This is a genomic window from Geodermatophilus sp. SYSU D00708, assembly GCF_054050115.1.
Window position 1 is genome coordinate 169,973 of sequence record NZ_JBJGYS010000002.1, and the last position, 55,685, is coordinate 225,657.

Genomic DNA, 55,685 nt, shown 5'->3' on the forward strand with positions numbered 1-55,685 from the left:
CCACGCTGCGGGACCGGGCGCGGGCCCTCCTCGACCCGCCGGCCGGTGAGGCCCCGGTACGCCGGCTGGTCCCCGTCGCCTGATCCCCGCGACTCCCTCCGCCGTCGCAGGGGAGTCGGAGGGCGTTCCCACGAGGATGCCGACGGCCGGTGCGGAGAATGGCATCTCCGCGGCCGGACGCGCGTCTTCGTGATGACGGTGAGTGCATCCACCCGCCATTCTCTCCGCGAGGTGGTGGCATGAGGAAATGGCGTCCCGCTCGGCGCAGAACGGCGCACCCGGCATTCTCGTTCTGCCTCGGACGAGGATGCCGGGTGTTCGTGGGATCGACCGGGGCGCGCGGCTCCCGACGGGGATGTGTGCGGTGTGCGTGACCTCCTCAACCCACGGTCGTGCGGGCCGAGCGGTGGGGAGCCGTCACGCGGTGAGCGGAGGGCGTCGCGCCGGGGTGGGGCGGAGGGGCGCGGTGCGGCGCTGCAGCCGGGTGTGCGGCGACTGGTTGGCGTACCCGGAGGGCAGCGAGGTGCACGAGGTCGTGCTGTCGGCGGGAGCCGAGCGGGCGTCGGCCGGTCCGGACAGGTGGACGTACAGGATGCGGTCCGACGGGTCGTAGGTGTTCATCGGGAGCCTCCTGGTCGTCGTTCTCTCGGGAACCAGGATCGGCCCGCGCGGGGACGGGCGCGGTCGAGCCAGCCCCCGGACCACCGGCGCGGGCCCCCGTGCTGCGGCGGGGGACATCCCCCCACGAGCCCTCGGGGCGGCCTCCGGCCCGTGCCGGCGGCACCGCCGTCCTCCCGGACGCGGTGCCGCCGGCGCCGGGGCTCAGAAGGGCGGCTCCTCGCTGCCGCCGCCGACGGGCGCCGCCCACGGATCCGGCGAGCCGCCCCGCCCGGCCTCGACGCGACCGTCCCCCGCGCCGGAGCCGCCGCCGGCTCCACCGCCGGACCGGGAGACCTTGGCGACCGACGCGGTCGCGTACCGCAGCGACGGGCCGATCTCGTCGACCTCCAGCTCGACGACGGTGCGCTTCTCGCCCTCCTTGGTCTCGAAGGACCGCTGCTTGAGGCGCCCCTGGGCCATGACCCGCGAGCCGCGGGTGAGGGACCCCGCGACGTTCTCGGCCATCTGCCGCCAGCAGCTGCAGCGCAGGAAGAGCGCCTCGCCGTCCTTCCACTCCTGGGTCTGGCGGTCCAGCGTGCGGGGCGTGGACGCGATGGTGAAGTCGGCGACCGCCGCTCCCGAGGGCGTGAAGCGCAGCTCGGGGTCGCTGGTCAGGTTGCCGATGATGGTGATGACTGTGTCTCCGGCCATGATCCGGTCCTCCGTGTCGTCGGTGCCTCGGGCGAGCGCCGCGAGGCTACGAGGACCGGCTGACACTTCCCGCGGCCCGGCCGAACGCCCTGGTCCCGGGCAGGACCCCGGAACTGTCCCCGGGCGGTGGCACCATCCCCCGCCGGACGGCGCGGCGGCGAGGGGACGGGGCGAGGGGACGGCAGGTGCAGGTGGGGGAGGTGCGGACCGGAGCGGTCCTGGAGGCGACACTGGAGCGGATCACGTACGCCAACGCCCAGACCGGCTACACCGTGGCCCGGGTGGACACCGGGCGCGGCGGGGACCTGGTCACCGTGGTCGGCTCGCTGCTCGGCGCCCAGCCGGGGGAGACGCTGCGGCTGCGGGGCCGGTGGGGGGCGCACCCCCAGTACGGCCGGCAGTTCCAGGTCGAGGACTACACCACCGTGCTGCCCGCCACGGTGCAGGGCATCCGTCGCTACCTGGGCTCGGGGCTGGTCAAGGGGATCGGCCCCAGGCTGGCCGAGCGGATCGTCGACCACTTCGGCACCGACGCGCTCCAGGTCATCGAGGAGCAGCCGGACCGGCTGGCCGAGGTCCCGAACCTGGGCCCCAAGCGGACCCGGCTGATCACCGCGGCCTGGGAGGAGCAGCGGGCCATCAAGGAGGTGATGGTGTTCCTGCAGGGCATGGGCGTCTCGACCTCGCTGGCCGTGCGCATCTACCGGCAGTACGGCGACGCCTCGATCGGCGTCGTCCGTGCCGAGCCCTACCGCCTGGCCGCCGAGGTGTGGGGCATCGGGTTCCGGACGGCGGACACGGTCGCCGCCGCGGTGGGCATCCCGCACGACAGCACCCAGCGGGTCGAGGCGGGGCTGCAGTTCGTCCTCTCCGAGGCGACCGGGCAGGGGCACTGCTTCCTCCCGGCGACCGAACTCGTCGCGCGGGCGGTGGAGATCCTGCAGGTCCCGGCCGACCTGGTGGGGCACTGCCTGGCCCTGCTGGTCGCCGAGGACGGCGTGATGCGCGAGGAGCTCCCCGGTGCCGACGGGGAGCCCGACACGGTCGCGTACTACCTCGTCCCCTTCCACCGGGCGGAGGTCTCCCTGGCCGCGGGGCTGCGGAGGCTGGCGGGCGCCGACACCGACCGGCTGCCGGCCTTCGCGACCGTGGACTGGGACGCCGCGCTGGCCTGGCTGCACCGGCGCACCGGCGTGGAGCTCGCTGGAGGCCAGCAGGAGGCGGTGCGCCTGGCGCTGACCGAGAAGGTCGCCGTCCTCACCGGTGGCCCCGGCTGCGGCAAGAGCTTCACCGTGCGCTCGATCGTCACCCTCGCGGCGGCCAAGGGTGCGCGCGTCGTGCTGGCCGCGCCGACCGGCCGGGCGGCGAAGCGGCTGACCGAGCTGACCGGGGTCGAGGCGGTCACGGTGCACCGGCTGCTGGAGCTGCGCCCCGGCGGGGACGCCGCCTTCGACCGGGAGCGGCCGCTGCAGGCCGACCTGGTGGTCGTCGACGAGTCCTCGATGCTGGACCTGCTGCTGGCCAACAAGCTGGTGCGGGCCGTTCCGCCGGGCGCGCACCTGCTGCTGGTGGGCGACGTCGACCAGCTGCCCTCGGTCGGCGCCGGCGAGGTGCTGCGCGACCTGCTCGCCGAGGGCACGCCGATCCCGCACGTGCGCCTGACGCAGGTGTTCCGGCAGGCCAGCCGGTCGGGGGTGGTGACGAACGCCCACCGGATCAACACCGGCGCCCCTCCGCAGGTCCGCGGTCTCGACGACTTCTTCCTGTTCAGCACCGACGATGCCGAGGAGGCCGCGCGGCTCACCGTGGACGTCGTCACGCGCCGGATCCCGGCCCGGTTCGGCCTCGACCCGCGCCGCGACGTCCAGGTGCTGACCCCGGTGCACCGCGGGCCGGCCGGCGCCGCGGCGCTCAACGAGCTGCTGCAGGAGGCGCTCACCCCCGCGCGGCCGGACCGGGCCGAGAAGCGGTTCGGCGGCCGGGTGTTCCGGGTGGGGGACAAGGTCACCCAGATCCGCAACGACTACGACAAGGGCGCGCACGGGGTCTTCAACGGCACCCAGGGCGTCGTCACCGCCATCGACGCGGTCGCGCAGACCCTCACCGTCGTCACCGACGAGGACGAGGCGATCGATTACGACTTCGGCGAGCTCGACGAGCTGGTGCACGCCTACGCCGTCACCGTCCACCGCTCGCAGGGGAGCGAGTACCCCTGCGTCGTCGTCCCGCTGACCACCAGCGCGTGGATGATGCTGCAGCGCAACCTGCTCTACACCGCCGTCACCCGGGCCAAGCGGCTCGTCGTCCTCGTCGGCTCCCCGCGGGCGCTGGGCCAGGCGGTGCGGGCGACCGGCTCCGGCCGCCGGCACACCGCCCTGGCGCACCGCCTGCGCGGTGGACGGCCCCGCACCGACCCCGCGCGGGTCCCGCTGGCCGTCGGGTCGGGCGGCGCCTAGCGCCGCTCCGGCGTCCCTGGAGCGGTCCGCTCGAGGCGCCCCCTTACGGTGGCGGTGCGGTGGGGGCCGTCGCCCGGCGCGGCCGGCCGCGGTGTCCGAGGAGAGGACGGCGATGGGCGAGGACAGCGGCACCCATGTCCCCGTGACCTACGACAGCTGCCAGCGCATCGAGGGCCCGTTCTTCCACGGGACGAGGTCCGCGCTCGAGGTCGGCGACGAGCTGGTTCCCGGCTTCGGCTCGAACTTCCAGGCGGGCCGGGTGTCGAACCACATCTACTTCACCGCGCTCGTGGACACCGCCGCCTGGGGGGCGGAGCTGGCGACCGCGCTGGCGGGGAACGGGGAGCGGGGACGCATCTACGTCGTGGAGCCTCTGGGGCCCTTCGAGGACGACCCGAACGTGACGAACAAGAGGTTCCCCGGCAACCCCACGCAGTCCTACCGCACCCGCGATCCACTGCGCGTCGTCCGCGAGGTGGACGACTGGGCGGGCCACGACCCGGAGGTCGTGAAGGGGATGCTGGACCAGCTGGCGCTGCTGCGGGAGCAGGGGCTCGACGTCATCGAGGACTAGGACGTGCGGCGCCCGTGGTCACGGCGTCTGCGCGCGTCGCGCTCGCCGGTGTCGGGCCAGGACCACCAGCAGCTCGGCCACGACCGACCCGAGGAAGATGACCGCTCCCCACAGCCACGCGTCCTGGGTCAGCGCGGTGACCACCCCGACGGTGCCCACGACGCCCAGCAGGAGCAGGGGCCAGTCGACCGCTGCCTGCGGCCGGTTCACGCCGTGGCCACGGACGGCCGAGGGAGCGGAGCCCGAACCGCGTGGTGGGCCATGCCGGCCATGATCCGTCGGCGCGATCACCCGGGCAATCCACTGCTGGTCGCCGGGAGCGAGTGGCGCCGTCCCTGAGGGCCGTCGCCGGGTCCGCCCACACCGTCGGAGGAGCGGTCGGCCAGCCGGACGGCGGTGTCCCGCCCGCCGAGCACCTCCTGGGAGGAGGTCGGGACAGCCGGCCCGGCCGGTCAGTGACCCTGGCGGTCGCGGTAGCGGGCGGCGCGCCTGGCGTTGGCGGCCCGGCGGCGCTCGCTGTCCCGCAGGTCCCGCTCGCGGGCGGCCCGCTCGCGGACGGCGGTGGCGGTTCCCGCCGGGTAGCCGGCCTTCACGACGCGGTTCTCGGTGGTCTCGGGCATGTAGGCCAGCGAGTAGATGAGCCCGAGGAAGATGCCGCCGCCGGCGACCGCCGCGCGCAGCCCCAGCGGAGCCGGCAGGAAGACCACGATCAGCGCGATCGGGATCGACATCTGCACCAGCATGCGGGCGATGTGCCGCAGCCCCCAGGTGCCGGTGGTGGTGTCGTGCAGCACCCAGCCGCGGTGGCGCTCGGGCAGGCCGCCGCCGAGGGCGTACCAGAGCCAGCGGTGCGGCGCCGGTCGGACGACGGGCTCGGCCGGCCGGCCGGGCTCCGCGGTGGGGTGGGTCATGGCGGCTGGACGCTCCTGCTCGCTGACGGGCACACGTCGATGGTGCACCGGAATGGTAAGTCCGCAAAGGGTTGGGGCACTAACTGTTAGTCGTCCAACAGCCGTGGGGCGGTGTGGGCGTCGGTCAGGCGACCGTGGCGGTGGGGGACTCCGCCGTGTCCTCGGTCGCGGGACTGCTCAGCGCCTGCTGCGCGGCCGCGATCACCTCGGTGAGCACGCCGTGCAGCTCCATCAGCTTCTCCACCGGCAGGCCCAGGCGCTCGACGATGCCGGCGGGGATCTGCTCTGCCTGCTCGCGCAGCGCCACGCCCTCCTCGGTCAGCGCCAGCGCCAGGTTCCGCTGGTCCTTCGGGTCCCGCTCCCGGCGCAGCAGGCCGGCCGTTTCCAGCCGCTTGAGCAGCGGGGACAGCGTGCCGGGATCCAGCTGCAGCAGGCCCGAGAGCGCCTTGACCGACAGTGACCCGTGCTGCCACAGCGCGAGCATCACGAGGTACTGCGGATGGGTCAGGCCGAGCGGCTCGAGCACGGGCCGGTAGACGGCGATCACGTTGCGGGCGGCCACCGCCAGGGCGAAGCAGACCTGCCGGTCCAGGGCGAGGACGTCCTCGGAGGCGGGCAGTGGCTGGGGTGTCTGGCCGGTCGTCACCGGTCCAGCCTAGAGCCATGGGGGTACCAAGCATTGGCTCACCAACCGTTTCCGCACGTCGCCGACGTTGCCCGGTTGTGCCGCGACCGACGGCATCGGCGGCCCGCACGACCGCCGCGCTCGCGTCCTGCGCCGGATTACGCCGACAGCGAACGGCCGACACGCCGTGCGGACCGGTGACCTGGCATTTCGTCACCGACGCCGCGATGTGCTTGCGCGGGGCCGCCGAGATGTGTCAGCACCCGTTTCTAGCGTTCGGGTCGACATCTTCCCCATGTCGACAAGGAGTGCACCATGGCCGTCTCCGGCCTCAAGACCCGCCAGCCCACCGGTCGCGTCCCGTGGCCGTGCATCCTCCTCGAGGGCGAGGAGAAGGCGGGCAAGAGCTGGGCCCTGGCCCAGTTCAGCAGCAGTGACAGGATCGGCGCCCTGTACTGGATCGACCTCAACGAGGGCGCCGGCGACGAGTACGGCGCGGTCCCCGGCGCGAAGTACCAGCTCGTCGAGCACGACGGCTCCTACGCCGCGGTGCTGGCCGCCGTCCAGGCGGTCAAGGCCGAGGCCCGCCGTGCCGCCGACGCCGGTGAGCCGCCGGTGGTGCTCGGCATCGACACCGGCTCGGCGATCTGGGACGGCCTGAAGGACTGGGCCAGCGACCGGGCCTCGAAGTCGACGCGCAACCGCGAGCTGCTCAAGCGCGACCCCAACGCCGAGATCACCATCAGCCAGAACCTCTGGAACGACGCCGGCTCCCGCTGGCGCAAGCTGCAGACCGAGCTGCTGACCTTCCCCGGCATCGTCGTCGTGACCGCGCGGGGCAAGGAGGTCACCGAGGTCGACGCCAACGGCCGGCCGGTCGAGGGGCAGAAGACCTGGTCGGTGCAGACCCACCGGGAGTTCCCGTACGCGGCGACGGTGTGGATGCGGCTGCGCCGGGGACGGCGGCCGCTGCTCGTCGGCGCGCGCAGCGTGCACGTCGGGATCAAGCCCAACACCGACCCGGCCAAGGAGGTCACCGACCCGGCGGCGACCGGCCGGCTGCTGGAGTGGCTGGTCTTCGACGCGCTCCGGTGCGACCCGGGCACCGCGCACGTCCGCGACCTCGTCGCCTTCCACGGCGGCGGGCTGCTCGACCACGAGCGGACCGACGAGGCCGCGGCCGGCCGCCCGGCTCCCCGGGCCGGCGGACGGGGTGAGCCCGACGTCGCCGACCTGGTCGCGCGGATCGGCGACGCCGCGGACGACGACGAGCTGCGCGAGGTCTGGGGTGCGGCCAACCGCGCCGGGCTGCTCCAGGTCGAGGTGCCGACCCCCGGCGGCTCGTACACCGTCGGCGAGCTGGTCCAGGCCCGGCACGAGGAGTTCATCGAGGCGTCGATGAAGGCCCACCCGGCGGGGCGCCGCCGGGCCCCGGCCGCTCCGCCCGCGCCCACGACGCCGGCCGCGGTGGTCGAGGCCGCCCGCGCCGCCGCCGCGGCCGCCCGCCCGGACGCCGGCCAGGAGGCCGCCACGGCCAACCCGCTGCTGGAGGCCTCGCCGACCCCGGACGACCCGCGGGAGCGCCGGCTCAACGCCGCCCGCCGGGGCGTGCTGGCCAGCCTGGAGACCCTGGGCGTGACCGGGGAGGAGATCGGCGCCCGCTTCGGCCGGCCGGTCGAGCAGGTGGCGACCAAGCGGCTCACCGCCCTCGTGCGCGAGGTCATCGCCACGCAGCGGGCCGGCCTGGCCGGCCAGCAGGAGATCGCGTGACCGACACCGCCGGAGCGGGGCCGGACCCCCGGCCCCGCTCCACCACCCCCGACCCGAGGACGCCGCGATGACCGCCGTCCTGCCCGCCCGTCCCAGCGCCGCCGAGCGACGGGCGGCCCCCAGCCTGGCCGCCGCGGTCCGCGACCTCGACAGCCGGCGGGCCCGCTCCCGGCAGCGGATGATCGGCGCCTCCGAGCTCGGCGAGTGCCGGCGGCGGGCGGCCTACCGCATCGCCCGCCGCCGTCCGACCAACCCGCGCACCGGACTGCAGGCCTTCATCGGCACCGAACTGCACCGCGGCGTGCTGCGCGCGCTGCGCCGCCAGTACGGCGGCCTGACCGAGGTCCGCCTCCAGGGCGAGCAGGTCAAGGGACGCTGCGACTGGTGGCACGCCCCGGTCGTCGAGGACCTCAAGACGACGTCCCGGTTCGGCTTCGAGCGGGTCCTCACCCGCGGGGTCCCGGTCCGGCACTGGTTCCAGGTCGCGGTCTACGCCTGGCTGCTGCGCACCGGGCAGACCGCCGACCGCCGGCTGGAGGCCGGCACCGGGCAGGACGTCGACGGACTGCGCCTGCGCTACCTGTCCCGCGACTCGGGGGAGGACGTCGTCTTCGAGGCCGACGCCGACCCGTCGCTGACCGCCGAGGCGATCATGTGGCTGACCGACGTCTACGCCACCGTCGAGGACGACGGGGCCGAGGCCGTTCCGCGGGACGGGTTCGGGCCCGGGGTGGACGCCATGTGCGACTGGTGCCCGTTCCTCGACCTGTGCTGGGGCCCGCCGGTGGACCCGGAGACCGAGGGCGAGGTGTCCCGCCAGTCCCGCCTCACGGTGACCGACGCGGACTACGTCGGCGCGGTGCACGACTACGACGCCTGGCGGGCCGCGGAGAGCGAGGCCCGGCGGCACAAGGAGTACGCGCGGGAACGGCTGCGGGGCCGGTCCGGTCCGGCCGACGACCTGCACTGCGAGTGGTCCGGCGGCGGGCTCCGCACGCAGGTGGACAAGGACGCCGCGGTCGAGCGGCTGGTCGAGCTCGGCGAGGTGGTGCCCACGCGGCGGACCCGCAGCCCGCAGACGATCCGCGTGACCCGCAAGGGCACGCAGCCCGACTGAGTGCCGGGGACGCCACGGACGGCCTAGGATCGAACACCTGTTCGACACGTCGGACCGACCCCGCCGAGCCGCGCCGGTGCGAGGGGGCCGGTCGGCCCCGATCCCGAGGAGGCCCCGAATGACCCCCGTCTCCACGTCCGCCCACCCGTTCAGCCGAGCCGCCGGCGAGGTCGCCTGGCGCTGCGTGTGCGGGAAGAGCCGCGGCGCCGCCGTCCACCGCGGCGTGGAGCCCCCGGCCCGGCCCGCGCCGCCGCCGCCCGCGGTCACCGTCTCCACGTCCTCCCTGCCCGCGGGTGAGCCCGTCCTCACCACGGACGTCGTCGGCAGCGACTTCGGCCTCCCGCTGGTCCGGCCGGCCAGGAGCCGGCAGGGGGGCCGGATCCGCGTCGTGCGCGCGCACTGCCGGGCGCACGGGGGAGTGGTCGTGTGGTTCACCGACGGCACCAAGACCCCGCCGATCCACGGACGCACCGCGTGGATCGTCGCCGAGCCCGAGGTGGGGGAGGACCCACCGGTCCGCGTGCCGGCGTGAGCCCCGACGCCTGACCGTTCCCGGCCGCGGGGACCTGGTCGGTGCACCGCGCTCGGGGACGGTCATCCGTCGGGGATGAGGCGCGGGTCGGGCGCGCGGTCTTGAGTGCCTCGGAGCGGCACCTCCCGAGGAGTGCAGATGTCTCGTCCCACCTCTCCCACCGACGTCACCGTCGTGCTGGTGCACGGCGCCTTCGCCGACGCCGCCGGCTGGAGCGGCGTCATCGCGGCGCTGCAGCAGCGCGGCCACCCGGTGGTGGCACCGCCCAACCCGCTGCGCGGGCTGGCCGCGGACTCCGCGTACATCGCGTCCGTCCTCGGCCAGATCGACGGCCCCGTCCTGCTGGTCGGCCACTCCTACGGCGGAGCGGTGATCACCAACGCCGCGACCGGCGCCCCGAACGTCCTCGGCCTGGTCTACGTGGCCGCGTTCGCCCCCGACGAGGGCGAGGCCCTGGGCGCGGTCGCCAGCGGCTCCAAGGACAGCGTGCTCGACAGTGCGCTCGTCCCCCGCCGGTACCCGACCGGCCCGGACGGGCAGGCGGCGACGGAGTTCGGCGTCGACCCGGCGAGGTTCCACGAGGCCTTCGCGGCGGACCTGCCCGTGGAGCAGACGGCCGTGCTGGCCGCCACCCAGCGGCCCATCGCCGAGGCCGCCTTCACCGACCTCTCGGGGCCCCCGGCCTGGAAGCGGCTGCCGTCCTGGGCGGTGGTCACCACCGGCGACCTGACCGTGGGGACGGACATCGTCCGCTCCATGGCCCAGCGGGCCGGCGCGCAGATCGTCGAGCTCGAGGGCTCGCACGCGATCCTCATCTCCCGGCCGGACGTCGTGACCGACGTGATCGGCACGGCGCTCGAGGCCGTGGCAGAGGCCGCAGCGGGCCTCCCCACACCCCGGCGCCCGCAGGCGACGGCGGAGCAGGCGGCGACCCGGACGCCGTGACGGCGGCCGCGTCGCTGCGCCGGGAACCGCGCCGGCGTCAGGCCCGCACGCCCGCCGACTGGCGCAGCCAGTCCTCGAACCGGGTGCTGCCGTGGAGCGCGCCGGTCTCCGGCAGGAGGGTCCGCTCGTCCAGGGGGGCGCCGAAGTAGCGGGCGCCGGGATCGGCCACCACCTCGCGGGGGTCGCCGTGCGCGCGCAGCAGGCGGGCCACGAGTTCGTCGAGGCGGAACTCCTCCGGCCCGGCCACCTCCACGGTGGCCGTCAGCGGGGCGCCGACAGCGGTCCGGGCGACGGTCGCCGCGACGTCCTCGGCGGCGATGGGCGCGACCAGCACGGGGGCCAGCCGGACCGTGCCGTCGAGGGTGGCCCCCTGCGCGATGCCGGAGAGGAACTCGAAGAACTGGGTCGCGTGCACGATCGACCAGGGGATCGGCCCGCTCTCGATGAGGTCCTCCTGGGCGATCTTCGCGCGCAGGTAGCCGCTCCCCGACAGGCGGCGGACCCCCACCACGGACAGCGCCACGTGGTGGGCGACGCCCGCGGCGGCCTCGGCGGCGAGGATGGTGCGGGTCGACGTGGTGAAGAACGACAGGGCCGCCGCCTCGTCGAGGGACGGGGAGTTGGACACGTCGACCACGACCGGCCCGCCGTCGAGGACCTCGGCCAGCCCCCGGCCGGAGAGGGTGTCGACGCCCGTGGCGGGGGAGGCGGCGATCGCCTCGTGCCCCTGGGCGGTGAGCAGCGTGACGACCTTCGACCCGATGAGCCCGGTGCCGCCGATGACGACGATCCGCATGGTCTTCCTCCGTGGACGGGGACGGGGACCTCAGTTCCGGCCGCTCCACGGTGTCGCCCCGGCGCCGGAGGACGTCGACGGCCGCGCACCGCGGCGCCCGCCCGGCCAGCGTAGGAACGCCGTCCGGGGCCCGGTCAGAGCCGAACGTCACGCGCGGTCGACACCGGACAGGCCGCACGGCCGCCCTCGACCCGTGGACCGGGGGCCTCCTGCGGGCGCGCGGGGTCGGTGCCGGCCGGCGGCGCCCCGAGCCGGCCGGCGTGGGTCACCGGGGGGCGCGCTCCGTCGGGCCCGTGGTGGCCGGGTCGGCGTGCAGGTCGGTCCGCGCGGTCTCCGGCGCCAGGAGGACGCAGACCGCGGTGAGGACGAGGACCGCCACCACGTAGAGGGAGACCGCCAGCGAGGTGTCGTAGCGGTCGATGAGGGCCACCGAGATGATCGGGGCGAGGGCGCCGCCGAGGATCCCCGCCAGCTGGTAACCCATGGAGGCGCCGGTGTAGCGGACCCTGGTCGGGAACAGCTCGGCGATGAACGAGGCCTGCGGGCCGTACATCGCGGCGTGGAAGAACAGCGCGACCACCGTGGCGAGGACGATCAGCGCGAAGCGGCCGGTGTCGAGCAGGGCGAAGAACGCGAAGACCCAGATCGCGGCGCCGACCGCGCCGAACAGGTACACCGGTCGGCGTCCGAACCGGTCCGACAGCACGCCGAACCAGGGGATGAGGAAGACCTGCACCGCGGCGGCGATGAGGACCGCGTTGAGCGCGTAGCTGCTCGGCAGCCCCAGGTACGTCGCGACGTACGTCGTGACGAACAGGATGAAGGTGTAGAAGGCCACGTCGACGCCGATCCGCGCGCCGATCGCGAGCAGCACCCGCTTCGGGTACCGGCGCAGGACGTCGACGATCGGGGCCTTGACCTCGGCGTCGTGCTCCTGGACCTCGCGGAACAGCGGGCTCTCGGCGATCGTCAGCCGGATCCACAGCCCGACGAGCACCAGCACGCCGCTGAGCAGGAACGGGATCCGCCACCCCCAGTCGACGAAGGCCGAGTCCGAGGTCACCGCGCCCACCAGCGCCAGGACCCCGTTGGCCAGCAGCAGCCCGATCGGCACCCCGACCTGCGGCCAGCTGGCGTTGAGCCCGCGCCGGTGCGGAGCGCCGGACTCCAGCGTCATCAGGACCGCGCCGCCCCACTCGCCGCCGAGCCCGAGGCCCTGCAGGAAGCGCATCGCCACCAGCAGGACCGGGGCCCACACGCCGATGGACCCGTAGGTGGGCAGCACGCCGATCAGGAAGGTGGCGATGCCCATGATCAGCAGCGTCACCACGAGCACGTTCTTCCGGCCGAGCTTGTCGCCGTAGTGGCCGAAGACGATCCCGCCCAGCGGCCGGGCCACGAACCCGACCGCGTACGTCGTGAACGCGAGCAGCGTGCCGACCAGCGGGTCGAAGCTGGGGAAGAAGATCTGGTTGAAGACGAGCGCGGCGGCCGTGCCGTAGATGAAGAAGTCGTACCACTCGAGGGAGGTGCCCACGAGGCTGGCGACGATGACGCGACGGACGGACGAGACCTGGGCGGTGCCGGCGGACCGGGACATCGGACCTCCCTCGGGACGTGCTCCGGGCCGGAGTGGTTCCAGCACAGACCGGTGCGCGTCGCCGCGCAACAACAGGCGACCAGGCCGCCGGCGCAGCGGCGTCAGCCCTCCGCCGTCGCCGAGGGGGGAGCGGTGGCGTGCGCGGGCGCCGCGGCGCGGTCGTCCTCGCGTGCCGGGCGCGGCAGACCCAGGTCGTCCATGGCCTGCTCGTAGCAGGCGTGCAGCAGGTGCAACCGGTCGACCAGCCGGTGCACGTACTCCTCGGACCGGCGGGGCAGCGCCGGCTCGCTCATCAGGTCCCAGAACAGCCAGGAGACCTCCTGGCCCCAGCCCGACCACACGTCGTCGATGCGTGCGGAGGGCACCCCCAGCGCCCGCGTGAAACGGACGGCGACCGCGCGCCTGAGCCGTGCCGTGCGCGCGCGGTGGCGGAGGGCCGCCTCGCGGTGCCGCCGCCACTCCGTGGCCGAGACCCGCCACCTGCCCACTGCGGGGGGACGCTCCACCACCAGGCCGATCGCCCGGCCCAGCAGCGGCACGAGCACGTGCCGCTGGCCGTCGGAGAGCTGGTCGTTGGCGCCCCGCAGCACGGTGGCCAGCTCGTTGTCCACGCACCGGGGGCGGTCGGTGAAGACCTCGCCGGCCAGCAGCGAGGTGTACTCCATGAAGCAGGCGCCCCGGGCCGGGCTGCGGTGCTTCCCCCGGCCGAGGACCGGCATCCCGGTCGGGGCCGTGGTGCGGGCGTGATCGGACATGGCGACCTCCTGCTCGTCCACCGTCGTGGGGAGATGGTTCCCCCCACCGGCGCGTTGCGGGGCGTGCGGCGACGCGCCTGTCGTCGTCGATCCCGCCCGGGCAGGCGGGAGACCGGTCGGCGGGCACGTCGCACGTCGCGGCCCTGCGTCGTCCTCATGACGTGAGCGATCCAGGGACGACCCGGTCGGTCGAGGACGCGGCCGCGGTGTTCGAGGACCCAGGTGCGGCTGAACCTCGTCGCCGCGTGGCGGGACGCCGCGGTCTTCACCGAGGCCGAGCGTGCCGCCCTCGCCCTCACCGAGGAGGGCACGCGGATCGCCGACGCCGCCACCGGTGTCAGCGAGGACGCCTGGCAGGCCGCGCGCAAGCACTTCGACGACGAGCAACTGGCGGCCCTGATCACCGAGATCGCCGTGATCAACGCCTACAACCGGCTGAACGTGATCGCGGGCACCCCTGGCGGCTCCTACCAGCCCGACCAGTTCGCCTGACCCGGCGTCCCGGACCGGCCGGCTACCGGGCCAGGCGCAGCGCGGGGACGGCGGGGGCAGGGCCGTCGGCCGGTGCCGACCCTCCGGGGAGGACGACGAGCGCTGGACGCGCACCGGCCGCGCGGGGTCCGCCGAGCCGGACGGCGAGGGAGGTGTTCGCGTAGCCGGCCGGCAGCCGGTGGCACTCGTCGCCGGCTGCCGGCGGCGCCGGGGGAGCGGCGGGGTCCTGCGCCAGGTGGACGTAGACGATGCGGTCGGCGGGGTCGTAGGTCCTCATCTCGTCCTCGCCTCCTCCCTGGGGCCGCCGGTGCGGTGGCCGCGGTCTGCGATCGCGATCCCGGCGGTGCGATCCGGACACGTTCAGGGTGGCCCCCGGGTACGACAAATCAGCCCTCGATGCGGGGGTCGCCGGGCGCCCACGAGTGGGGGGAAGCATCGGGGCCTGCCGGGAGTTGAGTGGAGGACACTCAACCTCAGGAAGTGACATCCCCATGGCAGAAGCCCTTCGTCTGCCCGTCCTGCCCCTCGACGACGACGTCCTGCTGCCCGGCATGGTCCTGCCGGTCACACTCGACGGCGAGGAGCAGGCGGCGGTCGACGCCGCGGTCGCCTCGGCCGGCAAGCGCCTGCTCGTCGTCCCGCGCCTCGACGGCGTCTACAGCGGCTCCGGCGTGCTGGCCACGCTCGAGCAGGTCGGCCGGCTGCCCACCGGCGAGCCGGCCGCGATCGTCCGGGCCGCCGCCCGGGTGCGGATCGGCACCGGCGTCCCCGGCCCCGGGGCGGCGCTGTGGGTCGAGGCCACGCCCGTCGACGACGGCGCGCCCACCGACCGCACCGCCGAGCTGGCCGGTGAGTACCGCACGCTCGTCGTCTCGGTGCTCCAGACCCGTGGCAACTGGCAGACCATCGACACCGTCTCGCGGGTGACCGACCCGGGCGCGCTGGCCGACCTGGCCGGCTACGCCCCGTACCTCGACGCCCGCCGCAAGCTCGAGCTGCTCGAGACCACCGACGTCGACGCGCGGCTGGAACGGCTGGTCGCGTGGACCCGCGCGCACCTGGCCGAGATGCAGGTCTCGGAGCAGATCCGCGACGACGTCCGCGAGGGGATGGAGAGGTCCCAGCGCGAGTTCCTGCTGCGCCAGCAGCTGGCCGCGATCCGCAAGGAGCTCGGCGAGGACGGCGACGGCGGCTCGGACCTGCGCGCCCGCGCCGAGGCCGCGGACCTGCCCGAGCAGGTGCGCACCGCCGTGTTCCGCGAGATCGACCGGCTGGAGGCGACCAGCGAGCAGAGCCCCGAGGGCGGCTGGATCCGCACCTGGCTGGACACCGTCCTCGACCTGCCCTGGAACGTCCGGACGCCGGACGACGACGACGTCGCAGCCGCCCGCGCGGTCCTGGACGCCGACCACCACGGCCTCGACGACGTCAAGGACCGGATCGTCGAGCACCTCGCCGTGCGGGCCCGCCGCGCGCAGCGGGGGCTGCAGCTGGTCGGCGGCCGCGGCTCCGGCGCGGTGCTGGCGCTCGTCGGCCCGCCCGGGGTCGGCAAGACCAGCCTCGGCGAGTCCGTCGCCCGGGCGCTGGGCCGCCGGTTCGTCCGGGTCGCGCTGGGCGGCGTGCGGGACGAGGCCGAGATCCGCGGCCACCGGCGCACCTACGTCGGCGCGCTGCCCGGCCGGATCGTCCGCGCGCTCCGCGAGGCCGGCTCGATGAACCCGGTCGTACTGCTCGACGAGATCGACAAGGTCGGCAGCGACTACCGCGGCGACCCCGCGGCGGCGCTGCTGGAGGTGCTCGACCCCGAGCAGAACCACACCTTCCGCGACCACTACCTCGACCTGGACCTCGACCTGTCCGACGTGCTGTTCCTGGCGACGGCCAACGTCGTCGACACGATCCCGCAGCCACTGCTGGACCGGATGGAGTTCCTCCAGCTCGACGGTTACACCGAGGACGAGAAGGTGGCCATCGCCCGCGGCCACCTGCTGCCCCGGGAGATGGGGCGGGCCGCGCTGACCGCGGAGGAGGTGACGGTCGGCGACGACGCGCTGCGGGCGATCGCGGCCGAGCACACCCGGGAGGCCGGCGTGCGCCAGCTGGACCGCGCGCTGGCGCGGGTCCTGCGCAAGGCGGCGGCGACCCTGGCCCGGGACCCGTCGGCGGCCCCGCTGCACGTCACCGTGGCCGACCTGCGCGGCTACCTGGGCCGGCCGCGGTTCACGCCGGAGACGGCCGAGCGCACCGCCGTCCCCGGCGTGGCGACCGGCCTGGCGGTCACCGGCACCGGCGGCGACGTCCTCTTCATCGAGGTGACCGCCGTCGACGGGGAGCCGGGGCTGACCGTCACCGGTCAGCTGGGCGACGTGATGAAGGAGTCGGCGCAGATCGCGCTGTCCTACGTGCGCGGCCACGCCGCCGAGCTGGGGGTCGACCCGGCGGTGCTGCAGAAGCGGCTGCACCTGCACGTGCCGGCCGGTGCCGTGCCGAAGGACGGGCCCAGCGCCGGGGTCACCATGGTCACGGCGCTGGCGTCGCTGGCCGCCGGCCGGCCGGTGCGGGCCGACGTCGGGATGACCGGCGAGGTCACCCTGTCCGGCCGGGTGCTGCCGATCGGCGGGGTGAAGCAGAAGCTGCTCGCCGCCGACCGCGCCGGCCTGACCACCGTGTTCCTGCCGGCCCGCAACGAGCCCGACCTGGACGACGTCCCCGCCGAGGTCCGCGACCGGCTCGACGTCCGCCTGGTCGGCGACGTCGCCGGGCTCGTCGCCGCCGCGCTGGAGCCGGCCGGCCTCGGGGCGGTCGAGCGCGCCGCCGCCTGACCACGCACCGGCCGGCCCGCCCGTGCCCTTCCCGGGTGCGTGCGGGCCGGCCGGCGGTCAACCGACGTCGATGACCTCCCACGGCTCGCCGGTCCACGGCCGCCGGCTGTGCTCCAGGTGCAGCCGTCCCGGCGTGGCCTCGATGAGCTGGCCGAAGACGGTCGCGTAGACCAGCCCGTCCTGCTCGTGCCGCACCACCAGCGCGCCGGGGTCGTCGCGCGGGGGCTCCTTCGCCGTGAGCCGCCGCCAGCCGTCGGGGAACCCGGCCGCGCGGAAGTCGGGGAGGAAGCGGTCGGCCTTGCGATCCTCCGGGCCCCCGGACGTCACCATCCACGTGCCCGCGGGGCGCTGCGTGGACGACAGCCCTGCCCCGTCGAAGTCCCAGGTGAGCAGGCGGTCCGGCGCGGCCAGCACGAGCAGGAAGCTGGCCATGCCGTCGAGCCGGACCTGCCCGAGCCAGTCCTCCTCGTGCACGGCGGCGAGCAGCGGCAGGACGCCGCGGCTGGGCGCGCCCGGGTCGGCCTGGCGCTTCTGCGGCCGGTTGAGCACCAGCGCGGTGACGCCGGTGGCGACCCGGGTGGCGCACCACGTCCCCCCGGCGGTGCGGTCCCGGCCGCCGACGACGTCCGGGGACCCCGGCCACCAGGCACCCGGGTCGTCGAACGCGCGGCCGGTCAGCTCGTCGCGCAGGGCGAGGACCGCCACGGGCGCGCCCTCGGCCCACCGGACCACCACCGTGCACACCCCGCCGATGGTCCCAGCCGCGGGAGGACCCCACCTCTCCGGCGGTCCGGGCAGACTGGCGCTGCACGTACCCCGAGGGAGGGGGACCCGATGCGACACGGGAGCCCCGGCGACTCCGGCGACGACGCCCGCGAGGCGTCGCTGCGCCTGGAACCGGAGGACGTCCTCGAGGACGTCAGCACCGACGACGTGCTGCAGCTCGGGTACGTCCCGCAGGACCGCCCGTGGGCGGTCGACGACTGGGGGACGACGGCGTTCGAGGCCGAGCAGGGCGAGAGCCTGGACGGGCGGCTCGCCCGGGAGCTGCCCGACGCCACCGGCGACGAGGAGCCGGCCGACGACGTGGGCGACCTCCCCGGGGGCGAGGGGGAGCTCCGCGACGACGAGGTCGGTGACCAGCGGGCCGGCCGGCTGTCCGAGACCGACGCCGGCACCGGCTCGGTCCCCGACCCCGCGCCGGACCTGGAGGCCTTCGACGAGGGGATCGACGGGGGAGCGGCCTCCGCCGAGGAGGCCGCCGTGCACGTCGTCCCGGACCGGGCGGTGGAGGAGCCCGCACCGGGGCGCCGCTGAGGTTCGGTCGCCCGCCCCCTCCGCTTTGGGGGTTGGGCGCGGTCGGTTCCGTTCCGCACCATTGCGGTTCCGCAGCACGGCTGTCGCGGCGCATGGGGGGTCGGCGTGCTGGAGCAGGAACGGGCGGTGCGGGCCACGCGCAGGCGCCGGCTCGCGCTGTTGGGTCCGGCGTTCGTCGCCGCGATCGCCTACGTCGACCCCGGCAACTTCGCGACCAACGTCTCCGCCGGCGCCGAGTACGGCTACCTGCTGCTGTGGGTGATCGTCCTGGCCAACGTCATGGCGATGTTCGTGCAGAGCCTGTCGGCCAAGCTCGGGCTGGCCACCGGCATGTCCCTGCCGCAGCACTGCCGGAGGCAGTACCCCCGCCCCGTCGTCCTGGGGCTGTGGGGGCAGGCCGAGCTGGTGGCGATGGCCACCGACCTGGCCGAGATCGTCGGCGGCGCGATCGCGCTGAACCTGCTCTTCGGGCTGGACCTGTTCACCGGCGGGCTGATCACCGGCGCCTGGGCCTTCGTGCTGCTCGCCGTCCAGGCCCCGGGGGACCGGCGCTTCGCCCGCCTCGTGACCGCCTACTTCGGCCTGATCGTCCTCGCCTTCCTGCTGCTCGTGCCGCGCGCGGAGATCGACGCGGGGGCGGCGGCCGGCGGGCTGGTGCCCCGCCTCGACGACGTCGGCAGCCTGGTGCTGGCCGCGGGCATCCTCGGCGCGACCGTGATGCCGCACGCCATCTACCTGCACTCGGCGCTGGTCTCGGAGACCGTCGAGGCCACGACGGTCCGGCAGCGGCTGGCGGCGCTGCGGGCGCAGCGGCTCGACGTCACCGTGGCGATGGGCCTGGCCGGGCTGGTCAACGTGGCGATGCTGCTGGTCGCGGCCGCCCTGTTCGCCGGGTCGTCGCTCGGCCGCAACACCCTCGAGGGGGCCTACGAGGGGTTCGGCATCGACAGCACGGCCGCACTGCTGTTCGCCGTGGCGCTGCTGGCCTCGGGCTTCGCCTCGGCCAGCGTCGGCACCTACGCCGGCCAGGTGATCATGGACGGCTTCCTGCGGCGCCGGATCCCGCTGTTCCTCCGCCGGGCGCTGACCATGGCCCCCGCGCTGGCGATCCTGGCGCTCGGGGTCGACCCGACCCGGGCGCTGGTGGTCTCCCAGGTGGTGCTGTCCTTCGGGATCCCGTTCGCGCTGGTGCCGCTGCTGCTGCTGACCCGGCGCCGCGACGTCATGGGGGAGCTGGTCAACCGGCGCGGGACCACCGCGGTCGCCGTCGTCGTGACCGCGGTGATCCTCGGCCTGAACGCGGTGCTGCTGGTCCTCCTGCTCTCCTGAGGCGTGCGACGGGCGGTCACCGGGTGGGCGCCAGCCGCCCGCGGACGGCGATCCGCGCGGTCACGCCGACGTGGTCGGAGGCCCACACCGGGGGCGGGGAGGAGCGGAACGGCTCGTCACCGGTGCGCGCCACCCCCGTCACCGTCAGGTCCCCGGAGGTGAGCACGAGGTCGATCCGGACCCCCTCGCGCCCGACCGGATCGGCGAGCAGCTCCCCCTGGCAGCACGTCGGCCCGGGGTCGCCCGGCCGCACCGCGGTCCACGCGTCGTCGAGCACCGCGGTCAGGTCCCGGTAGGTGTCCGTGGCGGAGCCGTCGGCCGGTGCGTTGAAGTCGCCGAGCGCGATCACCGGGTGGGGGCTCGCGGCGACGATCGCCAGGAGCTCGTCCGCCTGCCGCACCTGGACCGGGCCCGATCCCGGGCCGCCGACCTCGAGGTGGGTGTTCACGATCCGCACCGACGTCCTCGGGCCGACCCGGTAGTCGATCGAGGTCCAGCCGCGGGTGTTCCTGACCGGACCGGTCAGGAAGGGCAGGCGGCGTTCGGCGGCGTAGTGGCCGTGCCTCGGGTCGCTGACCCTCGCCGCAACGTCGGCCCGCACCAGGAGCACGTCACGGTCGGTGACCCGCAGGTCGACCAGGCCGGTGCCGGGCTCGAGTCGCGGTGCCTCGACGTCGGCGTTCGTCGACGTGGCCACGGCGACGTACGGGAGGCCACGAGCGCGCAGCCGGTCCAGGAGGAGCGCCAGGTGGTCGAAGGCCACACGGGTCGCGTTCGGCGCGGGGTGCGTGCGGACGTCGCTGGGCGTCTGGTCGCGCCAGAGCGTGACCTCCTGCAGGCCGACGACCTCCGGACGCAGCCGCGCGATCTCGTCGGCGAGCGCCCCGGCCCGCGTGGGGACGTCGTTGGCGAGCACGTTGGCCCAGTCCTGGCTCACCGCCGCCACGAGCTCCGGCCACGACGACACCGCGAAGGTGTCGGTCAGGCCCGTGCCGACGTAGGTGTTCTGCGTCATCACCGTGAGCTGCGGGCCCCCGGGCGCCACGGCGACCGCGGCCGGCAGGGTCGCGGCGAGCACGGCGACCACCGCGAGCAGCGACCGGTAGCGCAGCGGACGTGCCGGGACGGATCGCGGAGCGGCCGACACGGTCGGAGACCTCGACGCCGGATCAGTCGTCCGCGGGCCGGGGCCACCGGCTGAACTGCTCGGCCGCCGCCTCGGCGAACCCGGTCGGCTCGCCGGTTCCGGCGAGGGTGCGCGCGATCTGGCGCATCTCCTCCTCCCACCGCCAGCCCTTCCGCTCCGCGGCGTGCAGCGCGGCGGCGTGCCGGTCGGCCAGGTCCGGCCGCGAGCGGGCCCACTCGGCCAGCAGTGCCTCGTCGACGCCGAGGTCCGCGGCGGTGCGGCGCACGCTGACCAGCAGCGCCGCGGTGGTCTTCGTCCATGCCGCATAGGTCATCTTCAGCGCCGACGCCGCCGTGTTCCCGCCGTCGAGCACGACGGCCTCGACCGGCGTCCCCCGGAAGGCCTCGGCGACCGCGGCCGCGTGCTGCCCGGACAGGTACAGGCGCGTGGACCCGGCCCGCGCCGGGGGCGGCCCGACGATGCCGCCGTCGACGTAGGTGGCGCCGCCGTCCCGGACCACCGCGGCGACCTCGCCGGCCGTGGCGGGGCTGATCGCGTTGGCGTCCACGTACACGCCGCGGAACCCGGCGACCGCCCGGGCGGTGTCGAGGGCCGCCGCCGGCGGGCAGACGGAGAGGACGAGGTCCCGGTCCCCGAGGTCGGGCAGCTCCCGCAGACCCGCCTCGAGAGCCCGGCGGCGGGTGCCGGTACCGCGGTCCGCGGGCAGCCAGCCGACGTCGTGCCCGGCGTCGACCAGGGCGCGGCCCACGGCCGCGCCCATCTGTCCCGGGTGGAGGATCGCGATGCGGGTCATGCCGGCATCATCCGTCCGCGCCGCCGGACGCCCCGGGGGTGCCGAGCGGGGGCGGGTCGGGAATCATGGGCCCGCACACGCGTTGACAGGGGCGAGGCACCGACCACGGAACCGGGGCCGTTCGTCCGACGACGACGTCCCCCGCCGTGGTCACCACCCGACCGCCGGCGGCTCCGGGCCCCGTGAGAGGCCGGCCCGGGTCCGCGACGTCCGTTCCCCCGGAGAGCCGCAGGCACGCCGGGCGTCCGCGGACCGGGCGCTCCGGTCGGGGCCTCGCCCGCCCCGTCCCCGGGACGGTGCGGCATGCTGCCGCGGCGATCGCGCCCGGCGACCAGAGGAGGAGTTCGTGGCCCGACCAGGCCAGCGCCACACGGGCGCTCGCCGCAGCACCCCGCGGAACCAGCGACGGGTCCGCTCCCGCGGCGACGTCGTCTCGGTGCTCGCCCGCACCGTCCGCGAGGTCGAGGCGGCCGCCCAGCGCGGCCGTGTGACGCCTGCCGTGCGCACGAAGTTCCAGGCCGTCGCCCTGCTGCTGCGGGACGAGCGCGCCCGCGTCCTGGCCGACACCGGCGGCAGCGACGGGCACCGCACCGAGCAGCTCAAGCGCCTGGACGGCATCGCCACCATCCTCGCCACGACCGCCGTCCGGGACGCCGGCCTGCTGGCGCTGCTCGCCGAGGACGCCGTCGTCTCCGACGCGGCCCGGTCGCTCAAGCGCGACCTGCTCGAGGCCGCCGGCATCGAGCCGGCCCCCGAGGAGGCCGCGCCGGCGGAGGCCCCGGCGGCGCCCGCTCCTCCCGAGCGCCGCGCCGTGCCCCAGTCGGTGATCTCCCGGCAGCTCGCCAACCCCTTCCTGGCCCCCGACTACTCCGCGGTCGTGCAGCGCCCCTCCCGCCCGCGCCGGCTGGCCGGCTGGGAGCTCATCGCCCCGCTGCTGAGCGCCTTCGAGCGTGCCGGCAGCGGGGACTCGGCGTGCATGGCGCTGCCCGTGCCCGCCTCGCTGCGGGCGCCGAAGGGGCAGGAGCTGATGCGCCACCAGGCGGAGCTCGTCGCCGCGGCCGCGGCCGGCCACCGGACGTTCCTGCTCGCCGACGAGCCCGGCCTGGGCAAGACGGCCCAGGCGCTGCTCGCCGCGGAGGCGGCCGACGCCTATCCGCTGCTCGTGGTCGTCCCGAACGTCGTCAAGACCAACTGGGCACGCGAGGCCGACCTCTGGACGCCGCACCGCCCGGCGACCGTCGTCCAGGGCAACGGCGACACGGTCGACGGGTTCGCCGACATCGTCGTCGTCAACTACGAGGTGCTCGACCGCCACGTGGGCTGGCTCGGTGACTTCGGCTTCCGCGGGATGGTCGTCGACGAGGCGCACTTCATCAAGAACAAGAGCAGCCAGCGCTCCCAGCACGTGCTCGAGCTCTCCGACCGCATCCGCGCCCGTACCGCGCGGCCCCTGCTGATGGCCCTCACGGGCACCCCGCTGATCAACGACATCGAGGACTTCCGCGCCATCTGGCAGTTCCTCGGCTGGATCGACGACAGCAAGCCGCTCGGGGACCTCATGGACGCGCTGGAGGAGACCGGGCTGACGCCCGCGGACCCCGGGTTCTACGCCGCCGCCCGCCGGTGCGTCATCGACCGCGGCATCGTCCGGCGCCGCAAGGTGGACGTGGCCGCCGACATCCCCGCCCGCCGCATCGCCGACCTCCCCGTCGAGCTGGACGGGCCGGCGGGCCGGTCGATCCGGGCGGCCGAGCGCGACCTCGCCCGCCGGATGGTGGCGCGCTACGAGAGCGTGCTCGCCGGCCGCCCGTCCGACGCCGTCGTCGAGGGCATCGACGCCGACCTCGTGCGCCGGGTGGCCAAGTCCGAGCTGAAGGACGCGACGACGACCACCGGCGAGAACGTCTTCAGCATGATGCGGCGCATCGGCCAGGCGAAGGCCGGGCTGGCCGCCGACTACGCGGCGCAGCTGGCCCGCAGCGCGGGCAAGGTGGTGTTCTTCGCCAAGCACGTGGACGTGATGGACGCCGCCGAGGAGGCCTTCGCCCGGCAGGGGGTGCGCTTCTCGTCGATCCGCGGCGACCAGACCCCGTCGGTGCGGCAGAGGAACATCGACGCCTTCGTGGAGGACCCCGACGTCGCCGTCGCGGTCTGCTCCCTGACCGCCGCCGGTGTGGGCCTGAACCTGCAGGTCGCCTCGAACATCGTGCTGGCCGAGCTGTCCTGGACCGACGCGGAGCAGACCCAGGCCATCGACCGCAGTCACCGCATCGGCCAGACCGAGCCGGTCACCGCGTGGCGGATCATCGCCGCGCAGACCCTCGACGCGCGGATCGCCGGGCTCATCGACAGCAAGGCCGGACTGGCCGCCCGGGCGCTGGACGGGTCGGACGAGGAGGTCGCCTCGTCGGCCGACGTGCAGCTCGAGGCGCTCGTCGCCCTGCTGACCGACGCGCTGGGGGAGGGCGCGGCCGCCTCCGTCGCCGACTGACCGACACCGGCCACCCGCTCGCCCGGGGCCCGAGGGGGCACGAGACCTCGGGCCCCGGACCGCGGCTCTTGCCGCCGCGCCGCCGCGCGCGGAACGCTGGTGCCGGCGACGGCCGCGACCGGGCCCAGGGCGTTCGTGGCCAGGTCCAGGGCGTTCGCACCGACCCAGGAGGCGCAGCCATGTCGCAGGAGCCCCGCACGCCCCGAGCCGTGGTCACCGACGTCGAGGCCCGGGGTGGCGAGCCGCCGGCCGGCGCGGCGCCGGTCGGCAGTGTCGCGACCACGGGCAGCAGCGCCGTCGTCGGCAGCGCCGGCACCGCGCACAGCGCGGCCGTCGTCGGCAGTGCCGGCAGCGCCGCATCGGCCGGCGTCGTCGGCAGTGCGGCCACCGTGGCGAGTGCCGGCGTCGCGATGAGCTCGGGCGTCGTCGCCAGCGCCGGGGTGGTCGGCAGCGCCGGTGTCGCTCTCAGCGCCGGCGTCGTCGGCAGCGCCGGCATCCTCGCCGGCCTGGCCAACGTCGGCTGTGCCGCGTGTGTGGCCTGCATCGCCTGCGTCGACTGCGTCGGCTGCGTGGGGTGCATCGGCTGCGTCGGCCTCCGCGGCGCCGTCGGTGCCGTGGGGGTGCGCCGCGGGTAGCGCTCCGGCGGAGGGCGACGCGGAGCGCGCGCCCGGGGCCGGTCCCGGACGGCCCGGCGTCGGCACGCCACCGCGAGCGATCAGCGCGCCGCCAGGCTCTCGGGGGCGTGAGTGAGCACACCGAGCAGGCGCTGGACGACCGAGGACATGGCCACGCGGGCGGGCGCGAAGTACGTGCGCGGGTCGACCAGAGTCGGGTCCTGCAGGCTCTCCCGCACCGCGCCGGTGAAGGCGACGTTGAGGATCGTCCCGATGTTCACCTTCACGATGCCGGCCTCGACGGCCCGGCTGAGGGCGTCGTCCGGGACTCCGGAGGACCCGTGGAGCACCAGGGGGACCGGGACGGCGTCACGGAGGCGTGCGATCAGGTCGTGGTCGAGCCGCGCGTCCCGGGTGGTCATCGCGTGCGAGCTCCCCACCGCCACGGCCAGGGCGTCGACACCGGTGGCCGCGACGAAGGCAGCGGCCTCCTCCGGGTCGGTGCGCACGCCCGGTGCGTGGGCGCCGTCCTTGCCGCCGACCTCGCCGAGTTCGGCCTCCAGGTACAGGCCGCGCTCGTGGGCCCAGTCCGCTGCTGCCCGCGTGGCCGCGACGTTCGCCTCGTAGGGCAGCTTCGAGGCGTCGAACATCGCCGAGCTCATGCCCACGTCGGCCGCCTGGTGCAGCAGGTCCGTGCTCTCGACGTGGTCGAGGTGCAGGGACACCGGCACCGCGGCCACCTGGGCGACCGCGGAGGCCGCAGCAGCGACGGGAGCCAGCCGGCCGTGGTGGAACTTCACCGCGTTCTCGCTCAGCTGCAGGACCACCGGGGTGCCCGCGGCCTCCGCCCCAGCGACGATCGCCTCGACGTGCTCGATCGTGATGACGTTGAAGGCACCGACCCCGACCCGGTTCGCACGGGCGGCGTCGACGATCTCCCGGGTGGTGACGAGCGGCATCCGCGACCTCCGAGCTGATGGGCGGACCCCGCGTCGGGTCCGTGGGCTATGACGCTTGACACTATTCCAACGAAGCCCAACGATGTCCATCGAATCCCAAGCAGGGGCTCGCGAGCTCACTCCCGTGGAAGGTGGACCGGTTGACTTTCCTCCTCGTCGGTGTGGACGTGGGCACGACGTCCAGCAAGGCCGTCGTGTTCACCACCGACGGGCGCGCGGTCGCTCAGGGGCGAGCCCACACCCCCTGGGTGTCGGCACCGCACGGCGCCGAGCTGGACGCCGTCGCCCTGCTCGACTGCGCGCGCGACGCGCTCGGTCGCGCGCTGTCGCAGGCCCCCGACGGGACGGTCCTCGGTGTCGGCGTGACGAGCATGGGCGAGTCCGGCGTCCTCCTGGACCGCAGGGGGAGGTCCCTGGCCCCGGTCATCGCCTGGCACGACACCCGCGACTCGGCGGAGGTGGACGAGCTCGCCGAGAGCTTCGGCTCGGTCTTCGCCGGCCACACCGGGCTGCCGATGCGCGGTCAGTGGTCGCTGACCAAGCACCGCTGGCTCCTCGCCAACCACCCCCAGGCCAAGGAGGCCGTCCGTCGGCTCAACGTCGCCGAGTGGGTGGTGCGAGGTCTGGGCGGCGCCGAGTCGGCCGAGCAGTCACTCGCCTCCCGTACCGGCTGGCTCGACCTCGCCAGTCGGCAGTGGTGGGCCGAGACCCTGGAGTGGTCGGGAGCGCGGACCTCGCTGCTGCCCGAACTCGTCACCGCGGGGACGCCGCTCGGGCAGGTGGACGACGACGCGGTGCCTTCCCGCCTGGCCGGCGCCGTCCTGACCGTCGCCGGGCACGACCACCAGGCGGCCGCGGTGGGTGCCGGTGCGGCGGGGGCAGGCGACGTCCTCGACTCCTGTGGGAGCGCCGAGGCGCTGATCCGCACCGTCCCCCCCGGCCTCGACCCGGCGTCCGTGGCCCTGCTGGCCACGGCCGGGATCACCACCGGCTGGCACGTGCTGGCCGACCGGTGGTGCCTGCTCGGCGGCACCCAGGGCGGCCTGGCGCTCCAGCGGGTCATGGCGATGCTCGGCCGCACCGCGGAGGACCTCACCGAGCTCGACAGGGGCGCGCTCGCCCACGGCGACCGCGGGGTCGTGGTCACCGGCGTCGACACCGACAGCCTGAGCATCAGCGGCGTCACCAGTGGCACCGAGCCGGCACACGTGTGGCAGGCGGCCCTGCAGGCGGTCACGGCGCAGGCCGCCCAGGTGCACGACGCGATGACGGCGGTGGCGGGGCAGCACCAGTCCCTGGTCGTCGCCGGAGGCTGGACCCACAGCGACGCGCTCCTCGCCGTGAAGCGGCGCGTGCTCGGCGACCTCCGCGTCGCGGGGACCACCGAGGCCGGAGCCCGCGGCGCGGCCCTGCTCGCCGGGCTGGCGGCGGGCGTCTACAACCGGCCCGAGGAGTTCCCCGCGCCCTCGCCGAGGAGCACCCGATGACGCTGACCGACGGCCCCGCCGGCGAGGAGCGTGCCGGACGACCTCCGTACGCCGCGCAGCGGCAGCAGGCGATCCTCGCTCGGATCCGCTCCGCCGGGCGGGTGGACGCCACGGACATGGCGGCCGAACTCGGCGTCACGAACGAGACGGTGCGCAAGGACCTCATCGCCCTCGAGCACCAGGGGCTGCTGCGCCGGGTGCACGGCGGCGCCGTGCCGGTCGAACAGCTCTCCTTCGAACCCGCCGTGGCCACGCGCACCTACTACGCCGAGGAGAAGACGCGCATCGCCCGGGCGGCGCTGGCGCACCTCCCCCCGAGCGGATCGGTGCTGCTCGACGCCGGCTCGACGACCGCGCGACTGGCCGAGCTGTTCCCCACCGACCGGGAGCTCACCGTGTTCACCAACACGCTCCCGATCGCACTCAGCCTGGTGAACCACCCGCTGTTGACCGTCATGACGCTGGGCGGCCGCGTCCGGCCCGTGACCCAGGCCGAGGTGGACGACTGGGCCGCCCGAGCGCTCGCCGAGATCAACGTCGACGTCGCCTTCCTCGGCACCAACGCCATCTCCGTGGACCGTGGGCTGACCACTCCGGACCCGGCGGAGGCGGCCGTCAAGCGCCTCATGCTCGCCAGCGCCCGCCGGCGCATCCTCCTCGCCGACTCGAGCAAGGTCGGTGCGGTCAGCCTCGTCAAGCACGCAGACCTCTCCGACATCGACCTCCTCGTCACCGACACCGGCCTCCCCGACGCCGAGCTGCGCACCTTGCAGGCCGCCGGGCTCACCGTGGAGCGCGCATGATCCTCACCGTCACGCCCAACCCGAGCGTCGACCGCACCGTCTTCCTCGACGGGATACGACGTGGCGCCGTCCTCCGCAGCTCGCGGAGCCGCAGCGAACCCAGTGGCAAGGGGGTCAACGTCGCCCTCGCCCTGCAGGCGCGTGGACACGACGTCGTCGCCGTCCTCCCGGTCGGGGGTGCGGCGGGTGCCCAGATCGCGGACATGCTGGGTGCGGCCGGGGTCCCCCACGTCGCCGTCCCGATCACCGGTGAGATCCGGAGCAACATCAGTCTCGTCGAGCCCGACGGCACCGTCACCAAGGTGAACGAGGCCGGCCCCCTGCTCGACGCAGCGGACGTCGAGTCCCTCACCGCAGCCGTCCTGAAGGAGGTGGACGGGGTCGCGTGGCTGGCACTCTGCGGCAGCCTCCCGGCAGGGGTGCCGCCCGCGTACTACGCCACCCTCACCGAGGAGGCGCACCGGCGGGGGGTGAGAACGGTGGTCGACTCCTCGGGGGCGGCGTTGTGCGCCGCGCTCGACGCGGGGCCGGACCTCGTCAAGCCCAACGCACAGGAGCTGGGCGAGGTCGCCGGTCGACGACTGGAGACACTCGGGGACGTCGTCGACGCCGCCGAGGCGCTGCGGGAACGCGGTGCGCGGTCGGTCCTGGCCAGCCTCGGTCCCGACGGCGCGGTCCTCGTCGACCGTGAGGGGGCGCGACACGGGGAGGCCCCCGTGCAGCGGATCCGCAGCGCCGTCGGGGCGGGCGACGCCCTGTTGGCGGGCTTCCTCGCGGCCGGGGGAGAGGGGCCCGACGCGCTCCGCTCCGCGCTGGCGTGGGGAGCCGCGGCGGTGCAGCAGGAGGGCACCGTGCTCTCCGGCGACGCTCGGCCGGTCGAGGTCACCGTCCACGCCGCAGTGCGTCTCGACCGGCGGCTGGCGGAACCGGTCCCGGACGCCCGCGCGGGCGCGCCGTGACCACCTGATCGCGAGCGTCCACGGGCAGGCCGAAGGGGTCCCGAGTACCGGGCTCCCATCGGTCTCCCGGGCGTGCCTGCGGGCCGCGCAACGGTGGTTGCGCACGTCAGCGGGCGCCGGTGAAACAGGGGCTTGACAGACGCGAAACACCCAGGTTTTGTGTCGTGCGACACGGCGTGACATCGATTACCTCGGCCATCCGGGCCACCCACGAACCGCTGCGAGAGGACGGTGAGCCACATGTCCCTGCACCTGTCGGGCGGCCCCGTCCACCCCGCTCCGGCCGGCCCGGCGGCGTCGTCGTGAACGGCCGCCCGGTGAAGCTCACGGACGTCGCCGAGGCGGCCGGCACGAGTGCGAAGACGGCCTCCCGCGTCATCAACGGGGACCCCCGGGTGTCGGCCGAGACGCGGCAGCGCGTCGAGGCCGCCGTGGTGCGGCTCGGGTACCGGGTCGACCTCCTGGCGCGCTCGCTGCGTCGCGGCGTCGACGACACGATCGGCGTCCTGGTCGAGTCGATCGCCGACCCGTTCTTCGCGGCGGTCATCAGCGAGATCGAACTCGCGGTGCTCAAGCGCGGCTTCAACGTCATCGTCGCGAGCAACCGCCGCGTCCCCGGCAGGGAACGGGCCATCGTCGACGCGCTGGAGCAGCGTCGTGTCGCGGGGCTGATCATCACCCCGCACACCGCCGACCTGTCCTTCCTGTCCTCCTCGTCGACTCCGCTGGTCTTCCTCGACCGGCACCCCAAGAACCTGGCTGCCGACGTCGTGGTCTTCGACGACCGGGGCGGCGCTCGCACGGCTGTGCGCCAGCTGGTCCTCCACGGGCACCGGCGGATCGCCTTCATCGGGGACGACCTCGCCATCGAGACCTCGCGCAACCGGCACGCCGGCTACCTCGACGTGCTGGAGGAGGCGGGGCTGCCGGTGGACCCGGAGATCGTCGCCACCGACTGCCGCGACGCCACCACGGCCGGGTTCCGCACCGCCGCGCTCCTGGACCTCGACGAGCCCCCGACCGCCATCTTCAGTGCCCGTTCGGAGACCTCCCTCGGCGTGGTCAAGGTGCTGCACCACCGCAAGCGCACGGACGTCGCCCTGGTGTCCTTCGGCGACTTCGCGCTGGCCGACGTGCTGTCGCCCGCGGTCACCGTCCTCGAGCAGTCCGCCGAGCTCCTCGGCCGGCTCGCCGCGGAGCGGCTCTTCCTGCGGCTGGACGGCGACGGGGGCAAGCCGGTCCAGACCGTCATCCCGCTGCAGCTGATCCCCCGGGGATCCGGCGAGCTCCTCCCTGGCTTCTCGCCGCCCTGAACCGCTCCACCCACCCATCCCGGCACCACCACGGCGACGGCGTCGTCGCCCTGACGGAAGGAAAGAGCAGCATGCTGGAGAACAGGCGTCGCCTGGTCGCACTCGCCGCCGGTGCCGCGATCGGTCTCGGCTCCTTGACCGCGTGCTCCGCCACGGCCAGCGAGGCCGGGGGCGACGAGCCCCTCATCGGGCTGTCGATGCGGTTCATCGCCGGGAACAGCTGGCTGACCACGCTCTCGGACAACGTCGTGGCCGAGGGGGAGGAACGCGGCTACGACGTCGAGGCGGTCGACGCGCAGGGCAGCGCGCAGACCCAGATCCAGCAGATCCAGACGTTCATCAACAAGGGCGCCCAGGCGATCATCATCGAGCCCGTCGGTGACCGGAACGTGTCCGCCGGCATCCAGGCGGCCAAGCGTGCGGGCGTGCCGGTAATCGTTGTCAACGACCGGGTCGCGCCCGAGCTGGCCACCGAGGTGGCGTGCAACGTGTACGACGACGGCTTCGCCACCGCCAAGCAGGTGGGGCTGGAGACGGCGGAGGTGGCGGCGAGCCGCTTCGGCGGTCAGCCCCAGATCAACCTGTACATCCAGGCGATCTTCCCGCAGGAACTGGTCACCCAGGTGCGCGAGGAGGGCTTCATGGAGGGCTGGAACGAGTACTTCGCCGCCCACCCCGGCCCGGCGACCAACCGCATCCCCAACAACTACGGCGAGGCGCTGCCGGACAAGACCCTCACCGCGATGCGGAACGTGCTGGCCGGCAACCCCGACGTCAACGTCATCTTCAACCAGACCGACGTCGTGATGGGCGCCGTGACCGAGGCGCTCAAGGGCGCCGGGTTGATGCAGGCGGACGGCAGCACGGACGTGGTGATCGCCGGGTTCGACGGCGGCATGGACGTCGTCAGGGGGATGGCCGAGGGAACCGACTCCGCGGTCGTGGCCAGCGGGCTCAACCAGCCGGCCACCCAGGCCGGCTACGCCGTCGAGGAGGCGATCGCCGCCATCGAGGGCAAGCCGACCGGTGAGTGCGAGGGGTCCCCGGCCAACCGGATCCTGCCCGCGGTCGTGGCGACCCCGGAGAACGCCACCGAGTTCGTCAGCGACGACCTGCAGTTCGCCGGGTCGCTCAACTAGTCCGGGCCTGACGAGGGGATGACCATGACCGCCGTTGCCGACCTCAGCGCCGGGGTGGCCCGCCTGGCCGTCTCGGGGATCAGCAAGTCCTACCCCGGGACGCAGGCGCTCGCCGACCTCGACCTCGACATCATGCCGGGGGAGATCCACGGCATCGCGGGTCAGAACGGGGCCGGCAAGTCCACCCTCGTCAGGATCCTGTCCGGTGTCGAGAAGCCGGACGGGGGCGCCGTCCTCGTCGACGGCGCTCCCGTCTCCTTCGACTCGCCGCACAGCGCGCAGCAGGCTCGCATCTACACGGTCTTCCAGGAACTGAGCCTCATGCCGTCCCTGTCGGTCGCCGAGAACATCCACATCGGCGACCTGCCCCGGACCCGGCTGGGCACGGTGGACTGGCGCACCGTCCGGGCGAGGGCCCGGGAGGCACTCCGGCTGCTCGGCTTCGACATCGACGTCCGCAGGACGGTGGAGTCGCTGCCGATCGCGCACCGCCAGGCGGTCGAGATCGCCAAGGCGGTGGGTCGGGACGCGCGGATCCTCATCCTCGACGAGCCGACGGCGACGCTGCCCCGGCACGACGTCCGGCGGCTGTTCGACCTGCTCCGCCGGCTCCGGGAGCAGGGACTGGCGGTCATCTTCATCTCGCACCACTTCGACGAGATGTACGAGATCTGCGACCGGATCTCGGTGTTCCGCGACGGCCGGAAGGTCGGGGTGTTCCCGGGCGAGGAGAGCTCGCACGACGCGGTGCTCCAAGCGATGCTCGGCAACGTCAGCGCCGAGGCATCCGACCGGCTGCACCTCGGCCGGGCCACGGCCCCCTACCTCGGGTGCGGCGGGGGCTCGGACGAGGTGGCGCTCGAGGTGCGGGGCCTGCGCGACGGTCAGGTGCTCAACGGCGTCGACCTGACCCTGCACAGGGGTGAGGTGCTGGGCTTCTCCGGCCTGATCGGCAACGGCCAGAGCGAACTGGCCTCCTGTCTCTTCGGCGCCCGGCCGTCCACGGCCACGACCTTCGTGCTCAACGGCGTCGCCCAGCAGCCGAGGAACCCGGCGCACGCCATCCGTCTCGGTCTCGGGCTGCTGCCGGAGGAGCGCAAGAGCCAGGGCCTGGTCCTGGACATGTCGGTGGCCAACAACGTCACCATGGCCTCCCTCCCGCAGTTCACCCGGTTCTCCTTCCTGCACCGCGCGAAGGAGGTGGGCACCGCGGCACGGATGCGGGAGTCCCTCGCGATCAAGGCACGCTCGGTCCGCCAGCCGGTGGTGAACCTCAGCGGCGGCAACCAGCAGAAGGTCGCCCTCGCCAAGTGGTTGGTCAGCGGGGTGCAGACGCTGGTCTTCGTCGAGCCGACCCGCGGCGTCGACGTCGGCGCCAAGCTCGAGATCTACGAGCTGATCCAGGACTTCGTCGCCCGCGGCGGCAGCGCCGTCCTCATCACCTCGGAGATCGACGAGGCGCTGATGTGTGACCGGGTCGCCGTGCTGCGGCGCGGAACGGTCGTCGGCGTCGTCGGACGTGACCGCCTGGAGGCCGAGGGTGAGTCCGCGATCCTCGACCTCTTCTCCTGAAACCGGAACGAGCAACGGAGTGACAGCCGTGTCCACACACAGCACTGAGGCCGGACAGGCGCTGCAGTCGCCGACCGCACCGGCGGCCCGCGGGGCGGTCGCTCCCGGAGGGGCCGGCCCGAACCGGTTCACGGCCCTGCGGGAGAGCGTCGGCTCCCTCGGGTCCAAGCTGTACCTGTTCGCCGTCACCGCGATCGTGATGCTGGTCGGGAGTGCGCTCTCGCCCTTCTTCCTGACCTCGCGCAACCTCATGGCCGTCCTGATCACCGCGTCGGTGGTCTCGGTGCTCGCGGTCGGCCAGTTCATGGTCATCGTGACCGGCGGCATCGACCTCTCGGTGGGCTCGGTGGCCGCCCTGTCCTCGGTCGTCGGCGCCCTGATGCTCCAGAGCGGGCTGCCCCTGCCCGTGGCGGTGCTGGTGGCACTGGGCGTGGCCGGCGTCATCGGCCTGGTCAACGGGGTGCTCATCGTCTACGGGGGCATCACCCCGTTCATCGTCACGCTGGCCATGCTCAGCCTGGCCCGCGGCGCGGCCTACATCATCCAGGGCGGTCGGCTCGTCCCGGTCGACGACGACACCTTCCTCAACCTGTTCGCCGGGAACATCGGCCCGATGCCCTCGCCGGTGCTGATCGCCCTCGTGGTCATGGTGATCGCCGCGGTCGTGATGGCCTACAAGCCCTTCGGACGGCGGCTCTACGCCCTCGGCGCCAACCCGGAGGCGGCCCGGCTCTCGGGCCTGCCGGTGAAGCGGGACACCATCGCCGCCTACTTCTGGTCGGCACTGCTCGCCGGTCTCGCCGGCCTGATGATGGCCGCCCAGCTCACCGAGGGCAGCGCCATCATCGGCAACGGGTACGAGCTCAACGCGATCGCGGCCGTCGTCGTCGGCGGCGCCTCGCTGTTCGGCGGGAGCGGTGACCCGATCAGCGCCGTCTTCGGCGGCCTGGTCATCGGGATGATCCTCAACATCATGGACCTGCTGGGCGTCCAGGCCCAGCCGCAGCTGGTCGTCAAGGGCGCCGTGATCCTGCTGGCCGTCCTCTTCACTACCGGCGCGGGGCGGTCCTGGTTCGCCCGGCTGGCCAGAGCCGTCGTCCGCAGGCCGAGCAGGGGCGGGGACGGGCCTGCCACCTGAGCCGCCGGACACCCCGCAGCGACCCCACTGACCGTGCCGCCCACCGCGGCGCAGGAGATCCACAACCAGGCCACCGGAGCGCACGTCCGGTGCACGTACGAACGAGGAGTAGAGAAGTGATCGAGCCGTACGCAGTGGTGGCGATCTCGCCGCGCATCGTCACGATGAAGAAGCGCGAGGACGCCGTCGAGAGCGCCAAGCGCATCTGCACCTTCATGGACATGGCGGTCCGTACCGCGGCCACCGAGGGCGCGCCGGTCAAGCTGGTCGTGCTCCCCGAGATGGCGATCCAGGGCATGCCGGAGGACTTCCGGGCCGGCAACGCGGAGGCCCACGCGTCGTTCGCGACGACCGTCCCCGGCCCGGAGACCGACGTCCTGTCGGCGAAGGCCCGGGAGCTGGACACCTACATCGCCGCCGAGTTGCTGTTCGTGACCGACGAGGACTTCCCGGGTCACCTGTTCAACGTCGCGTTCCTCATCGACCCGGACGGCGAGGTCGTCTACAAGCGGGCCAAGTCCACCAGCGACGCCTACGAGGGCGGCGCGCTCGGCACCACCAACCCGCACGACATCTACGACGAGTGGGTGGCCAAGAAGGGCAACGGCAGCGTCCTCGACGCCATCTTCCCGGTCGCCAAGACCGAGATCGGCAACATCGGCTACATCATCTGCCACGAGGGCGCCTACCCGGAGACCTCGCGCGGCCTGGCGATGAACGGCGCGGAGATCATCATCCGCGCGACGCTGATCGACCCGCAGGTCAGCCAGGGCATGTGGGAGCTGCAGAACCGCGCCCACGCCATGTTCAACCAGTGCTTCGTGATCTCGCCGAACCTGGGCCCGCAGTGCTACGACGACGGGACGATGTTCGACCTGTTCGGCGGCCGGTCGATGATCGTGAACAGCAAGGGCCAGGTCGTCGCCCGCCAGGAGGGGCTGCTCCCGGGCGACTCCTTCGTCAGCTACGTCATCGACATCGAGGCGCTGCGCCGCGCCCGCGCGCAGAACGGTGTCATGAACTGGTTCAAGGACCTGCGCACCGAGCAGTACGCGGCCATCTACGAGCAGCCCATCTACGCCAAGAACCAGTACGTCGAGGAGCTGCCGCAGGAGGGCTGGCTGGCCCGTGAGGCCGTCACCCGCGCCGCCAACATCGACAGGCTCGTCGAGCGCGGGATCGTCACCCGCCCGTCTGCCTGACGCACCAGCCGTGTCCCGACCCCGGTGCCCGGGGGGCCCGGGGTCGGGACACCACCACGCACGTCGGGCCCATCCCACGCACGAGGAGCGCAACCGATGAAGGCAATGGTCCTCCGGGCCGCGGGGCCGGTGGAGCAGTCCCCGCTCGAGTGGCGGGACGTGGACGACCCCCAGCCGGGTCCCGGGGAGGTCCTCCTCGAGGTGGCGGCGTGCGGCGTCTGCCGGTCCAACCTGCACATGGTCGAGGGGGACTGGCTGCCCGCGACGCCGGCGTCCTTCCCGATCGTCCCGGGGCACGAGGTCGTCGGCCGGGTGGCCGCGCTGGGGCCGGGGGTCACGCACCTCGCCGTCGGCGACCGGGTCGGCGTCCAGCCGATCTGGTCCACGTGCGGGCGCTGCCGGTACTGCCTGACCGGCTCCGAGCAGCTCTGCCGGAAGCGGCAGATCACCGGCGAGACGCGGGACGGCGGGTACGCGCAGCTGATGCTCGCCGACGCGGCCTACGCCACCCCGATCCCGGCGGGGCTCTCGGACGCCGAGGCGGCGCCGCTGCTCTGCCCGGGCATCACCGCCTACGGCGCCGTCGAGAAGGCCGCCCTCTCCCCGGGCCAGCAGGTCGCCGTGATCGGCGTCGGCGGCGTCGGGCACATGGTGGTGCAGATGGCGCGGCTGACCGGGGCCGACGTCTCGGCGGTGACCCGCAGCCGGCTGCACCAGGAGGTCGCCGAGGAGGTCGGCGCGGTCGCCTCGTACAGCCCGCAGGGTGCCGGCGGCGACTCCCTGGCCGACGCCTCCATGGACGCCACCATCGTCTTCGCGCCCTCGCCGAGCGCCGTGGACGAGGCCATGCGGATCACCCGTCCGGGCGGCCGGATCGTCCTGGGCGTCGCTCAGCCGGTCGGGCTGCTGGACATCGGTGACGAGAAGACCGTCGTCGGCTCCGTCCTGGGCAACCGGTGGCAGCTGCGGGAGGTCCTCGCCCTGGCCGCGGCCGGCAAGCTCCGGTCGGTCCATGAGGCGTTCCCCCTCGAGGACGCCAACCTCGCGCTGACCCGACTCAAGGCGGGCGAGATCCGCGCCCGAGCGGTCCTGGTGCCGTGACCGGTCACCCGCTCCGCTTCGGCGTGATCGGGCACGGCTGGCGGGCGGACTTCTACCTCCGCCTCGCCCGCCGGCTGCCGGACCGGTTCGCGTGCGCCGGCATCGTCACGCGGACGCCGGAGGTGGGGGAGCGCCTGACGCGCGAGTGGGGCGTCCCGACGTACCGCAGCCCCGAGGCGCTCGTCACCGCCGCTGCCCCGGAGGTCGTCGTCACCTCCGTCCCCCGCGAGGCGAACCCCGACGTGATCCGCGCGCTGGTGGACCTCGAGGTCGCCGTGCTGTCGGAGACCCCGCCGGCCGCGGACGTGGAGGGGATGCGCCGGTTGTGGGCCGACGTCGGCGGCCGCGACCTCGTGCAGGTGGCCGAGCAGCACCCGTACCTGCCCGCGGTCGCGGCACTGCGCGCGCTGGTCGAGACCGGCACGCTCGGCGAGCTCACCTCGGCGCAGGTCTCCTGGACGCACGACTACCACGCGATGGGGTTGCTGCGGTTCCTCCTCGGGGTGGGCTTCGAGCCCGCTCGCGTCAGCGGGGTGCACGCGACGGGGCCGGTGATGGAGGGGCCGGACCGCGGCGGGTGGCCGGCCGCTCCGGAGGTGCGGGACACCCGGCACACGCTGGGGATCGTGGAGGTGGGCGGCCGCACCGCGGTCTACGACTTCACCGACGGGCAGTGGTTCAACCCGCTGCGCCGGCGGCAGGTGGTGCTGCGGGGGAGCCTCGGCGAGGTCGTGGGCCCGGACGTCACCTGGTGCGGCGAGCCCGGCACCACCCTGAGCGCGCCGATCGTGCGCCGCCAGAGCGGGGCGGACGGCGACCTCGAGGGCACGGACCTGGAGACCCTGAGCTGGGCCGGCCGGGTGCTCTACCGCAACAGGTACCGCGGAGCCCGGCTCTCCGACGAGGAGATCGCCATCGCGACCTCCCTCGAGATGACCGGGGCGTGGCGGCGGGGCGAGGGACGCCCGCCGTACCCGCTCGCCGAGGCCTGTCAGGACCACCTGCTCTCGCTGGCCGTCCACCACGCGGCCGAGTCCGGGGCGCCGGTCACCACGCGCCTCGAGCCCTGGGCGGCCGGGTACGGCGCCGAGCCGGTGCCGGCCGCCTCCGCGGCCGACACCACCGGGGGCGGGGGATGAGCGACCTCTCCGGCAAGACGGCTCTGGTCACCGGCGCCAGCAGCGGAATCGGCGCCGCGGTGGCGCGGGCCCTGGCCGGGCACGGCGTGCGACTGGGGCTGATCTCGAGGACGCCGGCATCCCTGGGTCTGGTGGACAGCCTCGAGATCAGCTGCGACGTCCGGGACCGCGACCAGGTCGTGGCCGCCGCGGCGACGACGGCCGAGCGCTTCGGCGGTGTCGACATCGTCGTCGCGAACGCGGGGGTCGGTTCTTGGGGGCTCTTCGAGGACGTCCCGTGGTCGGACGTCCAGGAGATGGTCGACGTGAACGTGCACGGGCTCTTCAACACCGTGCACGCGACGCTGCCCTGGCTCAAGGCGTCCGGAGCCGGTGACCTCGTCACCCTGGCGTCCGAGGCCGGCCGCCGGGGACTGCCGAGCGAGGCCGTCTACGTCGCGACCAAGTTCGCGCAGGTGGGCTTCACCCGATCACTGGACCACGAGCTGCGCCCGTGGGGGATCCGGTGCTCGAGCATCTGCCCGGGCGGGGTCGCCACGCAGTTCGGCATGGGCCGGGGCCTGCGGACGCCGGGCATGCCGGAACTCGACGACATGATGCGCGCGGAGGACGTCTCGGACGTCGTGCTGTTCACCTTGACGCGCCCACGCCACTACCGCGTCCTCGAGACGGCGTTCCGCTCCATGAGTGAGCAGTCCTGGGGCTGAGCCACTCTCCGCCCCCCGCAACAGACGTGTGATCGGGTCAGTGAGGACTTGAGATGAGTGTTTCTAACGAGGTCGCGGACGTGCTCATCGTCGGGGGCGGCATGTCCGGCGGCGTGGCGGCCCGGCATCTGGCCGAGGCCGGGTTCCGGGTGGTCGTCCTGGAGCAGGGCGGGTGGGTCGACCCGGGTGCGCTGCCGGGCAACAAACCCGAGTACGAGGTCCTGGGAGCGGGCAACTGGCACCCCGACCCCAACGTGCGGCACCGCCGGGAGGACTACCCGATCGACGTGTCGGAGTCCGACCTCCCGCTGTTCATGTACAACGGCGTGGGCGGGTCGAGCGTGCTCTACGGCGGGATCTGGGCCCGTGCGCTGCCCTCCGACTTCCGCGTCAGGACCCTCGACGGGGTCGCCGACGACTGGCCGCTCAGCTACGCCGAGCTCGAGCCCTACTACCGGGCCGTCGAGGCGGAGATGGGCGTCGCGGGGCTCGACGGGAACCCCGCGTACCCCGCCGGGTTCGCCGTCCCCCTCGACCCGGCACCGATCCACAAGACGGGACGCCGCATGGCCGAGGGGATGAACAGCCTCGGCTGGCACTGGTGGCCCGGGACCAACGCCATCCCCACGCGGAAGCACGGTGGGCAGGGGCAGTGCGTGCGATATGCGATCTGCCGGATGGGCTGCCCCGAGGGTGCGAAGGGCTCGACCGACGTGACCCACTTCCCCTTCGCCGTGGACGAGGGCGCGACCGTGGTCACGCGGGCCCGGGTCGCGGAGATCACCGTGGACGAGCGGGGCCGCGCCACCGGGGCGGTCTACGTCCGCGACGGCCGGGAGCACTTCCAGCCGGCGTCCGTCGTCCTGCTCGCCGCGAACGCGATCGGGACGTCGCGGCTGCTCCTGATGTCGACGTCGAAGCGGTTCCCGAACGGTCTGGCCAACTCCTCCGGCCTGGTCGGCAAGCGGCTCATGCTGCACCCCTACGCGTCCTCCGTCGGTCGCTACGACGACGACGAGCTCGAGGACTGGCTGGGGCCCGCGGGTGAGCACATCGGCTCCATGCAGTTCTACGAGACGGACGCCTCCCGGGGGTTCGTGCGCGGTGCCCGGTGGTCGCTCATCCCCATCGGAGGACCGTTGGAGGCCGTCGACAAGTACACCGGGCACGGCAGCGAGGCCGGCGCCGGCCAGGAGTTCTGGGGCCACCGGGCGGCCGAGACGATGAAGTCGTCCATCGGCCACATGCTCCAGTGGCACATCGTCCCCGAGGACCTCCCGGAGGAGGAGAACCAGGTGTCGTTGAGCACCGACCAGACCGACTCCGACGGGCTGCCGGCGGCCAAGATCCGGTACCGGGTCTCGGAGAACACGCGGCGACTGGTCGACTTCCACCTGGCGAGGACGCTGGAGGCGCACCGGGCGGCCGGGGCCGTCCAGGCGTGGATCGCGGGCCGCAACCACACCTCGGGCCACAACACCGGGACGGCGCGGATGGGGGATGACCCCGCCACCTCGGTCGTGGACCGGTTCGGCCGCACCCACGACGTCCCCAACCTCTACGTCATCGACGGCAGCGTGTTCCCCACCTCGACCGGCGTCAACGTCGGGGCCACCATCTCCGCGCTCGCCAAGCGCACCGCCGTCCACCTCGTCGAGCAGGCACGCAACCAGGCGGTGGGCGCATGACCGAGATCCAGCTGCTGCCCGGCCTGACCGAGGAGCAGCGCAACCGCCTGGCCGCCCTCGCCGACGCGCTCCTGCCCGGCGGGTCCGGACTGCCCTCCGCCAGCGCCGCAGGCGTCCACCAGGCGTGGATCGACCGGACGTTGAGCGCCAACCCCGACCTCGTCGAACCCGTCCTGGCCGTCGTCGACGGGCCCGTGGAGGCGAGCGCCGGACTGACGGAGCTGCGGGCACGGGACCGGACGCTGTTCGACCGCTTCGCCTTCACGGTCGCGGCCGCCTACTTCATGAACCCCCAGGTGCGCAGGTCCTTCGGCTACCCGGGGACTGCGCCCCGGCCGCTGCCGCAGTTCGAGGGCGAGGCGGAGTTCTACCTCGAGGACGACGTCCTGGGACCGGTCCTCGCCCGGGGTCCGATCTTCCGTCAGGTGCCAGACGAGCCGCCGCAGTGAGGGCCGTCGAGGCCGGCGAGGGTCCGAGCGGACCGCCGCGCGGCCGCCCTCCGGCCCTGATCGACGTGGCCCGGGCGGCCGGTGTCTCGCACCAGACGGTCTCTCGCGTGCTCAACGGTCACCCCCAGGTGCGCGAGGAGACCCGGAGGAAGGTCCGCGCGGCGATGGCGGAGTTGCAGTACCGGCCCAACCGCGCGGCGCGCACGCTGGTGACCGGCCGGTCGCACACCCTCGGGGTGGTCGCCACCCACACGACGCTGTTCGGCCCGGCGTCCGTGGTGGCGGCGTTCGAGCAGGCGGCCGCTGCAGCCGGGTTCTCCGTCTTCCTGCACACCGTCCCCACGCCCGACGAGGGCTCCGTCCGCGCGGCCGTCGAACGGGCGCTCGACCACGGAGTGGCCGCGCTGGCCGTCGTCGTCCCGGTGGCGTCGGCGGCCGCGGCGCTCGACGGCCTGGACGCCGGAGTCCCGGTGGTCCGCTTGGGCGGGGAGGCGCCTGCGGCGTCCGCGCGGGTCGGGATCGATCAGCACGCCGGTGCCCGTGACGCCACTCGCCACCTGCTCGCCCTCGGCCACCGGACCGTCTGGCACGTGGCCGGACCCGCGGGGTGGTCCGACAGCGCCGCGCGCGTGGCCGGCTGGCGCGACGCCCTGGTCGAGGCGGGCGCCGAGGTGCCCCCGGTGGTGCCCGCCGCCGACTGGCGTGCTGCCTCCGGTCTCGCGGCGGGGCGCTTGCTGGCGGCGCGCCCCGACGTCACCGCCGTGTTCGCCGCCAACGACTCCCTGGCCCTCGGGGTGCTCCAGGCCCTGCACGAGCGGGGCCTCGACGTGCCCGGCCGGGTGAGCGTCGTCGGCTACGACGACGTCCCCGAAGCGGCACACTTCCTCCCGCCCCTGACGACCGTGCGCTGCGACTTCCCACGCGTCGCGCAGGAGGCGCTCCGACTGCTCCTGGACCACCTCGACCCGGGCGCGTGGACCGACGCCTCGCTCCGGGACATCCGGCCCCGCCTCGTGGTGCGCGCGAGTACGGCACCACCCTCCGGCGGTGGCCGGCCGCGCCTCGCCAGCTTGTGCTGACTGCGGTCGCCACGTCGCCATCCGGCTCCCAGGACGGGCCGCTGAGGAAGGAGTGGATCGATGCCCGCCGCTGGACGCGGAGGCGGACCGTGCCGGACGTACGACGCCAGGCTGTGCTGCGGCACCGTCCTGACCTACGAGGCGCCGACGTTCGTCCCTGAGGTCGGGGAGGTCGTCCCGTGTCGTCGGCACGGGTGGTGTGCCGTCGAGTCCCGCGACCGCGGCGACGGTCGAGGGGGCGGCGGCACGCGGCGCGTCATGCACCGCAGGTCGCAGCGCGAGCTGATCGCCTTCCTCCGGGGACGGCCGGTCACCTCCGTCCACGCGCTGAGGCGGGAGCACTTCAGCCTGCGGGTGATCACCGCGGCTCAGGACGAGGGTCTGGTCGACGTCGACGTCGTCAGCGGCCGGGTCGCCCTCTGCGGCCGGCACCTCGAGGGGCCGCCGCAGCGGAGCGGTCTCGTCGTCGAGGGCAACGTGGTCGGGTGACCCACGCTGCGGCCCCGTGCGGGTCGTGACGCCGGCGGCACGGCCCGCCAAGGGGAGCGACGCGGACCGGTCAGCCCTTCGGGGGCACCTCGCCGAGGCCGTTCCTCCGCTCCGGAGAATGCCCGTCGTGGATGGGACCCACCGGCACCGCGGAGTCATCGCTGGTCGGACGGCGCGCCCACGGGTCAGCCGGACCAGTCGGCCGCGGTGATGCCGACCGCGTGGCCGGCCGGCCACTGGACCAGCTCGATCCGGTTGCCGTCCGGGTCGGTGACCCACGTCGTCAGGAAGTCCTCGGAACCGTCCGGCGACGCTGGTGCCTCGGCGCTGATGCCCAGGGCGGCGAGCTCGCCCAGGGTCGCGCTCATCGACGGCACCGCGACGACGAAGTGACTGAGGCCGCTCCCGCCTGCTCCGCCGGTGCCGGCGGGCGGGTGGACGAGCTCGATGGTGACGAACTCGTCGTCGGGGAGCTTGATCATGGTGAGGTGACCGAGACCGGTCTCCGGCACCTCACCGACGACCTCGTAGCCGAGCGCCGTGTAGAAGGCCAGCGACCGCTCGCGGTCGGCCACCCGGAGGCCGAAGTGCAAGGTCCTCATCGCTCCTCGTGCGGTCGGCTGCTCGGCCCACCTGTTCCGACCGCGGTCGGCGGGAGAAGTCATCGCCGGGACCGGCTCGGGTCGTCGCGGACAGTTGTCCGGTCGGGATGGCACACTCGCCGGACCGACGACCACGAGTGAGGTAGGCCACATGACGATCCCGACCTTCGGACTGTTCGACCACATCGAGGGCATCCCGGGCACCCCCACGCACCGTCTGCTCCGCGACCGCCTCGAGCTCGTCCGGACGGCCGACCAGGCCGGGTTCGCCAGCGTGCACTTCGCCGAGCACCACGGGACCGACCTGTCCCTGGCGCCGAACCAGGACCTCGTGGTCGCGGCGGCCTCACAGGTCACCACCGACATCCGCATGGGGCCGATGGTGAAGCTGCTGCCGATGCACCACCCGGTCTCGCTGATCGAGGACATGTGCGTGGTGGACCAGCTCACCGAGGGGCGGCTGGAGTACGGGGTCGGGCGGGGTGCCGTGCCGGCCGAGCACGCCTGGCACGGCAGCAGTCACCGCGACGCCCGGGAGCGGTTCGTCGACACGCTCGGGATCATCGCCGACGCGCTCCGGACCGGTGAGATCTCCAGCGAGCACAGCCGGTACCACGACTTCCCGACGATGCCGATGTCCACCCGGCCGTTCCAGGAGCACATCCCGTTCTGGTACCCAGGCAGCCCCGAGACGGCCGGCCGGTACGGCATGAGCCTGATGTGGCCCGGCCCCATCGACCCGGAGTCGTACGAGAGGTACGTGACGAGCTGGGACGCGCACCGGGGTGAGCGCATCCGCCTGGACGGTCCCGGCTCCAAGCCGCAGGTGGCCTGCTCGATGCTGCTCGCCCTGGCCGACCGGGAGGAGGAGGCCGTCGCGATCGCCCGCCGCGGAGCCGACGGCCTGGGCCGGCGGACGGTGTCGGCCCACCGGTTCGACTCCGTGGTGATCACCGACGACGAGCGGGACGCGGTGATGGCCCCCCTGAAGGCGATCCTCGCCGGGCTGGAGATGTCGATCGGCCTGGGTGCCGGGACCCCGCAGCAGATCACCGAGCGGTTCGCCGGCTTCCTGGCGTCGGGGATGGTGGACAGGGTCGTCCTGATGCTGCCGACCGGGGACATGACCTTCGACGAGGCGCGGCGCTCGCTGGACCTGTTCGTCAGCGAGGTCAAGCCGCAGCTGGAGTCGGTCTCCGTGGCCTGACCGCGGCCACCCGGAGCGGTCCGGTCCGCGACCGCCGGGGCCGGAGCCCGGGCCGTGCGGCGCCACCGCCGCACGGCCCGGGCACGGAGGTGGTCAGACGGCGGGCTCGAGGACGAAGTCGTAGGTGACCGCCCGGGTGCCGTCGCCGGCGTCCTGCGGGTCGAGGACCAGTTCGGGCTTCACTGCCTCGGCCACGTCGCTGTCGACCCACTCGCCGCCGGCGAAGTACAGCTGCGTGGTGATCGTGCGGTGCCCGGGGGCGCGGACCAGCAGGTGCAGGTGCGCGGGACGCCACGGGTGCCAGCCGGCGGCCTCGATGAGCTTGCCGGTCGGGCCGTCGGTGGGGATCTGGTAGGGCGCGGGCTGGACGGTGCGGATCTCGAACCGGCCCGCGTCGTCGGTGACGACGACCCCGCGCAGGTTGCCCTCGGGCAGGTGCGGGGCGAACCCGGAGTAGTAGCCCTGGTCGTCGGCCTGCCAGATGTCGACCTCGGCGCCGGCCAGCGGGGTGCCGTCGACGTCGCGGACCTGCCCGCTGAACACCAGCGGCGTGCCGGCCTCGTCCTCCCGCATGGGCAGGGTGGCCTGCGCCGGCAGCCGTGTCTGGCCGGGCAGGTAGTAGGGGCCGAGGATGCTGCCCTTGGTGCCGGTCTGGGTCCGGGCGGCGACCTCCTCGACGACGTGCTCGACGAACACGTCGAGGAACAGCGGCCACTCGCCGCCCTCGCCGACCTCGATCAGCCAGGCCTTGGCGGCCTGGAACTCCGGATAGGTCACGTCGTGCTCGCGGATGGCGGCGTGCACGCCCTGCAGCACCGCCGTGACGACGGTGCTGACCCGCTCCGGCGAGACCGCGGCGGAGCCCGCGTGGTACTGCTCGGTGGTCCGGAAGGACGCCGTGGCGTTGGCGCCCGAGCCGGCCGCGGTGGCGCTGACGTGCTCGACGATGGTCACGGGGTGCTCCTCAGGAGGCGGGGGGAGTGGCGGCGGCCGGCGCCGGGCCGTCGTGGGTGGGGGCGGGGGGCTCCGCGGCCCCCGGGGCGAGCGCATCGGCCGGGGTGAACTTCTCGCGGTGGATTTGTCGGGGGGCCATGCGCCGGCGCTTGAAGGCCTTGACCCCGGCCTCGACCATCGCCGGCGGGCCGCACAGCCAGCCCGACCAGCCGCGGGCGCTCGCCACGTCGTCGACGAAGGCGTCGGTCGGGAAGCCGGCCCGATGGCCCGCCGCGCCGTCCACCGGTCCCTCGGACAGCACGGGCACGAACCGGAAGCCGGGGTGCCTGCTCGCCAGCTCGGCGAGGCGGTCGAGGTCGTAGAGGTCCTCGGGACGGCGGACCCCGTGGTACAGCACGACCTCGCGGTCGGGGCGGCGCTGGAGGGCGGTCCGGACGATGCCGACGAACGGGGCGAGGCCGGTCCCGCCGGCGACGCAGGCCATGGGCTCGCCCGCGTCGTCGGCCTCGTCGGGCAGGCAGAAGTCCCCGAGCGGGCCGGTGAGCTCCACGCGGTCGCCCACGGCGACCGACCCGAACAGCCACCGGTCGCTGGCGGCGCCCCCCGGGACCCGGCGCACGTGCAGCTCGAGGACCTTGTCGTCCTCGGGCGTGTTCGCCAGGGAGTACTGGCGCCGCACGCCGCTGCCCGGGACGACGAGCTCGACGTACTGCCCGGCGGAGAACGCCAGCGGCTCGTCGAGACCCAGCAGCAGCCGGCGGGTGTCGCGGGCGACGTCCTCCACGTCGAGGACGGTGGCCACCAGGTCGCGCAGGGCGTGCGTGCCGCGCACGGGACCGTCGGCCGTCGGCGGGCTGACGACGGTGTCGCCGCGGGGGGTGGCCTGGCAGGCCAGCGCCAGGCCGGTCGCCCGCTCCTCGTCGGTGAGCGTGTCGGCCGGTGATCCGCGGTGGTCGACCTCGCCGTCGAGGACGCGCAGCTTGCAGGTGCCGCAGGTCCCCTGGTTGCAGGAGTTGGGCATCCACACGCCGGCCCGGAGGCAGGCGTCGAGCAGGGACTGGTCGGGACCGCACTCGATGCGCCGGTCGCCGACGGTGACGGCGTGGGTCTGCTCAGGAGCGGCGGTCTCAGCAGCGAGGGTCATCTCAGACCTCCCAGGTGACGTGCAGGCTCGTCGGGCCGCGGAAGCCCCAGCCCCAGAACTCCACGCCCTCGCCGGTGTCGCGCTCCATGGCGGGGATGGACTCGAAGAGCTCCTCCAGGCCGATGCGCATGACGTGGTTGGCGAAGTAGATGCCGGCGCAGGCGTGGCTGCCGGCGCCGAAGGCCAGGTGCGGCAGCGGCGGGCGGTGCAGGTCGTAGACGGTCGGCGCCTCGTAGCGGTCCGTGTCGTGGTTGGCCGACCCGTAGGACAGGATCACCGGGGTCCCGGCGGGGAGGTCGACGCCGGCGACGGTGACCGGCTTCGTGGAGATGCGGGCGGTGGCCGACCAGATCGGCGACGTCCACCGCATGCCCTCGGAGATGGCCCGGGGGATCAGCGTCGGGTCGTCGACGACCTCCTCCATCTGCTCGGGCCGGCTGAACAGCCCGACCAGGGTGGAGGCCATGCCGTGGCCCGGCTCCTGCATCGCGCCGAGCAGGTAGACGTAGATCGTCGGGTAGATGTACTCGCGGTCGCGGGTCTGCCCGGGCGGCATGCCGTCGTGCAACCAGTGCGAGATCGCGCTGTCGTCGGGCTCGACGATCCAGCGGTCGATCAGCGGGTCGACGGTCGCGCGGATCTCGGCCTTGGCGGCGTCGCCCTCGGCGAAGCCCTCGGGGTTGGCGAACTCGCCGTTCTCGTCCATCGCTGCGTTGGTGAACGACCGGTTGAGCTTGTGGAACCAGTCGCGCAGCTGGTCGGAGGACACGTCCTGGAGGCCGAGCAGGTCGCCGAGGGCCCGCACGCTGACCGGCTCGCAGTACTGGGAGACCAGCTCGGCGCGGCCGGCGTCCTCGAACTGCTCGAGGAACCCGCGGGCGATCGGGCGCACCAGGTCGTCGATCCACCGGTCGACCTCCACCGGCTGCAGCGCCGGCTCGACCATGGAGCGGAGGTCGGCGTGGATGTCGCCGTTCACCCCGATGATCGCCGGGTGGCCGAACGTCCGGCCGCCGGCCGGCGTGATCACGGCCTCGAAGTCGGGGCTCGTCGCGACCTCCCGGCACACCTCGGCGGTGGAGGCGACGTAGGAGCCGAGGACCGGGACGAAGGCCAGCGGCGCCTCGCGGCGGAGCCGCTCGTAGGTCGGGTACGGGTTGCGCTCCAGCTCGGTCATCGTGACGTCGTCGAGCCAGGACAGGTCGCGCTGCCCCGTTGCGGCGCCGGGCTGTTCGGTGATCGTCATGAGGTCTCCTCCGGACTGCGGTCAGCTCCACGGCGGACCGTGGCTGGCCGGAAAGCTAGGTCGGCCCGGGGTGAGCCACGACACACATCGCGCGACGGCAGCACCGATTGCGCGGCGGCCTTGTGATCACCGTCTCAGGGCTCGCGGTGGCCCGGGTAACCTCGGAGCGTGTCCGGACAGCGTCGTCGCGGGCCCTCGGACTGGGGTCAGGCCTCCCGCGTGGTCGCGGAGGCGTACTTCCCGCACGAGCTGCGCCGGCTGGGCGGCGGCTCCGAGCCACGGCTGACCCTGCGCACGCTCGACCTGGGAACGGTCCTGGTCGGGCACGTGGGGTGGGGGGCCGACGTCGCGATCGAGTGCGACTACCCCCGCGCCTACGAGGTGAACGCCCCGCTGACCGGGCACATCGAGAGCCGGGGCCGGCACGGCCGGGTGACCTCGCTGCCCGGGCAGGCCACGGTGTTCCGCGCGGACACGCCGTCGCTGATCAGCCACTGGGACGCCACCTGCACGGTCGTCGGCGTCAAGTTCGACAGCGCCTTCCTCGAGCGCGAGGCCGAGCGTGTCCTCGCCGGCGACCGGGGCAGCCCCCGCGTCCCGCTCCCGGAGCAGCTGGACCTCAGCTCCGGCCAGGGGCTCGTCTGGCGACAGCTCGTGGCCGGCCTGTCGGCACACCTGCGAGCGCCGGACCCGTTCGCGGACACGCCGGTGGTCCGCGACCAGCTCGCCGGCGCACTGGCGGCGGGTCTGCTGCTCATCAGCTGTCCTGACGGCGGCCGGGCCGCGGTCGCCCAGCCACGCACGGTCAAGCGGGTCGTCGACCGCCTGCACGACGACCCGGCCCGGCCGTGGACCGCCGGCGAGATGGCGGCCGTGGCCGGTACCAGCGTGCGCCGGCTGCAGGAGGGGTTCCGCCAGTGGCTGGGCTGCACGCCGACCGAGTACCTGGTCGGCGTCCGACTCCAGCGGGCGCACGCGGACCTGGTGGCCGACCCCACGCGCACCGTCAGCGAGGTGGCCGCCACGTGGGGGTTCTCCAGCGCCAGCCGCCTGGCCGCCGCCTACCGCCGTCGGTACGGGCACTCGCCGGCGGAGGCCCGGCGCCGGACGTAGGTGCCGCATCCCGGGAGGGGACGCCCGTGAGGACGACCGGATCTCCGTCGTGGCAGCTCACCGAGGCAGAGGGGGACCGGGCGCACGTCCTGCTCTACATCCGCGACGTGGCCGCCCTCGAGGTGTCGGCGGAGGTGGACGCCCCGCCCCGCCTCGTCGGGCTGCCGCCGCACCACTCCCCGGTCTGGGACGACGACCTCCGTCGACGAGCCGGCCGGGAGTGGGCCCAGTGGTGGCGGGCGCTGCTCGAGGTGGAGGGGCGGGAGCAGTCGGACGCGGACGACGACGCGTCGTTCTGGGCGTGGGCCGAGGACCTGGGGCGGGTCTGGGACGCACCGGAGTTCCCGTCGCTCGCCGACCGGCGGGACCTGCGGGAGGTGACCCTCACGCTCTACCCGGAGGCGCGTCGCTGGGTCGACGCCGGCCCGAGCAGTCCGTCCCGGCTCCGTGGCGAGGGGCACTTCCCGTGGGCGACGGTCCGGGACACCGCGGAGGGTGTCGCCGCCGAGCGCGGGGTGAGCCCGGGGGAGGTGCGGGGGAGGGTGGTGGTGCTCGACGTCGAGAGCTTGTGGTGGCGGCGGGTGGCCCCGGGCACGGTCCTCTGCTCGACCGCGGCCACCGAGGACCCGGCCGCGGCGCGGGCGATCCTGCGAGACGCCTTCGGATCCGGCCTCGCCTGACGGGGGTGTCCGCCGGTCCAGCGGTGCCCGGTCGAGGAACGCCGCGACCGGGCCCCCTGGGTGCGCGGACGCCCCGGACCGCGGAGAGCGGTCCGGGGCGTCCGAACAAGGGGTGCTTACCGCAGGTCGAAGCGGTCGAGCTCCATGACCTTGACCCACGCGGCGACGAAGTCCTGGACGAACTTCTCCTGCGCGTCGTCGGCCGAGTACACCTCGACGATCCCGCGCAGGATCGAGTTCGAGTTGAACACCAGGTCGGCCGCGGTGGCCGTCCGGACGACGTTGCCGTCGGCGTCCAGCCCCTCGTAGACGCCCTCGCCCTCGACGGCGGTGCGCCAGGAGATGCCCAGGTCGAGCAGGTTGCGGAAGAAGTCCTGCGACAGCACGCCCGGGCGGTCGGTGAACACGCCGTGCGCCACGCCGCCGGTGTTGGCGCCGAGGACGCGCAGGCCGCCGACGAGCAGGGTCATCTCCTTGGCGGTGAGCTCCAGCATGTACGCCCGGTCGATCAGGAGCGTCTCCGGCTGCAGCTTGCTGCCCGGGGAGATCCAGTTGCGGAAGCCGTCGGCCCGCGGCTCAAGCCAGCGGAAGTTGTCGACGTCCGTCTGCTCCTGCGTGGCGTCGGTACGGCCCGGGGTGAACGGCACGGTCACCGACACGCCGGCGTCCGCCGCGGCCTTCTCCACCGCCGCGCTGCCCCCGAGCACGATGAGGTCGGCCAGCGAGACCTTCGTGCCGGTCTGCTGCTCGAACTCACCCTTGACCCGCTCGAGGACCGGCAGCACGTCCCGGACGCCCTCGTTGACCGCCCAGCCGATCTGCGGCTCGAGGCGCAGCCGGGCGCCGTTGGCGCCACCGCGCTTGTCCGTGCCGCGGTAGGAGGCGGCGGCCGACCAGGCCGTGTGCACCAGCTGCGACACGGTCAGCCCGGAGGAGAGCAGCCGCTGCTTGAGGTCGGCGATCTCCGCCTCGCCCACCAGCTCGTGGTCGACGGCCGGCACCGGGTCCTGCCAGATGAGGTCCTCGGCCGGCACGTCCGGGCCGAGGTAGCGGACCTTCGGGCCCATGTCGCGGTGCAGCAGCTTGAACCAGGCACGGGCGTACTGGTCGGCGAAGTACTCGGGGTCGTTCCGGAAGCGCTCCGCGTACGCGCGCAGCTCCGGGTCGACCTTGAGCGCCATGTCCGCCGTGGACATCATCGGCGGGTTCTTCTTGCCCTCGATGTGCGCGTCGGGGACGAGCTCCTGCGCCTCGGGGTTGCTCGGCTGCCACTGCTTGGCGCCGGCCGGGCTCTCGACGAGCTCCCAGTCGTAACCGAAGAGCGTCTCCCAGTAGGAGCTGTCCCACGTGGTGGGCGTCGGGGTCCAGGCGCCCTCGAGACCGCTGGTGATGGTGTCGGGGCCCTTGCCGGTGCCGTGCTGGCTGATCCAGCCGAGCCCGTTGCCGTGCACCGGGCAGCCCTCGGGCTCCGGGCCGACGAGCTCGGGGTTGCCGGCGCCGTGGGTCTTGCCGAAGGTGTGGCCACCGCCGATCAGGGCCACGGTCTCCTCGTCGGTCATGCCCATCCGGCGGAAGGTCACCTTGATGTCGTGGGCCGAGGCGAGCGGGTCGGGCTGGCCCTTGGGGCCCTCGGGGTTGACGTAGATCAGCCCCATGGTCACGTTCGCGAGCGGGCCCTCGTCGAGGTCGAGCGGCTCGTCGCCCGCGTAGCGCTCGTCGCCGAGCCAGGTGTCCTCCGGCCCCCAGAAGACCTCGCTGGGCTGCCAGTTGTCCGGGCGGCCGAAGGCGAAGCCGAAGGTCGGCAGGCCCATGTCGTCGTGCGCGACGTTGCCGGCGAGGAGGAGCAGGTCGGCCCAGGACAGCTTGCGGCCGTACTTCTGCTTGACCGGCAGCAGGAGCCGGCGGGCCTTGTCCAGGTTCGCGTTGTCCGGCCAGCTGTTGAGCGGGGCGAAGCGCTGCCCGCCCTCGCCGCCGCCACCCCGGCCGTCGGCGATGCGGTAGGTGCCGGCGGCGTGCCAGGACATGCGGATGAACAGCGGGCCGTAGTGGCCCCAGTCGGCCGGCCACCAGTCCTGCGAGGTGCGCATGACCTCGACGACGTCGCGCTTGACCGCCTCGACGTCGAGGGTCGAGACCGCGGCCTTGTAGTCGAAGTCCTCGCCGAGCGGGTCGGAGTCCTTCGAGGGCTTGTTCAGCACCGACAGGTCGACCTGGTTCGGCCACCAGTCCCGGTTGCTCTGCGGCCGCCGGTTGGTGACCTGGGTCGGCGACGGGATCGCCGGGTTTTCGCTCTCGCTGGTGCTCTCGCTCTGGATCTTGTCGACTTCGTTGGTCACGACGTGCCTTCCTGTGTGGTGCGGGGGGCGGGGGGACGGCTGGCCGCGCAGGACGGGCAGCGTCCCCAGAACACGACCTCGGCCTCGTCGATGACGAAGCCGGCGTCGGCGGACGGGGTGAGGCAGGGGGCGGCGCCGATGGCGCAGTCGACGTCGGCGATGGCCCCGCAGTCGCGGCAGACCAGGTGGTGGTGGTTGTCGCCGACCCGGGCCTCGTAGCGGGCGTCGGAGCCCTCCGGCTGGATGCGCCGTACGAGGCCGGTGTCGACGAGCGCGTTCAGCACGTCGTACACCGCCTGGTGCGACACCGCACCCAGGCGGGCCCGCGCCGCGCTGATCAGCGACTTGGTGTCGAGGTGCGGCTGTGCACGGACGGCATCCAGCACCGCGAGGCGCGGTCGGGTGACCCGCAGACCCGCCGCGCGCAGGGTGCGCTCCAGGTCTGCGGTGTCCGGCACCCCGGCATCTTGACGCCCCTTCCTTGAGCTGGTCAAGAAACAGCGCCGAGATGGCGGGTCGGGTCGGCGGCCCTCGGCGTCCACGGTGTGCGCCCGGACGGCGGGCGCGCCGGGGTGGCGGCCGTCCACCTTGTCCACGGCCCAGACCGACGGCACCGGCCCGGCGCGGCAGGACCAGCCCCGCCCGCAGCTGACCCGCCGCGAGCAGGAGGTGCTCGACTGCCTCGGCCGCGGCATGCAGGTCAAGTCGATCGCCCGGGTGCTGGGGATCAGCGTGGAGACCTGCCGGGCTTCGTGAAGGCCCTGCACACCGAGCTCGGGATCCGCTCCCAGCTCGAGGCGGTCGTCGAGGCCCAGGAGCTGGGGCTCCTGTCCGCGGCCGCACGAGCGACCAGCTGCGGGCGGCTCGCCCGGGTGTCCGCACCGGGCCGCCGCCTTCCCATCCGCCGCTCCGCCGCGGCAGGCCCCGAACCGGCGCCCTTCGCGGAGTGCCCGTCCGCGCCGCCCGTCGGCCACGTGCCCGGTGGCGCGGTGGGCGAGCAGGGGTGGACCAGGCCGACGAGCCGACCGGGTGGATCACGGTGCAGGTCGAGGCCGGTGGCCACGTGCTGCACCTGACCGGTGAGGTGGACGCCCCGTGCCGCAGCGGTTCGCCTGTGAGCACGCGGTGGACCGGCTGCGGGTCCTCGCCGTCGTCGTGGACGGGCTGGCCCCCATCGGCTCCGCCGGGCTGACCTTCCTGGCGCGGTGGGCGCAGAGCGCCCGTGCCGAGGGCCGCCCGGCGCAGATCCGGCGTGCCACGCGCCGGTTCTCGCGGGTGCTCGAGCTCTCCGGACTCACCCCGCTGTTCGACCTGGCCGCCTCGCCGCCCCTTCGCCCCAGGTGCCGCCTGCGGGCCGGTGAGGCGGGCCCGTGGCCGCGGCCGAGGACGAGCGGCGTCAGCGCGCCACGGCGGGCTCGTTCCCTCCGCCGCACCGGCGCTCGTCGTCACGACGGGTGACGACCTCGCCGCTGGGAGCCTCCGCGACCGGCAGATGCGACGGGACGGGGCGTGGGCGACTGTCGTCACCCCACGCGGCAGGGGAGCCTTCGCGGTGCGCTCTGGCCCGCCCCGCGCCGGAGCGGGGCCGGGCCGCTCCGGCGCCATCGCCGGCCGCCATCGCCAGCCGGGGGTCGACAGTCAGGAGGAACTCATGCCGCGAGCGCTCGCCATCCCCCTCGTCTCCGCGTGTGCGATCACCCTCGTCGCGGGCTGCGGAGGTGCCGGGACGCAGGGCGCGGACTCCGCGGCCGGCGCCGAGGAGACCCAGGCCGGCAGCGAGGGGCTCACCGCGACGCTGGTCGACCCCGCGGGCACGGAGGTCGGGACCGTGGACGTGGCGGAGGTGGAGGGAGGCACGCGGGTGTCGGTACGGGTGTCCGGCCTCCCACCCGGCTTCCACGGGTTCCACCTGCACGCCATCGGCGTGTGCGAGCCGGACAGCGCGAACCCGTCCGACCCGTCGATGATGGGGGACTTCCTCTCGGCAGGCGGCCACATCGGTGCCGGGGAGTCCGACCACGGCGAGCACCCCGGCGACCTCCCCGCCCTGTACGTCACAGAGTCGGGCGCCGGATCACTCACGGTCGTCACCGATGCCGTGACCCTCGCCGACCTCGCCGACGACGACGGCACCGCGGCGATGGTGCACGCCCTCAGCGACAACCACGCGAACATCCCCGAGCGTTACGCGCCCGACGGGCCGGACGAGATGACCCGGAACACCGGCGACGCGGGCGGCCGCATCGCGTGCGCCCCGGTCGAGGGTTGACGTCCCGGCGACTCTCGTGTGGCCGTGTGCTCCCGCGCTGTGTTGGAGGGGCGACTCCGCGTCGGCTCAGCGCGGGGCCACACGGAAGACGGGCCAGCCGATCTCGGTGCGCCAGGCGCCCGGTTCAGCCGTGTCCCGCGGGCCGACCAGGTAGCTCTCCCGCACCGGCCCGGCCACGGCCAGCGCGTTGGCCACCACCCAGGTGCCGAGCTCGCCGTAGGTGACGTCGATGTCGTCGTGCTCGCCGACGTGGGTGGCGACGGCCAGCTCGACGGGCGGCAGGGTCACCGGGTGCACCCGGCCGCTCCGCGGGGGGTGCGCCGTCGGCCGGTACACGAGCACGTGCCCGTGGCCGGTCTCGAACAGCGCGTTGTCGTACAGCCCGCCGGGGGGACCGGTCGGCTCCCTCACCACGGCGTCCAGCTCCGCCATGGCGCCGGCGTACCAGTCGAGGACCTGGTCGTGCTCCACGTCGTCCTCCACCACGGCCACCGTGGTCGCCGGCACGGCACGCAGCTCGACGGCCAACGGGGCCGGCTCGGGCCGCAGCAGCCGCCGCAGCGACGCGACCGCCGCGCGGGTGCGGTCGAGCTCGGACTCCAGTCGCTGCAGGTGGTCGGCGACGAGCGCGCCACGGGTGCCCGGGTCGGGGGAGCGCAGGATGCGCTGGACGTCGGGCAACGGGACGTCGAGCTCGCGGAGGCGGTGGATGACCTGGGCGGTCGGGATCTGGTCCGCGGTGTAGTACCGGTAGCCGCTGGCGGGGTCCACCGTCGCGGGCTCCAGCAGGCCGGCGTCGTGGTAGCGGCGCAGTGTGCGCACGCTCAGGTGGGTCAGCCGGGAGAACTCGCCGATCGCCAGCACCGGAGCACTGTGCACCCTCTCCCGGGGAGAGGGTCCAGTGCTTGACCCTCCCGGCACGGGAGGCCGCACCGTCGGGGCATGACCACACCGACCAGCACCCACCCCAGCGAACTCCCCGCCACGATCCGCGGCTTCCTCACGGCCCACGTGGCCCGCGACGTCGACGCCGCCATCCGCGCCTTCACGCCCACCGCCGTGGTCGTCGACGAGGGACAGGCCTTCCGGGGAACCGACGAGATCCGCGGGTTCCTGCGGAACGCCGGAGCCGAGTTCTCGTACACGACCGAGCTCATCGGCGCGCAGCACGTCGACGACGCGCGATGGGTGGCCACCAACCGCCTGGAGGGCGACTTCCCCGGCGGCGTCGCCGAGCTGCACTACCGCTTCACGATGGACGGCGGTCTCATCGCGGAGCTCGTCATCGCCCCCTGACGACCGGCTCCCGGCAGTCACGTCTCGGCGCTCGGCAGGCGGGCGCTGGACCGGGTGCGCTGCGTGACCGGGGGACGGCGGGGGAGCGCACGGGGTGTGCGACCCGATGGGTGACACGGGTCGCCCGCTGACCGAGAGGGAGAGCCGATGACCAGCAGCACGCTCGGGGCCCGCACCGACGCGAAGCCCACGGTGGTGCTCGTGCACGGGGCCTTCGCCGACTCGTCGAGCTGGAACGGCGTGATCGCCCGGCTCCGGCGGGACGGCTATCCGGTGATCGGGGTGGCCAACCCGCTGCGCGCTCTGCACGGCGACGCCGATCTCCTGCGGAACGTCCTGGACGGCGTGGACGGGCCGATCGTCGTCGCCGGCCACTCCTACGGCGGCAGCGTGATGAGCGAGGCGGCCGACGGGCACCCGCGCGTGGCGGCGCTGGTGTACGTGGCCAGCTTCCTGCTCGAGGCAGGGGAGAGCACCGCCGAGCTGGCCGGGAGGTACCCCGGCAACGAGCTCGCGCCGGCGCTGCGCCCGGTGCCCGTCCGCGGTCCCGGCGGGCAGACCGTCGACGACCTCTACATCGACCAGGAGCAGTTCCCGGCGGTCTTCGCCGCGGACGTGCCGACGGACGTCGCCGAGCTGATGGCCGTCACACAGCGGCCGATCACCGGCGACGCGCTGGCGGACGAGGCGACGACGGCGGCCTGGAAGACCATCCCGTCCTGGACCCTCGTGACGCTCCGGGACCTGGCCGTCCCGGCCCTGGCCCAGCGGTTCATGGCCGAGCGGGCGTCGTCGCACGCCGTCGAGGTGGACGCCTCCCACGCCGTGACCGTGTCCCGTCCCGACGTCGTCGCGCGGCTGATCGACCAGGCCGCCCGCGCGACGGCCGCTCGATCCCCAGGGGCCCCTCCGTGACGCGACGAGCGGAGCTTCGGGGGAGGAGCGCCCTGCACTCCGTCCGCGCCGCTCGCAGGGGCGCGGGGCGAGTGACGGTCAGGAGACGGTCGCCTCGGCTGCGACCGGTTCGACGCGGTCGCCGACGGCGACCGGCCCCGGTTCCTCCACGGTGGCGTACACGCCGAAGACCACCGCGCCGTTGTCCGGGAGGTGCGCGACCGGAGTGGTGAGGTCCGTGGCCAGCTCGCCGCGGTAGCGCGCGATGGCCTTGAGGGTGCTGAAGTCGACCGCTCCGCTGTCGGGGTTCTCGTTGGTGACCA

At 74.2% G+C, this 55,685-nt stretch carries 57 protein-coding genes (2 of these 57 running past the window's edge); 36 read left to right on the plus strand and 21 right to left on the minus strand.

The features are described 5' to 3' along the window. A protein-coding gene (locus ACI79D_RS02690; protein WP_456916755.1) for a hypothetical protein crosses the window boundary here: on the plus strand, positions 1 to 83 show its 3' portion. It extends 1,108 nt beyond the left edge of the window; 83 of the gene's 1,191 nt are visible here — the last part of the coding sequence; its start codon lies beyond the left edge, outside the window; its stop codon occupies positions 81 to 83. Between the two features lie 334 nt (positions 84 to 417). Here the strand turns inward: ACI79D_RS02690 and ACI79D_RS02695 are convergent, their stop codons facing one another. Both ACI79D_RS02695 and ACI79D_RS02700 read right to left on the minus strand, forming a co-directional pair. Next, positions 418 to 621 (minus strand): hypothetical protein, encoded by a 204-nt coding sequence (locus tag ACI79D_RS02695; RefSeq protein WP_456916756.1) that lies wholly within the window; start codon positions 619 to 621, stop codon positions 418 to 420. 201 nt (positions 622 to 822) lie between these two features. Continuing rightward, positions 823 to 1,311 carry a single-stranded DNA-binding protein gene (locus tag ACI79D_RS02700; protein ID WP_456916757.1) on the minus strand — a complete coding sequence of 163 codons (489 nt, stop codon included), beginning with the start codon at positions 1,309 to 1,311 and terminating at the stop codon, positions 823 to 825. A 200-nt stretch (positions 1,312 to 1,511) separates the two neighbouring features. Between ACI79D_RS02700 and recD2 the strand changes: the two genes are divergently transcribed. Continuing rightward, positions 1,512 to 3,767, plus strand: coding sequence for an SF1B family DNA helicase RecD2 (recD2, locus tag ACI79D_RS02705; RefSeq protein ID WP_456916758.1), 2,256 nt, complete (start codon positions 1,512 to 1,514; stop codon positions 3,765 to 3,767). Positions 3,768 to 3,879: 112 nt separating this feature from the next. Further along, on the plus strand, positions 3,880 to 4,341 hold the full coding sequence (gene arr, locus ACI79D_RS02710; RefSeq protein ID WP_456916759.1) for an NAD(+)--rifampin ADP-ribosyltransferase: 462 nt from the start codon (positions 3,880 to 3,882) through the stop codon (positions 4,339 to 4,341). Between the two features lie 18 nt (positions 4,342 to 4,359). Here arr and ACI79D_RS02715 read toward each other — a convergent pair whose 3' ends face one another. From ACI79D_RS02715 to ACI79D_RS02725, 3 genes are all read right to left on the minus strand, one after another. Further along, positions 4,360 to 4,551: a hypothetical protein gene (locus ACI79D_RS02715; protein WP_456916760.1), complete on the minus strand. Its 192-nt coding sequence runs from the start codon at positions 4,549 to 4,551 to the stop codon at positions 4,360 to 4,362. Between the two features lie 242 nt (positions 4,552 to 4,793). After that, on the minus strand, positions 4,794 to 5,252 hold the full coding sequence (locus ACI79D_RS02720) for a DUF5313 family protein (protein ID WP_456916761.1): 459 nt from the start codon (positions 5,250 to 5,252) through the stop codon (positions 4,794 to 4,796). A 124-nt stretch (positions 5,253 to 5,376) separates the two neighbouring features. After that, positions 5,377 to 5,898: a MarR family winged helix-turn-helix transcriptional regulator gene (locus ACI79D_RS02725; protein WP_456916762.1), complete on the minus strand. Its 522-nt coding sequence runs from the start codon at positions 5,896 to 5,898 to the stop codon at positions 5,377 to 5,379. A gap of 294 nt (positions 5,899 to 6,192) precedes the next feature. On the opposite strand from ACI79D_RS02725, the gene ACI79D_RS02730 reads away from it, so the two are divergent. The 4 genes from ACI79D_RS02730 (at position 6,193) to ACI79D_RS02745 (ending at position 10,241) form a co-directional block, all read left to right on the plus strand. Continuing rightward, positions 6,193 to 7,647, plus strand: coding sequence for a hypothetical protein (locus tag ACI79D_RS02730; RefSeq protein WP_456916763.1), 1,455 nt, complete (start codon positions 6,193 to 6,195; stop codon positions 7,645 to 7,647). Between the two features lie 67 nt (positions 7,648 to 7,714). Beyond that, a complete protein-coding gene (locus ACI79D_RS02735) occupies positions 7,715 to 8,764 on the plus strand; it encodes a PD-(D/E)XK nuclease family protein (RefSeq protein ID WP_456916764.1) in 1,050 nt (349 codons plus the stop codon). A 118-nt stretch (positions 8,765 to 8,882) separates the two neighbouring features. Beyond that, positions 8,883 to 9,296, plus strand: coding sequence for a hypothetical protein (locus ACI79D_RS02740; RefSeq protein WP_456916765.1), 414 nt, complete (start codon positions 8,883 to 8,885; stop codon positions 9,294 to 9,296). Positions 9,297 to 9,434: 138 nt separating this feature from the next. Beyond that, on the plus strand, positions 9,435 to 10,241 hold the full coding sequence (locus ACI79D_RS02745) for an alpha/beta fold hydrolase (RefSeq protein ID WP_456916766.1): 807 nt from the start codon (positions 9,435 to 9,437) through the stop codon (positions 10,239 to 10,241). A gap of 37 nt (positions 10,242 to 10,278) precedes the next feature. Here the strand turns inward: ACI79D_RS02745 and ACI79D_RS02750 are convergent, their stop codons facing one another. The 3 genes from ACI79D_RS02750 to ACI79D_RS02760 form a co-directional block, all read right to left on the minus strand. After that, complete coding sequence (locus ACI79D_RS02750; protein WP_456916767.1) at positions 10,279 to 11,037, minus strand: SDR family oxidoreductase; 759 nt, start codon at positions 11,035 to 11,037, stop codon at positions 10,279 to 10,281. 265 nt (positions 11,038 to 11,302) lie between these two features. Further along, positions 11,303 to 12,637, minus strand: coding sequence for an MFS transporter (locus tag ACI79D_RS02755; protein ID WP_456916768.1), 1,335 nt, complete (start codon positions 12,635 to 12,637; stop codon positions 11,303 to 11,305). 101 nt (positions 12,638 to 12,738) lie between these two features. Further along, entirely contained in the window at positions 12,739 to 13,392 is a 654-nt protein-coding gene (locus ACI79D_RS02760; RefSeq protein WP_456916769.1) for a hypothetical protein, read from the minus strand. 222 nt (positions 13,393 to 13,614) lie between these two features. Between ACI79D_RS02760 and ACI79D_RS02765 the strand changes: the two genes are divergently transcribed. Then, positions 13,615 to 13,884 carry a carboxymuconolactone decarboxylase family protein gene (locus ACI79D_RS02765; protein ID WP_456916770.1) on the plus strand — a complete coding sequence of 90 codons (270 nt, stop codon included), beginning with the start codon at positions 13,615 to 13,617 and terminating at the stop codon, positions 13,882 to 13,884. 22 nt (positions 13,885 to 13,906) lie between these two features. On the opposite strand, the gene ACI79D_RS02770 is transcribed toward ACI79D_RS02765, so the two are convergent. Beyond that, positions 13,907 to 14,161, minus strand: a complete 255-nt coding sequence (locus ACI79D_RS02770; RefSeq protein WP_456916771.1) for a hypothetical protein — start codon at positions 14,159 to 14,161, stop codon at positions 13,907 to 13,909. 214 nt (positions 14,162 to 14,375) lie between these two features. Here ACI79D_RS02770 and lon point away from each other — a divergent pair, with 214 nt between their 5' ends. Next, a complete protein-coding gene (lon, locus tag ACI79D_RS02775) occupies positions 14,376 to 16,706 on the plus strand; it encodes an endopeptidase La (RefSeq protein WP_456916772.1) in 2,331 nt (776 codons plus the stop codon). Positions 16,707 to 16,763: 57 nt separating this feature from the next. Here lon and ACI79D_RS02780 read toward each other — a convergent pair whose 3' ends face one another. Further along, positions 16,764 to 17,450 carry an NRDE family protein gene (locus tag ACI79D_RS02780; protein WP_456916773.1) on the minus strand — a complete coding sequence of 229 codons (687 nt, stop codon included), beginning with the start codon at positions 17,448 to 17,450 and terminating at the stop codon, positions 16,764 to 16,766. A gap of 90 nt (positions 17,451 to 17,540) precedes the next feature. Between ACI79D_RS02780 and ACI79D_RS02785 the strand changes: the two genes are divergently transcribed. Both ACI79D_RS02785 and ACI79D_RS02790 read left to right on the plus strand, forming a co-directional pair. Beyond that, the gene (locus ACI79D_RS02785; protein ID WP_456916774.1) at positions 17,541 to 18,023 is read left to right on the plus strand and encodes a DUF5709 domain-containing protein; all 483 of its coding nucleotides are present in this window, start codon (positions 17,541 to 17,543) and stop codon (positions 18,021 to 18,023) included. A gap of 105 nt (positions 18,024 to 18,128) precedes the next feature. Further along, entirely contained in the window at positions 18,129 to 19,352 is a 1,224-nt protein-coding gene (locus ACI79D_RS02790) for an Nramp family divalent metal transporter (RefSeq protein ID WP_456916775.1), read from the plus strand. A gap of 16 nt (positions 19,353 to 19,368) precedes the next feature. On the opposite strand, the gene ACI79D_RS02795 is transcribed toward ACI79D_RS02790, so the two are convergent. Both ACI79D_RS02795 and ACI79D_RS02800 read right to left on the minus strand, forming a co-directional pair. Continuing rightward, positions 19,369 to 20,499, minus strand: coding sequence for an endonuclease/exonuclease/phosphatase family protein (locus ACI79D_RS02795; protein ID WP_456916776.1), 1,131 nt, complete (start codon positions 20,497 to 20,499; stop codon positions 19,369 to 19,371). A 22-nt stretch (positions 20,500 to 20,521) separates the two neighbouring features. Continuing rightward, a complete protein-coding gene (locus tag ACI79D_RS02800) occupies positions 20,522 to 21,292 on the minus strand; it encodes a DUF1932 domain-containing protein (protein WP_456916777.1) in 771 nt (256 codons plus the stop codon). Positions 21,293 to 21,638: 346 nt separating this feature from the next. Here ACI79D_RS02800 and ACI79D_RS02805 point away from each other — a divergent pair, with 346 nt between their 5' ends. Further along, positions 21,639 to 23,783, plus strand: a complete 2,145-nt coding sequence (locus ACI79D_RS02805; protein WP_456916778.1) for a DEAD/DEAH box helicase — start codon at positions 21,639 to 21,641, stop codon at positions 23,781 to 23,783. Positions 23,784 to 23,962: 179 nt separating this feature from the next. Continuing rightward, complete coding sequence (locus ACI79D_RS02810; RefSeq protein ID WP_456916779.1) at positions 23,963 to 24,418, plus strand: hypothetical protein; 456 nt, start codon at positions 23,963 to 23,965, stop codon at positions 24,416 to 24,418. Between the two features lie 80 nt (positions 24,419 to 24,498). On the opposite strand, the gene ACI79D_RS02815 is transcribed toward ACI79D_RS02810, so the two are convergent. Continuing rightward, positions 24,499 to 25,356, minus strand: coding sequence for a class II fructose-bisphosphate aldolase (locus tag ACI79D_RS02815; RefSeq protein WP_456916780.1), 858 nt, complete (start codon positions 25,354 to 25,356; stop codon positions 24,499 to 24,501). Positions 25,357 to 25,496: 140 nt separating this feature from the next. Here ACI79D_RS02815 and ACI79D_RS02820 point away from each other — a divergent pair, with 140 nt between their 5' ends. The 15 genes from ACI79D_RS02820 to ACI79D_RS02890 all read left to right on the plus strand — a co-directional run bounded on the left by ACI79D_RS02820 (position 25,497) and on the right by ACI79D_RS02890 (position 41,621). Next, the gene (locus ACI79D_RS02820) at positions 25,497 to 26,843 is read left to right on the plus strand and encodes an FGGY-family carbohydrate kinase (RefSeq protein ID WP_456916781.1); all 1,347 of its coding nucleotides are present in this window, start codon (positions 25,497 to 25,499) and stop codon (positions 26,841 to 26,843) included. After that, complete coding sequence (locus ACI79D_RS02825) at positions 26,840 to 27,646, plus strand: DeoR/GlpR family DNA-binding transcription regulator (protein ID WP_456916782.1); 807 nt, start codon at positions 26,840 to 26,842, stop codon at positions 27,644 to 27,646. Before ACI79D_RS02820 ends, ACI79D_RS02825 begins: the two co-directional genes overlap by 4 nt. Continuing rightward, positions 27,643 to 28,605 carry a 1-phosphofructokinase gene (pfkB, locus tag ACI79D_RS02830; protein ID WP_456916783.1) on the plus strand — a complete coding sequence of 321 codons (963 nt, stop codon included), beginning with the start codon at positions 27,643 to 27,645 and terminating at the stop codon, positions 28,603 to 28,605. Before ACI79D_RS02825 ends, pfkB begins: the two co-directional genes overlap by 4 nt. A gap of 317 nt (positions 28,606 to 28,922) precedes the next feature. Next, the gene (locus ACI79D_RS02835) at positions 28,923 to 29,918 is read left to right on the plus strand and encodes a LacI family DNA-binding transcriptional regulator (RefSeq protein WP_456916784.1); all 996 of its coding nucleotides are present in this window, start codon (positions 28,923 to 28,925) and stop codon (positions 29,916 to 29,918) included. 71 nt (positions 29,919 to 29,989) lie between these two features. After that, a complete protein-coding gene (locus tag ACI79D_RS02840; RefSeq protein ID WP_456916785.1) occupies positions 29,990 to 31,057 on the plus strand; it encodes a sugar ABC transporter substrate-binding protein in 1,068 nt (355 codons plus the stop codon). Positions 31,058 to 31,081: 24 nt separating this feature from the next. Then, a complete protein-coding gene (locus ACI79D_RS02845) occupies positions 31,082 to 32,629 on the plus strand; it encodes a sugar ABC transporter ATP-binding protein (RefSeq protein WP_456916786.1) in 1,548 nt (515 codons plus the stop codon). 28 nt (positions 32,630 to 32,657) lie between these two features. Continuing rightward, a complete protein-coding gene (locus ACI79D_RS02850) occupies positions 32,658 to 33,767 on the plus strand; it encodes an ABC transporter permease (RefSeq protein ID WP_456916787.1) in 1,110 nt (369 codons plus the stop codon). A gap of 116 nt (positions 33,768 to 33,883) precedes the next feature. Next, positions 33,884 to 34,969 (plus strand): nitrilase-related carbon-nitrogen hydrolase, encoded by a 1,086-nt coding sequence (locus tag ACI79D_RS02855; protein ID WP_456916788.1) that lies wholly within the window; start codon positions 33,884 to 33,886, stop codon positions 34,967 to 34,969. Between the two features lie 96 nt (positions 34,970 to 35,065). After that, on the plus strand, positions 35,066 to 36,070 hold the full coding sequence (locus ACI79D_RS02860; RefSeq protein WP_456916789.1) for an alcohol dehydrogenase catalytic domain-containing protein: 1,005 nt from the start codon (positions 35,066 to 35,068) through the stop codon (positions 36,068 to 36,070). Next, a complete protein-coding gene (locus tag ACI79D_RS02865; RefSeq protein WP_456916790.1) occupies positions 36,067 to 37,209 on the plus strand; it encodes a Gfo/Idh/MocA family protein in 1,143 nt (380 codons plus the stop codon). Before ACI79D_RS02860 ends, ACI79D_RS02865 begins: the two co-directional genes overlap by 4 nt. Beyond that, complete coding sequence (locus ACI79D_RS02870) at positions 37,206 to 37,916, plus strand: SDR family oxidoreductase (RefSeq protein ID WP_456916791.1); 711 nt, start codon at positions 37,206 to 37,208, stop codon at positions 37,914 to 37,916. The genes ACI79D_RS02865 and ACI79D_RS02870 overlap by 4 nt, the downstream gene beginning before the upstream one ends. 53 nt (positions 37,917 to 37,969) lie before the next feature. Next, a complete protein-coding gene (locus ACI79D_RS02875; RefSeq protein ID WP_456916792.1) occupies positions 37,970 to 39,604 on the plus strand; it encodes a GMC family oxidoreductase in 1,635 nt (544 codons plus the stop codon). Further along, positions 39,601 to 40,053, plus strand: coding sequence for a hypothetical protein (locus tag ACI79D_RS02880; RefSeq protein WP_456916793.1), 453 nt, complete (start codon positions 39,601 to 39,603; stop codon positions 40,051 to 40,053). The genes ACI79D_RS02875 and ACI79D_RS02880 overlap by 4 nt, the downstream gene beginning before the upstream one ends. Next, complete coding sequence (locus tag ACI79D_RS02885) at positions 40,050 to 41,132, plus strand: LacI family DNA-binding transcriptional regulator (protein ID WP_456916794.1); 1,083 nt, start codon at positions 40,050 to 40,052, stop codon at positions 41,130 to 41,132. Before ACI79D_RS02880 ends, ACI79D_RS02885 begins: the two co-directional genes overlap by 4 nt. Before the next feature lie 258 nt (positions 41,133 to 41,390). Beyond that, a complete protein-coding gene (locus tag ACI79D_RS02890; RefSeq protein WP_456916795.1) occupies positions 41,391 to 41,621 on the plus strand; it encodes a hypothetical protein in 231 nt (76 codons plus the stop codon). Positions 41,622 to 41,806: 185 nt separating this feature from the next. Here the strand turns inward: ACI79D_RS02890 and ACI79D_RS02895 are convergent, their stop codons facing one another. Beyond that, the gene (locus ACI79D_RS02895) at positions 41,807 to 42,223 is read right to left on the minus strand and encodes a VOC family protein (RefSeq protein WP_456916796.1); all 417 of its coding nucleotides are present in this window, start codon (positions 42,221 to 42,223) and stop codon (positions 41,807 to 41,809) included. 151 nt (positions 42,224 to 42,374) lie between these two features. On the opposite strand from ACI79D_RS02895, the gene ACI79D_RS02900 reads away from it, so the two are divergent. Beyond that, positions 42,375 to 43,430: an LLM class flavin-dependent oxidoreductase gene (locus ACI79D_RS02900; protein ID WP_456916797.1), complete on the plus strand. Its 1,056-nt coding sequence runs from the start codon at positions 42,375 to 42,377 to the stop codon at positions 43,428 to 43,430. A gap of 93 nt (positions 43,431 to 43,523) precedes the next feature. Here the strand turns inward: ACI79D_RS02900 and catA are convergent, their stop codons facing one another. The 3 genes from catA to ACI79D_RS02915 are packed head-to-tail and all read right to left on the minus strand — an operon-like array spanning position 43,524 to position 46,774. Beyond that, a complete protein-coding gene (gene catA / locus ACI79D_RS02905) occupies positions 43,524 to 44,384 on the minus strand; it encodes a catechol 1,2-dioxygenase (RefSeq protein ID WP_456916798.1) in 861 nt (286 codons plus the stop codon). 10 nt (positions 44,385 to 44,394) lie between these two features. After that, entirely contained in the window at positions 44,395 to 45,528 is a 1,134-nt protein-coding gene (locus tag ACI79D_RS02910) for a 2Fe-2S iron-sulfur cluster-binding protein (RefSeq protein ID WP_456916799.1), read from the minus strand. 1 nt (position 45,529) lies between these two features. Continuing rightward, on the minus strand, positions 45,530 to 46,774 hold the full coding sequence (locus tag ACI79D_RS02915) for a cytochrome P450 (protein WP_456916800.1): 1,245 nt from the start codon (positions 46,772 to 46,774) through the stop codon (positions 45,530 to 45,532). A gap of 168 nt (positions 46,775 to 46,942) precedes the next feature. Between ACI79D_RS02915 and ACI79D_RS02920 the strand changes: the two genes are divergently transcribed. Beyond that, entirely contained in the window at positions 46,943 to 47,887 is a 945-nt protein-coding gene (locus tag ACI79D_RS02920; protein ID WP_456916801.1) for an AraC family transcriptional regulator, read from the plus strand. 26 nt (positions 47,888 to 47,913) lie between these two features. Further along, entirely contained in the window at positions 47,914 to 48,567 is a 654-nt protein-coding gene (locus tag ACI79D_RS02925; protein ID WP_456916802.1) for a hypothetical protein, read from the plus strand. 116 nt (positions 48,568 to 48,683) lie between these two features. Here ACI79D_RS02925 and katG read toward each other — a convergent pair whose 3' ends face one another. Both katG and ACI79D_RS02935 read right to left on the minus strand, forming a co-directional pair. Then, complete coding sequence (katG, locus tag ACI79D_RS02930) at positions 48,684 to 50,903, minus strand: catalase/peroxidase HPI (protein WP_456916803.1); 2,220 nt, start codon at positions 50,901 to 50,903, stop codon at positions 48,684 to 48,686. Continuing rightward, positions 50,900 to 51,361, minus strand: coding sequence for a Fur family transcriptional regulator (locus ACI79D_RS02935; protein WP_456916804.1), 462 nt, complete (start codon positions 51,359 to 51,361; stop codon positions 50,900 to 50,902). Before ACI79D_RS02935 ends, katG begins: the two co-directional genes overlap by 4 nt. A 130-nt stretch (positions 51,362 to 51,491) precedes the next feature. Here ACI79D_RS02935 and ACI79D_RS02940 point away from each other — a divergent pair, with 130 nt between their 5' ends. The 3 genes from ACI79D_RS02940 to ACI79D_RS02950 all read left to right on the plus strand — a co-directional run bounded on the left by ACI79D_RS02940 (position 51,492) and on the right by ACI79D_RS02950 (position 53,172). Further along, positions 51,492 to 51,659 (plus strand): LuxR C-terminal-related transcriptional regulator, encoded by a 168-nt coding sequence (locus tag ACI79D_RS02940; RefSeq protein WP_456916805.1) that lies wholly within the window; start codon positions 51,492 to 51,494, stop codon positions 51,657 to 51,659. A gap of 339 nt (positions 51,660 to 51,998) precedes the next feature. Then, positions 51,999 to 52,361 (plus strand): STAS domain-containing protein, encoded by a 363-nt coding sequence (locus ACI79D_RS02945; protein WP_456916806.1) that lies wholly within the window; start codon positions 51,999 to 52,001, stop codon positions 52,359 to 52,361. Between the two features lie 193 nt (positions 52,362 to 52,554). Next, positions 52,555 to 53,172: a superoxide dismutase family protein gene (locus tag ACI79D_RS02950; protein WP_456916807.1), complete on the plus strand. Its 618-nt coding sequence runs from the start codon at positions 52,555 to 52,557 to the stop codon at positions 53,170 to 53,172. 66 nt (positions 53,173 to 53,238) lie between these two features. Here ACI79D_RS02950 and ACI79D_RS02955 read toward each other — a convergent pair whose 3' ends face one another. Beyond that, positions 53,239 to 54,036: a MerR family transcriptional regulator gene (locus ACI79D_RS02955; RefSeq protein ID WP_456916808.1), complete on the minus strand. Its 798-nt coding sequence runs from the start codon at positions 54,034 to 54,036 to the stop codon at positions 53,239 to 53,241. 78 nt (positions 54,037 to 54,114) lie between these two features. Here ACI79D_RS02955 and ACI79D_RS02960 point away from each other — a divergent pair, with 78 nt between their 5' ends. Together ACI79D_RS02960 and ACI79D_RS02965 are read left to right on the plus strand one after the other, a co-directional pair. Beyond that, positions 54,115 to 54,468, plus strand: coding sequence for a nuclear transport factor 2 family protein (locus ACI79D_RS02960; protein WP_456916809.1), 354 nt, complete (start codon positions 54,115 to 54,117; stop codon positions 54,466 to 54,468). Positions 54,469 to 54,615: 147 nt separating this feature from the next. Continuing rightward, the gene (locus tag ACI79D_RS02965) at positions 54,616 to 55,383 is read left to right on the plus strand and encodes an alpha/beta fold hydrolase (protein ID WP_456916810.1); all 768 of its coding nucleotides are present in this window, start codon (positions 54,616 to 54,618) and stop codon (positions 55,381 to 55,383) included. 78 nt (positions 55,384 to 55,461) lie between these two features. Here the strand turns inward: ACI79D_RS02965 and ACI79D_RS02970 are convergent, their stop codons facing one another. Beyond that, positions 55,462 to 55,685, minus strand: partial view of an MOSC domain-containing protein gene (locus ACI79D_RS02970; RefSeq protein ID WP_456916811.1) — the 3' end only. 601 nt of this gene lie beyond the right edge of the window; only the last 224 of its 825 coding nucleotides appear in the window; the start codon falls outside the window, past its right edge; its stop codon occupies positions 55,462 to 55,464.

Coding starts and splice junctions, on each gene's coding strand:
- ACI79D_RS02695 (WP_456916756.1), bottom strand. CDS start 621: ATGAACACCTACGACCCGTCGGACCGCATCCTGTACGTCCACCTGTCC.
- ACI79D_RS02700 (WP_456916757.1), bottom strand. CDS start 1,311: ATGGCCGGAGACACAGTCATCACCATCATCGGCAACCTGACCAGCGAC.
- arr (WP_456916759.1), top strand. CDS start 3,880: ATGGGCGAGGACAGCGGCACCCATGTCCCCGTGACCTACGACAGCTGC.
- ACI79D_RS02720 (WP_456916761.1), bottom strand. CDS start 5,252: ATGACCCACCCCACCGCGGAGCCCGGCCGGCCGGCCGAGCCCGTCGTC.
- ACI79D_RS02730 (WP_456916763.1), top strand. CDS start 6,193: ATGGCCGTCTCCGGCCTCAAGACCCGCCAGCCCACCGGTCGCGTCCCG.
- ACI79D_RS02735 (WP_456916764.1), top strand. CDS start 7,715: ATGACCGCCGTCCTGCCCGCCCGTCCCAGCGCCGCCGAGCGACGGGCG.
- ACI79D_RS02740 (WP_456916765.1), top strand. CDS start 8,883: ATGACCCCCGTCTCCACGTCCGCCCACCCGTTCAGCCGAGCCGCCGGC.
- ACI79D_RS02745 (WP_456916766.1), top strand. CDS start 9,435: ATGTCTCGTCCCACCTCTCCCACCGACGTCACCGTCGTGCTGGTGCAC.
- ACI79D_RS02750 (WP_456916767.1), bottom strand. CDS start 11,037: ATGCGGATCGTCGTCATCGGCGGCACCGGGCTCATCGGGTCGAAGGTC.
- ACI79D_RS02755 (WP_456916768.1), bottom strand. CDS start 12,637: ATGTCCCGGTCCGCCGGCACCGCCCAGGTCTCGTCCGTCCGTCGCGTC.
- ACI79D_RS02760 (WP_456916769.1), bottom strand. CDS start 13,392: ATGTCCGATCACGCCCGCACCACGGCCCCGACCGGGATGCCGGTCCTC.
- ACI79D_RS02770 (WP_456916771.1), bottom strand. CDS start 14,161: ATGAGGACCTACGACCCCGCCGACCGCATCGTCTACGTCCACCTGGCG.
- lon (WP_456916772.1), top strand. CDS start 14,376: ATGGCAGAAGCCCTTCGTCTGCCCGTCCTGCCCCTCGACGACGACGTC.
- ACI79D_RS02785 (WP_456916774.1), top strand. CDS start 17,541: ATGCGACACGGGAGCCCCGGCGACTCCGGCGACGACGCCCGCGAGGCG.
- ACI79D_RS02800 (WP_456916777.1), bottom strand. CDS start 21,292: ATGACCCGCATCGCGATCCTCCACCCGGGACAGATGGGCGCGGCCGTG.
- ACI79D_RS02810 (WP_456916779.1), top strand. CDS start 23,963: ATGTCGCAGGAGCCCCGCACGCCCCGAGCCGTGGTCACCGACGTCGAG.
- ACI79D_RS02815 (WP_456916780.1), bottom strand. CDS start 25,356: ATGCCGCTCGTCACCACCCGGGAGATCGTCGACGCCGCCCGTGCGAAC.
- ACI79D_RS02825 (WP_456916782.1), top strand. CDS start 26,840: ATGACGCTGACCGACGGCCCCGCCGGCGAGGAGCGTGCCGGACGACCT.
- pfkB (WP_456916783.1), top strand. CDS start 27,643: ATGATCCTCACCGTCACGCCCAACCCGAGCGTCGACCGCACCGTCTTC.
- ACI79D_RS02840 (WP_456916785.1), top strand. CDS start 29,990: ATGCTGGAGAACAGGCGTCGCCTGGTCGCACTCGCCGCCGGTGCCGCG.
- ACI79D_RS02845 (WP_456916786.1), top strand. CDS start 31,082: ATGACCGCCGTTGCCGACCTCAGCGCCGGGGTGGCCCGCCTGGCCGTC.
- ACI79D_RS02860 (WP_456916789.1), top strand. CDS start 35,066: ATGAAGGCAATGGTCCTCCGGGCCGCGGGGCCGGTGGAGCAGTCCCCG.
- ACI79D_RS02870 (WP_456916791.1), top strand. CDS start 37,206: ATGAGCGACCTCTCCGGCAAGACGGCTCTGGTCACCGGCGCCAGCAGC.
- ACI79D_RS02875 (WP_456916792.1), top strand. CDS start 37,970: ATGAGTGTTTCTAACGAGGTCGCGGACGTGCTCATCGTCGGGGGCGGC.
- ACI79D_RS02880 (WP_456916793.1), top strand. CDS start 39,601: ATGACCGAGATCCAGCTGCTGCCCGGCCTGACCGAGGAGCAGCGCAAC.
- ACI79D_RS02890 (WP_456916795.1), top strand. CDS start 41,391: ATGCACCGCAGGTCGCAGCGCGAGCTGATCGCCTTCCTCCGGGGACGG.
- ACI79D_RS02895 (WP_456916796.1), bottom strand. CDS start 42,223: ATGAGGACCTTGCACTTCGGCCTCCGGGTGGCCGACCGCGAGCGGTCG.
- ACI79D_RS02900 (WP_456916797.1), top strand. CDS start 42,375: ATGACGATCCCGACCTTCGGACTGTTCGACCACATCGAGGGCATCCCG.
- ACI79D_RS02910 (WP_456916799.1), bottom strand. CDS start 45,528: ATGACCCTCGCTGCTGAGACCGCCGCTCCTGAGCAGACCCACGCCGTC.
- ACI79D_RS02915 (WP_456916800.1), bottom strand. CDS start 46,774: ATGACGATCACCGAACAGCCCGGCGCCGCAACGGGGCAGCGCGACCTG.
- ACI79D_RS02950 (WP_456916807.1), top strand. CDS start 52,555: ATGCCGCGAGCGCTCGCCATCCCCCTCGTCTCCGCGTGTGCGATCACC.
- ACI79D_RS02960 (WP_456916809.1), top strand. CDS start 54,115: ATGACCACACCGACCAGCACCCACCCCAGCGAACTCCCCGCCACGATC.
- ACI79D_RS02965 (WP_456916810.1), top strand. CDS start 54,616: ATGACCAGCAGCACGCTCGGGGCCCGCACCGACGCGAAGCCCACGGTG.